The organism is Vibrio sp. Y42_MX_L11 (genome assembly GCF_024181785.1).
Classification (GTDB): Bacteria; Pseudomonadota; Gammaproteobacteria; order Enterobacterales; family Vibrionaceae; genus Vibrio; species Vibrio diabolicus.
In genome coordinates this window covers 115,344-173,014 of record NZ_JAMZAP010000005.1, presented here as the reverse complement: position 1 = coordinate 173,014, position 57,671 = coordinate 115,344, and the positions used below count along the sequence as shown (strand labels likewise).

The following is a 57,671-nucleotide window of genomic DNA, read 5'->3' as shown; positions in this document are numbered from 1 at the left end:
CACAGCCACATAAAATCGCCCATCAAAGCGGCTGTCTCGCGCGACTCGCGCCTTATGACACTGCTCGAAAGTCAGTGAGGTATGGGGGTGAATAAACATAGTGCTTTCCTTGCTCATGCCTTTTGTCATTTATTGTTCATAGGCATCGTTCAATATAATGTTATTGTAGCTTGCTTAAGCGTCTACAATTAGCCATTTTCGGAACTCAATATTGAGATTTATTGGCATTAGCGCTTTTGTACACTAAAGTTAGATTCAGAACATCACAACAACGTCGGCTAAAGGGAATTGGCATGGACTTACACACTTGCGTAATTGTACTAAGAAACCAAAAGGTTATTACCAGTAAATCCGTAGATCATTCAATTGGAATTATCGAACGAGACTCAGATAACGAGATCTCAGAAATTCAAATTAATGCCACGGATGGGCGTAATATTCGAACCTATCACTACAACAATGTAGAGGAGTCACTAGAGAGCTTAATGAACCTCTGACGGTTTTCTTTAACACACCTTTCTCCCTTGTTAATAGCGAAAGCAATAGAGCACAGCAACCTGTGCTCTTTTTTTGTTTAACAGCAAAAATGTTTATCGAAAATAATGATGGATCCTGATTTAAAACACGACAAAACTGGCATAAAAAAACTCATAAAAAACACTCAAGCAACTGATTAAAAATAACAAAAAACCATTATTCAACTTTTTAGAACGAGTTTATCAAAATACTCCCGTTATTTTTATTCTCACCGCCACCTAAACTGTTCTCAACAGCACGGGAGCACACGCTTCCCACTCATTGAAAAGAGTCAGAGGACAGAATCATGAAAGCACTATTACAGAAAATCACCACTTCAAACGCAGGTTACAGCGCACTATCACTTCGCATTCCAATCGGCATTATCTTTATGGCGCACGGCGCACAAAAACTGTTTGGTTGGTTTGGTGGCTATGGGTTAGAAGGTACAGGTCAGTGGATGGCATCCATCGGTTTAGGTCCTGGCGTGCTAATGGCATTCCTTGCTGGCAGCGCAGAGTTCTTTGGCGGCTTGTTCATCTTGCTTGGCCTGCTAACTCGCCCAGCAGCCGTTGCTTTAGCGTTCACGATGGTGGTAGCGATATTCTCCGTCCACTTTGAAAACGGTTTGTTCATGGCAAACAACGGTTACGAGTTTGGCTTAGCTTTACTGGCAGCAAGTGTTTCACTGGCGTTTTCTGGCGCAGGTAAGGTCGCGCTAGATAACTTCTTGAACAAAAAGCTCTCTTAGGGAGGCCTTATGATTACGGTAAGACTTGCAGCAGACCGAGGTCGAGCAAACTTTGGTTGGCTTGATAGCAAACATACGTTTTCTTTCGGTAGCTATTACGATCCACAACATATGGGCTTTTCTGAATTGAGAGTCATCAATGACGATGTAGTCCAACCTGGCGCAGGTTTTGATACACATGGCCATCGTGATATGGAGATCATCAGCTATGTGCTGGAAGGTGTTATCGCACACAAAGACAGCGAAGGTAACGTGAAAACATTACCTGCTGGGGAATTCCAACTCATGTCGGCAGGGAAAGGGATTTACCACAGTGAGTACAATGCGTCGAACCGCGACACGCTGCGCTTTCTACAAATTTGGATTCAGCCAAATACATTTGGAACCAAACCAGGTTATCAGCAAACAGACTTTGGTCGCACGCCGGGATTAACAACTATCGCGACTCCAACGGGAGAAAACGGTACGCTACTTATTAAGCAAGATGCCACATTACATCAGTTAATTCTTGAACCAAATAGCGAACTTAACTTTGAGATAGAATCGGGTAGAAACTTATTCGTTCACCAAGTAACGGGGAGCCTTAGCATCGACAATACCACCTTGACGGCAGGCGACGGCGCGAAGATCGAACAGCAAAGTAAGGTTGTTTTACGCAATACATCAAACGAGAGCACAACCGCCCTGCTATTTGACTTGCCATAACTATCGATTCATCGAGATAAAAAGAAAGCCGCCTGGATTTGCCAAGGCGGCTTTTTAATTTCTCTGACTTTTCACTCAACGCTATTCGTCGGAAGTGCCGGAACCAATTTGCTGAAAACTGTAAGCCGTCAGTGGATCAATCTCTTTGACAATTTCTTCCACTTGCTTAATCGCGTCTACAGACGAGCTAGCTTTACGATAGCTCAAATAGATAGGGCGGCACCAATCTTCTACGCCAGACACCTTGTGAAGCTGCCCGTTAGCGATAAATGGCTCTACCAGAGAGATGGGTAAGTAAGCGGCACCGCCCTTCTCTAAAATAAAGTCCAATGCAATGCGCGCCGTTGACGTGCGCAGATACGGAGCCGGGATCTTAGGGTGACGTTCAGAATGTTCTGATGAGAAGCGCGTTCCCCAATCCACATACACGTATTTGTTTTCAAAAACGGTGTCTAAAGAGTCTTTCTCAGTCGATACCAAAACGAGAACAACATCGGCCACTTTTTTGCAGTTAAGCTCATCAGCTTTGATTTGGTCGAACGCAAATGCCATATCTAACGTGCGCTCTAGCAAGCTGCGACTGAGCATTTCCCGCCCCATCACTTCTGCCATAAAACCATAACCACCAAATGAGTCTGTGACGACACTTAAACAGTTCTGCAAGTAGGCGTCCCAAATATTTGGCGTACCGCCTAACGTTAATTGCAGCGCTTTGCCATCTTCAAGCGATAACTCTAGCTTCGCTTGTTGCAATGTGGTGACCATCACCTCTGCATAACTTATTAAGCGCTCACCTGCAGAGGTCAACTTTATGTTATTTCGATCACGAATAAACAATTGCGTATCGAAGTAACTTTCCAATTGTTTGATACGTGCGCTCACTGCAGCTTGGGTAATATAAAGATTCTCAGCGGCGCGTCCGAAGTGACGAACCCTTGCCAGCTCTAAAAATGTTCGAAAGACTTTTACATCCATAAACCATCTCCTGGTTAATATAAAACCAGATTAACAACTAATTAAAATCATGACGACAAAAAAGTTTTGTTTTTCTTTTGTTAGCTTTACGCCTAATTTTCGCCGTAGTTCACTACATTCATCAATAACGGTTACAGAGGCTGTTGACATGTCTGACACTGAATTCCGTCATGGCAAAAAACGTTTTTACGACAACGTAAAATTCCCACGCGGCTTTGCAAAGTCTGGCGATTTTACTCTCTCGGAAGAGGAAATCCTAACAATTTATGGGGATACTATGCTTGGCTTAGAGTCAGGCGAATTAACACCTGAAAATAGCGAAGAGAAACACTTCATCAAGGTGCTAGAAAACCCAGGCAAAGCAAAAACAAAACTTGAGCGTACGTGGCTAAAGTACACCCAACTTGCTCGTGGTCGCAAGCGCTTCCACACGCTAAATGGTCGTAATAAGCCTGACGCAACAGAAGATTACATTGAAGAGAGTTTGGTCGAAGACGATTAATAACCAAATAAACTAATTCTCGCCTTTTTCTAGCAGTAGGCGAAAGCTCGTTTGGTTTGACTGAGCGAGCAAAACAAGCTCATTTCTTCTCCTAAAGCCCAAGGGCGCGTTCTCCCAAGGGCTTTTTTAGTATTTAGTGCTGCCAGTCTACTTTGCAAGCATCGCGATCTTTTTCAAAAAGCTCTCTTTCAAGTGCTCTTGGTCGTACTCCAATTGATAAGTATTGTGGAAGCCAACCTTTAGCTCAACACCATTCCCTCGTAAGAAAACGTTGTACCCGTCGTAATCGGAAAACGCTTCTACACCTTCATACATTTTGCCAAATTCGGTTGGTGTACCGTTGTTCATCACACATTCGTAAGCCTGTAGTACTTTGCTCGGATCTAACTCATTTTTCATACCGAATTCCTCACTGGTTTACACATTTCAATTATGGTTAAGGAATGAGCGTCGTGCCATGTCCATCCCATAATATTTGAAGTTCGTGTGCGGTTTCACACTCTGTAGGTTGTTAAAAAACAAGGTTAAGTGCGAAGACAGAACTTAATTTAGATCATAAATTTTATCTATCAATTCGTCAGTTTCATAATGCAATTTCTTTGTAAAAAATCGGCTTATAAAAGCATTTAGATATAAAAACAGTCGATAAAATCAACACTGGTTAAAGAAAAAGCAAAATTTTGACCTAAAACAATAGCAGTTCGTCATTACTTATTTTATAATGCGAATTAATGTTTCGGTACATCGTAAATTCCAATAACTAGGGGCACAAAATGAGACTTATCCCGTTAACTCGAGCAGCACAAGTAGGTAAGTGGGCAGCTGCGCATATCGCTAAGCGTATCAACGACTTTAAACCTACTGCTGAGCGTCCATTCGTTCTGGGTCTACCAACTGGTGGCACTCCTCTAGCAACCTACAAAGCCCTAATCGAGCTTTACCAAGCCGGCGAAGTGAGCTTCAAAAACGTCGTGACTTTCAACATGGATGAGTACATTGGCATCCCTGCAGATCACCCAGAGTCTTACCGCTCGTTCATGTACAACAACTTCTTTAATCACATTGATATCCAAGAAGAAAACATCAACCTACTGAACGGCAACACTGACGATCACGACGCAGAATGTAAGCGTTACGAAGACAAAATTAAGTCTTACGGCAAGATCAACCTGTTCATGGGCGGCGTGGGTAACGACGGTCACATCGCGTTCAACGAGCCAGCGTCATCTCTGTCTTCTCGTACTCGTATCAAGACACTGACTGAAGACACTCGCATTGCGAACTCTCGCTTCTTTGACGGCGATATCAACCAAGTGCCTAAATACGCACTGACTATCGGTGTGGGTACACTGCTAGACGCAGAAGAAGTGATGATTCTGGTAACAGGTCATAACAAAGCTCAAGCACTTGAAGCAGCAGTAGAAGGTTGTGTAAACCACCTATGGACGGTTTCTGCACTTCAACTTCATCCTAAAGCAGTGATCGTATGTGACGAGCCAGCTCAACAAGAACTGAAAGTGAAGACAGTGAAGTACTTCTCGGAGCTAGAAGCGGAAAACATCAAAGGTTTTTAATCCATAGGATGACAGCCTAGATGCACGCTAAAAATACGAAACCCGTGATTGATCACGGGTTTTTTCTTATCTGAACAGCGGGCTTAAGTCGTTAATAAGCTTTAATACCAAACTGACGAAGGCGCTTAGGAAGCACTTCATCTAACTTGTCTAGTTCACTCGGTTCGACTTCGATAAGGTTAAAATGATGCTGCTCATAAACAGTACGAATGGTCTCACGGTCAGCCTCAGCCATCTCCCCAGTATCACTTCCCCAAAACTGTAAATAGACTTTACCGCCTGGCAAATAAAAATCACTGGTGACATCTTGGTCAATCGGCAGCTGACGTTCATAAGCGTGCACCACACCAGCCAAGTACAGCCAGTTGTCGATGAGCAACTCCCCCTTAGAGCGCACGTAATGCCCATCTAATGTTCGGTGTTTGGCTTCAAACTTTTGGCGAAAGCTTGAGTACGATTTATCCGTGGAGTGTGACTCCGCATCTTGCCCTAAAAATTCAATGACAGACTGCTTAAGATGCTTATTACGCAACACCACATCGTGCCATACGACAAAGGTATTTTGTGTCTCTTTATCGGTTCTTTGCTGGCCACCAGCGCGTATACCAGCTTCAGTGACACTCCAACCTTCTTCAGATTTGGCGATCCACCCCAACTCACTCAACAGTTGGTTCATGCGCTTCGCATTCAGTTTCAGCTTTTCACCCAGCTGCGTGGCGCTTAATGTTTTCCCTGAGCTGGAAGTCAGCTCAATATGTAAATTGGTCGGCCAGACGATGAACTGGCCAAATTTAGGGTGATCCACATACTCGCCGCCAAACTTGGCGCCTTCTTCCGTCAGAATCCATTTTTCGTCTTGGCGAACAATGTAGCCAGCACGTTTGAGATCGGCAAACAACAGCTTGGCTTCAACCTTACGCATTTTCGCTAATGCCGACGTCGATATTTTTTCAGACATGTGGGTACCTCATGCTGCTGTAAAACTGAACACTATGTCATCATAGTAACGTATTGATTTCACGGCTTGAAGTCAGAGAAACAAGATTTCGTGTTACAAATAACAAAGCCAATCTCAAGGGACTGGCTTTGTTATGTTAAGTTGAAAGAAGCGGGGGCTATTTAATAAAAGCAATGCAGCCTTGCAAAATCACTAAGTTCACAATGTCGATGAAGAATGCACCGACAATTGGTACTACCATAAATGCTTGTGGTGATGGACCATAACGACTCACGATAGAGCCCATATTCATGACCGCAGTCGGTGTGGCACCTAAACCGAAACCACAGTGTCCACTGGCGATCACCGCGGCATCGTAATTACTGCCCATCATGCGGAATGTTATGTAATAAGTGAACACCGCGAGTACGGCCGACTGAATAGCAAGAATAATAAGGAACGGGATCGCAAGATCAAAGATATTCCACAATTTCAAGCTCATCAGAGCCATGGCAAGGAACAGCGATAGCGAAACCGTACCAAGAATATCAACGGTTTCTAAATCAACCTTGCGCACCTTGGTCACTTCCGTGATGTTGGTGATGACAACACCAATAAACAGCGCATAAACAAAATCTGGGATCATCAACCACTTGATGCCAAAACTCCTCACCCAACTCTCCAGATAGCTCGCGCCTGTCACGCAAAGCAAAATAATGGATAAGCTTTCTACAACTCTTTTCGCCGTGACACGATCTTCTTCATGTTCGTTATAGGTCACCAATTCAGGGAAACTCTGATGGCTTTGGTTGGTGCGTCCGTATTCCGATTCTAAGTTGTGCTTGTTGAGTAACTTTTGCGCGACAGGGCTGCCAATAATCCCGCCCATGACCAAGCCAAACGTAGCAGAAGCCATCGCCACTTCTAGGACATTGTGCAAACCATACATTTCTTGAAAAGTTTGCGACCACGCCGCACCAGTTCCATGTCCGCCAGAAAGCGTAATAGAGCCGGCGATCAACCCCATGAGTGGATCTAACCCCAATGCGGTTGCTAAGGATACGCCGACCGCATTTTGTATAAGAATGTAGACCGATGCCACAACAAGGAAGATGAAAACCTTCGCACCGCCTTTAATCAGTTGGGTGTAATTTGCCGCTAAGCCAACGGTTGCAAAAAACATCAGCATAAAGGTGTTTTGCAGTGGCAAATCAAATGATACATCCACACCATTTAAGTGCATCGTCGTGATCACGCAAGCCACAACTAGACCACCAACAATTGGCTCTGGGATATTGAATTTCTTTAAGGTTGGTAATTTGGTGTTAATGAACTGCCCTAAAAATAACACGCAAATTGCGACGAGAAACGACTCTTGTGGGCCGATAGATATTACCTGATTCATGAGACCTCTTTACTCTCCTCTTTCTCATTCATTGAGCAAGCGCTCAACGTGAGATAGGTGCCTAAGTCAATCAGATTGCCTCTCGAACCTTTTGTTTTCTAGGGTGTATTTACCACAAATTCTCATCAAGTAAGAAATGGATGCACCCAAAATCCCACTGATTATCATTATATGAGAATACCAATACCAAGCTGGTGGTAAATACCTTGATTGGATTAGAAAAATAACACTTCTCAACTTATGAGAAGTGTCTAGTTTATGTTCACAATAAAGTCTTCAAAATAGCTATCACATAGGTAGATATTTAGGGAAAGCGAAGGCTGGAACATACGCTTAATTTTAAATTATTACTTTCTCTCTGGCACACTAGGTGTTATACCTATATATAACACCATTTCAGCCAAGAGATTCACTCATGACCAATTGGCATGATCGCCAACCGATTTTTCGACAGTTGGCTGACCAGATCACTCAACAAATACTGCAAGGTATCTGGCAAGAAGGCGATGCTCTACCCTCAGTTCGTAGCATCTCTGCGGATATGAAAATTAACCACCTCACCGTCATGAAAGGCTATCAATTGCTTGTTGATGAGGGGTTAGTAGAGAAAAAACGCGGTCAAGGTATGTTTGTCGCTTCAGGGGCAAAACTAAAATTGCTCGCAGACGAGAAGGCACGTTTTCTTCAACAACAAATTCCGCAGATAGCCGGCACAATACAGCGTCTGGATATGTCACTCGACGAATTCATTCAACAACTAAAACCACACTTGAAAGGTGACCAATGAGCGCATTAGTCAGTGTAAAAAACGTCTCCAAGCAATATCAGCAACAAGGAGAAGCACTGCATGAAGTGAGTTTCGACCTACATGCAGGACAAGTACTAGGCTTACTCGGCCATAATGGCGCAGGTAAATCAACGCTTATTAATGCCCTACTCGGCGCACATGAATATCAAGGCACTGTTCGTATCAACGGATTTGAACCCATTATGCAACGCGACAAAATAATGCAGAGCTTGTCCTACATCTCGGATGTGAACGTTCTGCCAGATTGGATGACTGTCGCTCAACTGCTTAACTATACCGAAGGCGTGCATCCAGGGTTCAATCGCGCTCAAGCAGATACGCTGCTTCGTCAAACGGACATCAAACCTCGTGCGCGCATCAAATCTTTATCCAAAGGGATGAAGGTGCAATTGCACCTCGCGATTGTAATCGCGACTAACACCCAAATCCTCATATTGGATGAACCGACACTCGGGTTAGATCTCGTTTATCGTGATACGTTTTATCGTCACTTGTTGGAATGGTTTCACGACGGCGAACGCGTGTTGATCATCGCCAGTCATGAAGTATCAGAGATTGAGCACTTACTGACTGATGTGCTGATTCTCAAGCATGGCCGCCCTGTACTACAAACCTCGATGGACAGTATCAGTGAAGACTACTTCATCCTTGAGGCCAGCGACGAATACCGCACACAAATTGAAGCGATGAACCCACTGTCGTCACAAAAAGGGCTCGGTTCAACGAAATGGTTACTCACTGCCCAGTATGCCCAACAAGCAGAAACAATGGGGGCCATCCATAGGGTGAAGTTAGCGGATCTATTTTTAGCATTGCAGAAGGAGGCAGCGTAATGAGTTCAGTTGTCGCGATGTTGCAAAAAGAGTGGTTAGAAAACCCTCTTGTTTTACGTATTCCACTGTTTGTGTTGGCGTGTGGACTTATTCTCTTTGTCAGTTTAATGAGTAACGACACTCTACAACACAATATGTTTTTCCAAATGAGCTTTGGTGGCGATGTCAGTGACATTCACAAAGAGCTTGGTGACGATGTAAACATGTTGATCACCGGCGGGGCGGGACTGCTGTCTATCTTATTAGCCGTTCAATACTTCCCGAGAACACTGCGCAAAGAGCGCGCAGAGGGCAGTATTATGTTTTGGCGTAGTATGCCGGTCAGCGATATAAAAACTCACTTAGTGAAGCTAGGGTTTGGTTTATTGGTGATTCCGCTCGTTTGCTCGGCGCTTGTGCTCGCAGCAGATTTGATGTTGTGGTTGCTGAACATCTCTACTGATCACCAATTGGCTTTGTTGTACCGCCAAGCCTCGTTAGGTTACGTGCTGCTGCATTGGGGAGAGTTTTTAATCAGAATGTTATTCGCCGGTATTCTACTATTACCGCTGGCATTAACCGCAATGGCTATTTCTCAGAAAGTGAATTCACCACTGGTCATTTTGTTTATCGCCATTTATGCGCTGCGCTGGATGCCAATCGCACTATTTGGCTATTACGGCCTAGATCAGTTCTTCTCCGAAGTGCTTTACCTTCCACTGCACGCCATTGTTGCACCAAGCCCATTGAATGCAATTCCTCAGGCGGGCTGGTTAAACGTTGGCATTTACGCTTTCATCGGCGTTCTTGGTTGGACAGCTAGTCTCAAATTCAGCCGAACTATTCAATAATCCGTCGTTCGATAAACGGCCAAAATCGAGCCATAAAAAAACGGTCACAACCTGTGTTGTGACCGTTTTTATTTCGACCTTAGGAGATCATGAACTTAAATTTAACCAAGGAATGAAATGTAACCTTGTAAAATGATTAAGTTAACGATGTCGATAAAGAAAGCCCCCACAATTGGCACCACCATAAATGCCTGCGGCGACGGGCCAAATCGGTTAACGATAGAGCCCATGTTCATCACGGCTGTTGGGGTTGCCCCCAAGCCAAAACCACAGTGACCACCCGCAATAACCGCAGCGTCATAGTTGCGTCCCATCACTTTGAACGTAACGTAGTAAGTGAAGATAGCTAAGACCACAGACTGCACAGCTAAAATAACCAAGAATGGAATCGCTAAGTCAAAGATATTCCATAACTTCAAGCTCATTAATGCCATCGCCAAGAACAATGACAAAGAAACGGTACCGAGCATATCGACGGTTTCTGCATCTAACTTACGAAGCTTGGTCACCTCTAAGAAGTTCGTGATGATCACACCAATGAACAGCGCATATACAAAGTCTGGAATCATCAACCATGAGATTTCATACGTGCTAACCCATTGCTCAACATACTTCGCCCCCGTAACACAGATCAGTAGGAAGAAGAGTTTCTCCACCACTTTTTTCGCCGTTACTTTATCTTCTTCGTATTCGTTGTAGGTCACCAACTCAGGGAATTTTTCGTGAGTTTTGGCATCTCGACCACCACGACCATACTCCGATTCAATGCTGTTTTTTTCTACGAGGCGCTGTGCCACTGGGCTACCAATGATACCGCCGATGATCAAACCAAAAGTGGCTGATGCCATCGCTATTTCCAAAACGTTATCCAATCCATACACGTCTTGGAAGGTTTGTGACCACGCAGCACCTGTACCATGGCCACCAGACAGAGTAATCGAGCCAGCAATTAACCCCATCAAAGGATCTAAACCGAGCGCCGCCGCGAGTGAAACGCCAACGCCGTTTTGTATGATGATGTAAAACGATGCGACAGCTAAGAAGATAAAAACCTTCGCACCTCCTTTCATCAACTGAGTGTAATTTGCGGCCAAACCAACCGTCGCAAAAAACATTAACATAAACGTATTTTGTAACGGCAAATCGAACTCCAAGTCGATGCCGTTGAAATGAAGAGCAGTAATCATGCAGGCCACAATAAGGCCACCTACAATCGGCTCAGGTATGTTGAACTTCTTTAAAATCGGTAGCTTAGCATTAATAAAATGCCCCAGGAAAAGCACACTGATTGCGACCAAGAAGGACTCCAGTGCACCTACAGATATTAAATGATTCATATCGCCTCTTATTATTGTTCTCTTCATCCTCCGTAATGATCGAGTGTTAATTTAACCTTCATTCAATAGCAAATGTTCTCGCTTTACTGTTTCGAAAATACTCAAAAGTTGGTGTAGATGCGCCTTAGGCTAGTTTAAGGGACGCTCCTTTAGCGATGTGTCAGTTTTCCGCTGTTAGCCAGCCCTTAAATGTGAAAGGAGCCGATATAGCTCCTTCAAATGCCCCCTCGCAATACCTGTGCGTGACTGCTTGGGGTATAGTGTTGTGAGTAAATTCTGGGTGACACTTTCTGAACCACATTGGGCTCCCTTACTTAAACAGAATGTGTCAATTACTATCAAACAAAGTTCCTTCCCGTTGTAACCTCTAAACGCCGAGATCGCGTTCAAAACAATTGGGTTTGCTTGTTCCTGTCGTAGTTTTTTAACTCTGGCTCATGGTGTGTAAACGAGCCGAATCCAAGGAAACTCTCAAGCTGCAACAAACGTTTTCGTCACAACGGAGCCGGATTATAACATATTGCTGATAATTTTCTTCAATTCAGTGACATTCACCAACCCTATGGTTTCTTTCCATAATGATTAACTGCTGAATAGCATTTTTACAGACAAAAGAGCGAAGCGAATTCAGCTTAGCCTCACCAAGAAATAAACCTTAAAAGCCAATCACTTATCTATCGTCTCCTGAGTAAAACGTGTTTTGATAGGCTTTCTTGAGGGCCCAGCAACCAAAATGTACGGTGTTGTCATGGTAGTCTTTCGAGGCTAACTACCCGATTCTGGGTGATAAAAACAATCCCAATTATGCACCACACAAAAACATGTATAATTTTTATGTAAGTTATTCAAATAACAAGAGCCCTACATGAAAATTCATTCGCTTTTCCCTGTGCTATTACTCTGTGCCATCTCATCTGCCACTGCAGCGGAAAATATCCGTATTGAATATTCTCCCGTGGAAACAACCCATGAAAACATCGCCCTGCAATCTATCCAAAACAGCGATGTAAACCCAATTTTTCTTGAGCTATCTCAGATCCACTTTCCATTTCGCAAACCACTCACACTGGTTTACGGCGGAGAAGATGGCCCAATGTACGATCCCGATACGCACACGATACACATTCCCTACACTTTTTATTTGGAATCACTCAATTACTTCTCCAATAACCAGTATGAAGAACGCCTTGGAAAATCCCCAAAAACAGGGGCATTAGATACGTTATTACACACCTTGCTGCATGAAGCAGGGCATGCTTACATCGAAGATCAAAACATCCCTGTTCTCGGAAAAGAAGAAGATGCCGTCGATAATTTTGCCACGATCTTAATGATTGACTTCCTAGAAGATGGCGCAGAGATGGCCATTAGCGCCGCCGACATGTTCGCATTTGAGTCCGATGACAGACCGGACTACTACGACTTCGGTGAGTACATTGATGAGCACAGTTTTGATTTGCAACGCTACTTCTCTACCTTATGTTTGGTGTACGGCAGTGATCCGGAACAGTACAAGTCGCTTCTCGATGAAGTTGAAAAAGACTACCTACGAGATCGCAAAGACTTTTGCCAATACAACTACGAGAACATACGCGCGAATTGGAACCACTACCTGCAACATAATGAACCAAAAGAAAAATCGCCACGTAGAACTCAGTAAAACAAATCAAATAATAAGACGATCGCAATGACAAAACTCACCATATTTTATGACGGAACTTGCCCACTGTGCGCCAAAGAAATGTACGCACTTAAGCGACGAGATGTAAAACAAGCGATAAAAATCGTCGATATCTACAGCGATGACTTTTCTGATTACCCACAGATAGACGCGCAAAAAGCCAATACGATTTTGCATGCGCTGAATGACAACAATGAACTGATACTTGGTCTTGATGTGACTCACCGAGCATGGCAGTTGGTCGGTCGAGGTTGGCTATATGCTCCACTACGTTGGCCATTACTCAAGCCAATTGCCGACTGGCTTTACCTGCGTTTTGCCAACAATAGGTATCGTGTCTCATACTGGCTTACTGGTAGCTCCCGCTGCAACTCGGGCCAATGCTCTCGCTAATTGTGATCCTGCTTAAAAATGTGAATCTCTCTCGTCCACGATCACCAACTTCCTGTACTTCTCACCCGCCAACTCGGTTAATCTGCAATCAGTACAAAAATAATTATTAACACTTTTATTTGGTAAAGCTATTGAAGTTTACCAGTTTGTAACGCTGCGCCGAGACGTAAGGAAGTACCTATGAATCTAACGATAAGAAAGCGACTTTATATTCTTTCCATCATTCCCGTGTTAACGATTGCTTTGGGTATGATGTGGTTTACCTACCTCCAAACCAGTACCTACAACCAACAACAAATCAATCATACGCACACGACGATGATGGCGATGAAGAAAGCGGAACTGAAAAACTATGTGCAGATGGCTCATTCCGCACTCAAACCGTTATTGGATCGTAATGCCTCATTGCAAGAAGCCATTCCAGTGCTCAAAGAGCTAGAGTTCGGCCAATCAGGTTATATTTTTGCGTACGACTCAAAAGGCGTGCGTGTTGTTGTCGGAAAAAACAATAAAGGGGTTGGAGAAAACTTCTATAACCTGCAAGACAAAAAAGGCAACTACCTGATCCAAGACCTGTTGAAAAACGCCAAAACGGGTGACTTCACAACCTACTACTTCCCTAAGTTAGGGCAAACCGAAGCATTACCTAAACTCAGCTACTCCATGTTCATTCCCAAGTGGGATATTATGATTGGCACAGGTTTTTATACTGATGATATCGATGCGATCATTACAGAGATGGAAAACACAGCGAACGATGAGCTAAACAATACCTTAGCCGCTATTGCTATGTTTTGTGTCTCTATTGCCGTTGTCGTGGCCATTTTTGCCGTACTCGTCAACCGTAGCATTATGCGCCCTATTGAACAGTTTGACAGCTCAATCCAATCTTTCGCGCAAGGTGACGCCGACTTAACCGCGCGTATGGAAGAATCTAGCGTGCCAGAATTTAAACAGCTCGCGCATAACTTCAATATCTTCGTTGAGAGCTTGCAAGGAATTATTAAGAGCGTCAGCCATGTCGGACAAGAGGTAGTATCAGAAACTAACAACATGTCTCAACGCGCCTCACAAGTGGATGAATTGGCTTCAGGTCAACGTGAGGAAACGGAACAAGTCGCGACAGCAATGACAGAAATGACGGCCACCGCTCACGAGATCTCTGGCAACGCAAACCAAGCCGCCGATTCCGCTAAAAACGCCGATGACAACGCACAACAAGCGAAACACATCGTAGACTCCGCCGCTAATTCCGTTGAAGCGCTAGCGAATGAGGTCTCTGAAGCAAGCACTGTAATTTCACGTCTAGAGAGTGACGTGCAGAACATCTCATCCTCACTTGAAGTCATCCAAGATATTGCTGAACAAACCAACTTGCTTGCGCTAAATGCCGCCATTGAAGCGGCACGAGCGGGCGACCAAGGACGCGGATTCGCAGTTGTAGCGGATGAAGTGCGTAAGCTTGCAAGCCGCACTCAGGACAGCACAGGTGACATTCACAAGATGATCGATCAACTTAAAGCAGGTTCGGATGCCGCAGTAAAAGCGATGGAATCTAGCCAAGCACGTGGCGAAGCGACAGTAGAAGAAGCACGTGCTGCATCGGTTGCGCTGCAAGATATTCAAGCAGCGATTGCGAATATCATGGACATGAACACGCTGATCGCTACCGCGACCGAAGAGCAAAGCCAAGTTGGACGAGAGATTTCACAACGCATCGAAGTCATTTCTCAGCAAAGTAGTCAATCGGCGCACCTTGCCAATCAAAATCGCTCGGGCAGCCAAAACCTCAATCACAAAGCCAACGAGCTTTACGACTTGGTGGGACGCTTCACGGTTTAACTTCCTTAACCATACTTAATAGTAGAAACAGCGACGCCTTAACGTCGCTGTTTTTATTTCTGCTATCCTCAAGCGACTTAGCTATAATGCCGCCAACTAAGCACCCATAAGGGCAAAACCAGATGATTATCATGACCACCAATTTCGGTGACATCGAAATTGAATTGAATCTAGAACGAGCGCCAGTTAGCTCAAAGAACTTTAAAAAATACTGTGAAGATGGCTTCTACAACGGCACCATTTTCCACCGCGTTATCGACGGCTTTATGATCCAAGGTGGCGGTCACACCGAAGACATGGCAGAAAAGCCAACGCGTGCCCCGATTGCGAACGAAGCAAACCGAGGTCTAAAGAACCTTGTTGGCACTATAGCAATGGCGCGTACCGATGCACCGCACTCTGCAACGGCACAGTTTTTCATTAACTTGGAAGACAATGATTTTCTAGATCACACCGCAACTACCAACCTAGGCTGGGGTTACGCGGTATTTGGTAAAGTGACCGCGGGTATGGATGTCGTAAACCGCATCGCGAAAGTGAAAACAACTTCTAAGCTTGGTCATGATGATGTGCCATGCGATCCAATCATTATCGAGAAAGTGACGATCAGCGAATAAGCACACTCGCCTTTTCGGAGAGATCATCACTATAAAACGAAAAAAGCGCCTAATCTCTGATGACTTAGGCGCTTTTTGTTTTTACAACTCAGCCTATTAGTTTGGCTTGTGCCGGAGTTATTGATAGAAAAGCTCGGCTTTTGCTCCAACCAAATCCAGTTCAGAGCCCTGAGAATCAGCCAGATATTCCGCGACAAGGTTGTACCCGACCCAATACCCCATGTACTTCGGCCAGCGGCTTTCATCACTGCCAAGAAAGTAAGCATCGAAGTTGTAATCTAAACTGGTCAGCTTGTCTTTCATCTCAGCATAGAAAGGACGCCAATCTTGATCTTTGATATTCTCAAACAAGCTCGGAGTGACGCCACCATTTACCTTGCGTTCGAAATGACAAGCTAACCCTTCCATAATCAGCACATCACCAAGCGCAACGCCATTCTCTCCCGCTCGCATACGGAACAGGTGATGCAACTCATGCGCTAGCACCGCAGCTAGTTCTTTCTCAATAACGTTTTTAATATCTGCACGTTGCGTATCAAGCAAAATCTCTACACGATAGGCGCTTAAGCAATAGCCACCAATCCCCGTCTGCGGAACGTCATTGCGATCAAACGGGCTAACAGTCAGGTCGACGTTACTTAAATCGTTGTTGCTTAAATCAAAGTAACTAGAAAGCAGTGAGCTCAGATCATCAAGTTTCTGATGTAAATACTCAGCGAGTGGAGACAACTCTCCCGTTGCATTTAAGAGGGTTACGCGATAACTCATTTATCTTCCTTGATAATGTGGGTTAAGAGCAGCGAGTTTACAGTGTAAAGAGTGAACAGTTCTAGCGATTACATCCCTTTGAACAAACTTTGAGATGCACGGCTCACGGGGAGCTTGTTTTCTCCAACGTGAACAAACATTCTGCCTGCAAAGTCTTTGTTTACCTTGCTAATTTTGCACACTTGCACCACGCTTGAACGGTGCACTTGCCAGAACTGTTCTGGGTTAAGCTGCCCTATCAACTCTTTCAACGATGTGCGAATCAAATACTCCTGCACTTTACCTTGTCCTTGTTGGGCATACACAGAAACGTATTTTTCTTCCGCTTTGAAATACAGCACATCAGACGTGGCGATCAGATGAATATCTTCCCCTTGCGTTGCTTTGATCCACTGAAGATATTGCGGCGTTTGAGGCGCGGATAATTGTTGTAACTGTTCTAACAGGCTGTTCATCTGCACATTGCTGCTTTCTTGCTCTCGCTTAGCAAGGCGTGCTTTCACTCTTTCACACGTCGTCAGGAGGCGCTCATCCGAGATAGGCTTGAGCAAATAATCGGCGGCATTTTGTTCAAAGGCTTTGATGGCGTAATCATCGTACGCGGTAACAAACACAATCAAAGGTGGATTGGCGAGTTGATTGAGTTTTTGCGCTAGTGTCATGCCATCCAGAACTGGCATACGAATATCAAGAAACGCAATGTCAGGTTGGTTTTTCTCAATGGCTTGCAACGCTTGTTCACCATCTGCGACTTTGGCTATCACCTCTAGCTCTGGCCACACTTCAGCTAGGCTTTTATCAAGATGACGCCTCAATAGCGGTTCATCATCAGCAATAATGGCAGTAAACCCTGTATTCATTCCTTTCTTCCTTGCTTACGATTCCATTGGCCAGGTCAAGCGAACACAAACGCCACCCTGAGCAGACTCACTGATAGAAATCTCTCCTTGCCCTGCGAACAAAGCTTCAACTCGCTGCTTGAGATTACTCAAACCCACGCCAGAGCCCATGTGCCCACTAACATGATTTAAGCCAACACCATTGTCTCTGACTTCAATCTGCAAGTTCTGTTGTTCGCGCTTGATGAGTAAACTGAGTTCGCCGCCTTCTCGCTTTGGCTCAATACCGTGAACAATGGCATTCTCCACCAAAGGTTGCAACATCATCGGTGGCAGTTCTGTTGTTCCTAAACCGTCTTCTACTTCAATTTTGTAGCTTAGACGTCCATCCAGACGTATCTTCTGAATACTCAAGTAGGCTTCAATTAAGGCAATTTCATTCTCAATCGTGGTGTGCTCTTCACGTGAGCTTTTTAGCGTCGCACGTAATAGTGCGGTAAGTTGATCCAACATCTGCTTGGCCTTATCAACGTCCTGGGACATCAACGCGCTGATATTTGCCAAGGTATTAAATAGGAAATGCGGTTCAATCTGGCTTTGCATCTGTTTAAGCTGACTTAGCAACAGTGCACGTTCCTGCTCTGCCTTTTCACGCTTGATACTCTCTAATTCACGCTGAGCAATCGCTTCTTTCTCTCGTGAGTGGAAATAAAAGTAACACATGCCGCTGAATAACAAGCCCATCAACAACACTGGCAGCATGCCCGAAATGCCGAAGTATTCACCGAGCCAAAACTGCGCATTAATGACGCCAAACAACAAACAGGCGGTCAGTGACAAAGCAATTTCTAGTCTACGAGGGATGCTAGGAAACAACTTGTCGACTAACCAAGAGAAGAACAAGGCGGAGTAACCAAAACCAAAACTCACCAATACATGCACATAGTAAGGACCACCCCAAACAGACAATGTCATTACCGAGATAAACAAACAGAATAAAGTCGTGACAACCACACTGCGTAGCCATCCACTTTCTACCATTAACTTAGCTGAATACATTTAGAATTTCCCTTTGATGTTAAATACAATCATATGCTTATCATTGATTTGTGCGTAAGCAGATTGGTCGTCTCCGGTTAAAAAGCGTGCGGCAACTTCCACTTCTACACTTTGATCGCCGGTATCAATCCATTGGTAATTAAGCCACTGCGTGACAATCACACCGCCATCTTGTGGCGACAGCATCACATCCAACGTAGGGGTTACATCACTTAACCAGCCCATATCCGCTTTGCCGCTCCATGCAGCCCACGCTTCCAAATCCCAACTCCAGTGCAGCATTACGTTATGCTGAACGATATTGGCATGCTGAAACCCTTGGGCGTAGCTTGTTGCAAGTAGAGACGTTTGGGGATTAAGGGGTTGAGAGAGAAATTCGCCACGTTCGATTGCTTGTTTCCACTCGCTTTTCGACCATGCCCGGCTGTCGTACCAATACTCAGCAATCACATTGTGTCCGGCTTGGTTTGCCCAGTTCAATCCAACTAAGGCTTGGAATACGCTGCCCTGCTCCTCAACCGAAACGGGCCGGTAAAGATCATCCTGCTGAAACTGATAGCCGACACTTTGCTTTTGCCACAGCATGGAACCGTGCATTGCGATGGATTCATCCCACACCGCAATTACACTGGCTCCAAGTAAACCTCGGCGCACATCATCGTAATAACCAATAAGTTGATACTCGGTGTCACCCACCAGCGCATAACGACGAATACCAACACCTTGCTGCTCTGCGGCTTGATCAAGTGCACTTTGGTCTTGTTGCCCCCAGCTTGAATCGGTCGCAATGACGGTCCATTCGCCGGCCATATCGTAGTGTGAAAGTGAAAACACACCCGCCCCCTCTTCTGCGACTAAGCCAACAGGGTTTTGTCGATACGGCTTAAACAGATCCAAAGGTCGGTAGCCATAACCTACGCCCCAATCCACGCGCAACTTACCTAAGCTCACATCAACAGTGGTATCGCCGACTTGCCACTCCCCTAGCCAAGCCAGCTCTCGAATCAGCAATTGGTTATCAGCTTCACTCCACCAATCACTCTCTCCTTGTTGATTGAGGTACAAACCTTGGCTGTACAGAGCAAACAAGCCACTGAAGTTTTGATAGTTCACCTGCACATCCAAGAGTGCATTAAGTGAATCACGAGAACTGCCCTGCGCCTGCATAAATCCGCTGTCACGCTGCTTGGCCGTTTCGTAACTGACAGCCCAATCCCACTCAAAACTCAGTTCGTCATTGGCAAAAGCAGGGGCTGACGCGCCCACACACAATGAGGCAGCAATCAACAAACTGGTGCTTTTGTTAAGGTTAGGCTGACGCGATTTCATGTGACTTCCTTGCTCGTTTTCATGGTTCTATTTACGAAGCTCAGACTAAAGCTGAGTCGTATTGGCTTTAGGCAAATAGCTTGGGTTGTAGAACTTGTTATCCAGCTGCCAAGGCACGATTTCTTGATACTCGATAACGGTCTTTTTGCTCGGCTGAATGCTATCAAGCAAGGTCATCTCACTGACGTAGTCTTCACCGTTGTCGCTTGCACGTCCGTACTCCGCTTGCTTGGCGAGTTTGCCAGAGCGCAAGTAAAGATCGGCTTTGATTGGAAACGCATCTTGCTCAGACAACCATAAGTCGATCTTCTGATAACTCGCCCCTTTGGTTTTCGCGGTTAAAGCAAGGTGATAAGCCGCAACACTTTCTCCATTCACCGAAACAGTTTCTGTCGCTTTCCATTCACCTTGATAATCTTGGCTCCACGTCAGGGTTGAGATGTCGCCGATAGACGCTTCACCAAGCAGCTTCTGCATTGGCGTAATGCGAATCGGACGGCGGCTCTTTGGCATTTGCAGCCAGTAGTTGTCGCCCATCATCAGCATCTTTTGCCCAGCTTCGACTGCTGATTTGAACACCACCAGCGATTCACGATTTGGACGCGTGTACACGTGGTAAAGGCGGGTTTTATCTAACTCTTGGTCTTGATATAAGCGCACCAGTGACACCACTTTGGAGGAATCATCTTGTAAGCGGTAGCTGTCCGCTTTTTCAATCAATTGCGCGACTTGTTGTGCATCTAGCGCTGTTTCATTCGCACTGACATTCATGCTTACAATGCCGCTTGCCGTCAGCAGTGCAATTGGTAATAGTGATTTGAAATTAAACATAAATCAGAGCCTCCGTAATTGGCTTGTTCACCCCTTTGCGTGCAGAGAAAAACGCCGCAACCAAACAAATCATCAATACTGCAAATCCTGCGACAGCCACCAACTCCCAAGAGAAGTAAATCGTTAGTGGGTAACCTTCGGTGCGGCCCGGCGGTGGAGGCATTTGCACATCTATAACCATCAACAAGACTGTCACTAGCGCCGTAAACAAAGCGCCGATTAAACTGCCAATCACCGCAAGTAACCCTGCTTCGCGCAAGAACCCAGCAATGATTTCGCGAGGGTAGCTACCAAGTGCTGACAAGGTGCCAATTTCACGTGTACGCTCGGTGACCGACATGGTCATGGTGTTGAACAGCGCGACAAAGACCACCAGCGCCATCACTGCACCCATGATGCCGAAAATACGGTCGTACAAATCTTTCACTTTGAGATAGAAGAACGCACGTTCTTGCCAAGGTGTAATCTCAATATCTTGATCTCCAAAGTTCTGTTTTTGCTTAATCAGAACCGAAGCCACTTGTTGCTCGACTTGGCTCGTTAAACTGGTATCGAATAGGAAGACCGATAGCGCGCTGACTTTGTCTGAGCTCAACAACGATTGCGCGCTGTTGATGTGTACGTAAAGCTGGCGTTTATCAAGCTCAGGCACGCCTGTTGAGTAGATGCCACGTACTTTGAAGTCATACGCATTCAATGCGCCATCGGTAGTGGTCGCCAGCAAGGTAATCCAATCGCCAACGTGCACGCTTAGGTTGTTCGCCAAATCAACGCCGAGCATCACCTCTGGCTCTGCAGGGTCATAACGCGATGCATGAATGTTGGACAGTGTTTGCCCTTCACGCACGTCCAAAAACGGGCCTTTCATATCGAATTCTCGTTCGTTAACACCAATACCGATAAAGATCGAGGACTTGTTGCCGTTGGAAATCAAACCGCTGAACTCAACTCGTGGCTGCACGCCTCGCACTTCATTCAACCCAATCAATTGCTTGGTAATGTCGTCTGCATGAGTTAAACCGTTACTCAGCGGCATCTCTTCTTCTTTGGCGAAGTAACCCGGTGTGGTCAGCGTCAGATGCCCCGTGTCACGCGCTGTCGATTCTTTCAAACTGTCGTAGGTGTACAGACCAAAACCGCCCGCACTGGTTAAGGCAAACACGGCAATGGCGATGATCAGCATCGACAACAAACTGCGGCGGCGATTGCGTTGCAGGTTCAACCAAGCAAGGCGAACGGAAACTGGAATTAGCTTGCCCATGAAACCTCCTCCACACTTGCGTGCGTTTGGGTAATTTTGCCATCCACCAATTCAATGGTGCGGTCACAGCGGGATGCCATACGAGGGTCGTGAGTGGCGACAATAAAAGTGGTACCAAGCTCGTGTCCGAGCCCTTTCATAATGTCGATGACCTTGTTGGCAGTTTGGCTATCAAGACTTGCGGTTGGCTCATCCGCAATCACCAATGCTGGTTTGTGTACTAACGCACGCGCAATTGCTACACGCTGCTGCTGGCCGCCCGACAAGTTATCGGGCATATGATGAATAAACTCGCCCAAACCAACGTGTTCTAGCATTTGTGTGGCGAGCTCGGTTTGCTCTGCTTTTGAAAAGCCGTTGAGGTGTAGCGGATACGCCACGTTCTCTAACGCTGTCATCACGGGAACAAGGTTGAATTTTTGGAACACAAAACCAAGCTTTTCACGGCGCATTTTCGCAGCTTGCATTTGTCCGGTTGGGTATGGGCTGCCTGCAAATGTCACCTGACCTTGGTATTGAGTATCTAGCATGCCAAGTACGTTAAGTAAGGTGCTCTTGCCTGAGCCAGACGGCCCGCACAATGCCACCATTTCGCCGGCAAATACTTCACCAGAAACGTCTCGCAATGCACGCACCGTTTGGCTGCCAAGGGCGTAGTCGCGGCTAAGTTGATTAAAAACGATCATGACGCCTCCCTAATATTTCGCTAACAGCGCTTTCGCGGTTTGCGTTTCTAGATTGCTGTCACCCAATTGCTCCATTTGAGCTAACCATGTTTTGGCTTGTTGAACATCTTCAGCGCGCAATGCAGCTTCAATGGCGTAGCGATAAATCCAAGACGTTGCGGCGAAAGGTTGCTGGCTAAAACTCGGTTCATCGAGCAGAGAAAGGTACAGCTCGTAGCCACGCTCAAAGTGATTGAACATGTCAGGTAGAGAAGTAAAGGTGGTGGCTGCCATGGCGGTGGCTAATTGGTATTCCGGCAAGCCTTGTAAGCGTTGTTGCTCTTGCAGTGGTACTGGCTGATTCGCCATTAAATCCAAACCTTTTTGGATTGTCGCAAGACCGCGCTCGGTGAACTTCATCTTGTTCCAAGGCATAAACGCCTCACGGCCTTGCAATGTCTCAGCACTGCCCAAGTAAACCAACGTCACCGGCGTTGCGCCTTGCTCTTCGAGTTGTTTAGATAATTCGCCGTAAACGGTATCAACTAAACCAGAGTCACCCTGCGCCGCTTGGTTGAATTGACTGAGTGTGCGCTCGCTTGGGTTAGCCAGAGCCAGATTGCTGCTGAGTGCAAATGCGGCGATAAACGTACTTGCCAGTTTAAGAGCTTTGATTGAGCGAGATTGAGAAACCATCATGTACTGTCCTTGTTGAACGTGATTTGATGGTTTCAGATTAAGGGAGAAGATCGCACGCTGCTTTTGCATGCGACCAATGGCAGTTATGCGGAGTGAATGGTTGTTTGCTGCGATGAATGACATTCCATCCTTAAAGAGAACATTTATCCCAGCTTGTTTGTAAGCGTCTGTCTTTCACCACAATAGGAATAAAAATACTGGCTTAAAACCTGCGTCTAGTGTATTTATCCATTCCACAGCTTTCCAAGCAGCTTACCCATAACAGACGACATCGACGCTCCTCTCATACACACCTTTGCATGGTGTCTGTTATTTCCAAATAGGATTCTTAGCATCGGAATAGTTCGAACTCTCGAGTTCTGGTTGTTTTCGCGCTCGAACTGGGTGCGTTATTAGGTCGTAGAAAATGAATAAGCGTTTTTTCCCCAGGGTCGATTTGCCACTGCTGATGGCGATCATTCCGATCATGCTATTGAGTACACTAACACTTTGGAGTGCCAGTGGCTTTAATGAGGCCATGCTCTTCAAGCATTTAGCACGCTGCGGACTGACCTTGGTTTGTATATTGGTCATGTCATCGATTCCCGCCGCTAGCTATCAACGCTCAGCTCCATATCTCTACATTATTGCGGTTGCGCTGCTACTTGCTGTCGCTTTGTTTGGCGATAGCACTAATGGCTCTCAACGTTGGCTCGATATTGGCTTTTTTCGCTTTCAACCCTCGGAGCTAATCAAACTATCGATTCCAATCATGATCGCGTGGATGCTACATATTGAAGGTGGCAGACCAGATAGTAGGAAAATCGCATTCTGCTTACTCATCACAATGATTCCTGCTGGGTTAATCGCGCTACAACCGGATTTAGACGGTGCAGTTTTTACCGTCATTTACGCCTTATTCGTTTTATTTTTAGCTGGCATGAGCTGGAAAATAATCGGTGGCTTTGTCGCGAGTATATTAACGTTGGCGCCTATTTTGTGGTTCTTCGTCATGGAAACGTATCAAAAAAGCCGCGTTACTCAGTTCTTGCACCCGGAGTCGGATCCGTTAGGTTCGGGCTACCAAATCATCCAATCTTTAATTGCGATAGGCTCCGGCGGAATGAAAGGCAAAGGTTGGATGAATGCTACGCAAGGAACACTTGGCTTTATTCCAGAAAGTCATACGGACTTTATTTTTTCGACTTATGCCGAGGAGTGGGGTTTTGTTGGTAGTTTAGTCTTGCTCGCACTGTACTTGTTTATTACCGCGCGCGTCATGTTGCTTGCATGTCAGTCTGACCACTTTTTTAGTCGGCTTGTGAGTGGCGCATTAGCGATGAGCTTTTTCCTGTATGCTTTTATCAATACAGGTATGGTGAGCGGCTTGTTGCCAGTAATGGGAAGCCCTTTGCCGTTCTTTAGTTACGGCGGCACGGCCATGCTGACGCAAGGCATCTGTTTTGGTGTGATCATGTCACTGTGTTATTCCAAATATCGCAACGCATAATGCTGCTAGCAAAAAGTGCGATCAAAAAAGGCTTCCCTCGGGAAGCCTTTTTACAACGGTGGAAGCTAAGAAATTATAGCTCTGCGTTGTGGTAAACCTGCTGAACGTCGTCACAGTCATCTAGAAGATCTAGGAATTTCTGGAACTTCTCAGCATCTTCACCCGCTACTGGCGTGTGAGTTTGAGGAACGAAAGTGATTTCTTCCACATCGATCGTTAGATCTGGGAACGCACCATTTAGTGCTGTTTTCGTCTTGAAGAACTCTGTATGAGGAGCGAATACAGTGATCACACCGTCTTCTAGCTCAACGTCAGTTACGTCTACATCTTCCATCATTAGCGTTTCTAGGATGATCTCATCATCGTCGCCTTTGAACTGGAATACCGCTTGGTGATCGAACATGTGAGAAACTGAGCCCTCAACACCAATTTTCGCACCCACTTTAACAAAGCATTGGCGTACATCTTGGAAAGTACGGTTGCCGTTATCGGTCAGACAGTCAACGATAACACTAGTACCGCCAGGGCCGAAGCCTTCGTAGCGCGCAGGTTGGTAATCTTCACCACCGCCGCCACTCGCTTTGTCTAGTGCTTTGTCGATAACGTGCGCTGGTACCTGATCTTTTTTCGCTTTCGCGATCAGGTGGCGAAGAGACAAGTTCATGTCTGGGTCACTACCGCCGTTTTTCGCGCACATGTAAATTTCTTTACCGTATTTGGAATAAACTTTAATTTTCGCGCCTGCAGTTTTCGCCATAGAGGCTTTGCGCACTTCAAAACTTCTTCCCATCGGGATGTCTCTCTAAATTCAAATTTAATGCGAAGGATTTTAGCAAAAAGCGAAACCTTTTCAATTTCGCTTAGCAAAGGAATGGGGAGGTTACCTCATTCGCCACATAGTTTTATACCGTTGTCACGATTCGCGTTAAGCGACACCCATTACTCGTTTGTACTTTTCGACCGATTGCTGAAAAAACGCTTTTTCATCAGCATCGTTAATCTTGGACAACTGTTCTTCTATTGCTTCAGGACCAGATTTGGCCTCTCTGAGCTTCCAAACCAAAAACGACGCTTGTTTATCCAGTTCGATTTTGTTTTTTTCATCAGGCGGCAATAGGGATAGATTGAACGACATTTACAGCCTCAAGGTACTTTAAATACTAGCCGCGCACTATAGCATACAGAGTTACAATTGCAGAATAGAAACGCACTTAACTTGATCAATTTCAAGTTAACTATTTGGGACCCGCACTGATTTTCAGCGCTTTTGGTAAAAACTGCTCGAATATTTGATGCAACCGATCTTTGGTCACAGGTTTGGCGACAAACTCATTCATACCGACGTCAAAGCAATGTTGTTGATCTTCTTTAATAACATTGGCACTCAACGCAATAATGGGAACGTGTTTCCCCCACTCTCCCATTTGTCGAATACGCTCAGTAGTAATGAAGCCATCCATCACTGGCATTTGGCAATCCATAAACACCAAGTCAAAAGCTTGCTTCTCACATAGCTGAAGCGCTTCTTCACCATGATTTGCGACGCTCACTCGAACGCCGAGCTTTTCCAACATAATACGGACGACTTTCTGGTTTACGATGGTATCTTCAACAATCAATACCCAAGGTTGATTGTCATGCTGGAGGCTGGTTTCATTATCTTCAACTTTTGGAAACGTCAAAACATTAGGTCGTTCCGTGTAAGTAGAATGTGCTTTTACTACAACTGGAATCGAAAACTCAAAACAACTACCAAGCCCCAACTCACTTGTCAGTTGGATTTCTCCTCCCATTAAGTTCACCAACTGAGCACCAATCGCCAAACCAAGGCCGGTACCACCGTACTTTCTGGTTGTACTGCCATCGGCTTGTTGGAAACGTTCGAAGATCGCTTGTTGGTTCTCTTTCGCAATACCAATGCCAGAATCAACAACGCGAAATCGAATCATGGCGACATCATGCTCTTGACGTGTTAACTCAACAAGAAGCTTCACATGACCACGATCAGTAAATTTGATCGCGTTGCTCAACAAATTGTTCAATACCTGTTTTAAGCGTGCAGCATCACCTTGCACTTCCGCTGGCAAGTGAGGATCAATATCGCTAAGCAATTGCAGATTCTTCTGCTTGGCTTTGACGGCGTGTAAGCTGATCACATCATCCAAAATACGGCGCAGATCATAGCTCGCATTTTCTAATTCGACTTTACCTGCTTCGACTTTAGAAAAGTCGAGAATATCGTCGATGATCGTCATTAAAGAGTGAGAAGAACTATCGATGATCTCTACAAACTCTTTTTGCTGAGGATCGAGTTTGGTGTCACCCAGTAATGAAGCGACACCAATAATGCCATTCATCGGTGTTCGAATTTCATGGCTCATGGTGGCAAGAAATTCACTTTTTTTGCGGTTGGCGACTTCCGCTCTATCTCTTTCTTCTTCAAGTTCAGTCTGATGCTCACGGACTTTCTCAACGCTTCGGTTGTATTTCTCCGCCAACACGCTCACTTCATCAAAACACCAACGCTTTGGGAGCGTAACTTTGCTTGGGACCTTCCCGCCACTAAAATCGCTCACGGCGCCGGAAAGCAGTTGGAGAGGATTGACCAAGAGGCGGAAGGCGACCCAAAGCACGCCAATTATGAGCAATAGGATCTTGATCGCTTCTGTCGTGAGCAAGAAAAAAAATTGTTGCCAAAGATCTTCATAAATCGAGCTCAGATCCGCCTGAACAGTCAATGTCGCCAGATCATAGGTTTTATCACCAACACGATATTGCATCGGCCAACTTCTTTCTACGACATCCTCAGAAAGTGCGGTGCCCAGTTCGACGATAACTTCATCTTCATTAGCGATACGTAAATAATCCACAGAGGGCATGCGCATTGCGCCCTCTGCTTGAGTGAGTAACAGCTCCCTATCCTCCACCCATAAGCTGGCAGAAAAGCTCGATAAGTAACTGGATTCGACCTGCTTTAGCTCGACGTGCAAATGGGCTAAATCTTCGTTAAAAACTCGATATAAACTCACAGCGGAAATGATGACAGTAAAGATTAAACTCAACGTTAGCACCGCCAACATAAGTTGGTTGCCGATACTAAATCGACGTTGAGATCGCTCTTTTTCATCCATATGAAATCGCTCCGATAAACTTGCGCTACTCTAAATATAGCCACGCGCAAATAATAATCGAGGATACGATGAAAAGACTTCTACTTAGATTGGCTTTTAGTTTTATTGCGATAGGAACTTATGCTACTGCCGCTGAAGTGAACTATTACGTTATCGCCGACCAAGCAAGGCCATTTCAAATAGAACAACAGGGGCAAATGCATTCCGGGATTGTGACTGACATCGTCAGTGCCATTTTCGCTGAATCAGATTATCAGGTGAATTATCATACTTATCCGTTTAAACGAATGATCTCCATATTAGAAGAAGGTGGCGAACCAAACTGGCTAACTTACGGCAGCCCAAATTGGGGCAAGGTGCAATCAGAAAACTTGTCTGAAGAGCCCATTTACACTGTAAAACATGTATTGGTCTCTAGTAGTGAGAAACCGTTAGAGTTCAAGAATATGGACACCATGCATGGCCGATCTATCGTATTACTACTCGGTTTTGATTATCCGAATTTAATCCCATTCTTTGAGGATGGTAGTGTGAATGAAATACGCGTTAAAGATTATGATGCCGCATATCGAGTGATAACCCGAACACCAGGAGATACAGCCTTCGTCGAAATGGAATCACGCGTTATGTACAACTTAAAACGCCTCAATTTGTCGCTAGAAGATTTTCAGATCCAATCTTTCGACTCAGTTATCCCTGACTACTCGATCTATTTGGCCTTTTCGCCCCAAATGCAGCCAGAAACTCAGGACTACATTAATACACGTTTGGCTGAGTTAAAAACATCGGGTGAAATTGATGAGATCATTCAAAGGTATCAATAAATGACCTAACGAATGAAAACGCCAACGATTCTATCGTTGGCGTTTTCATCTATTGAGACATAGATGATGCTTTACTTGGTGTGATTGACAAACTTAGGATCAAACATGTGCCCTAATTTACTCGCCTTAGTTTGCAAGTAGTGTTGATTGCTTGGATTATTACCTTCTTGCAAGGGCACACGCTCAATGACGTTGATATCAACCGCTTTTAACGCAGCCAGCTTACGTGGGTTGTTCGTCATTAGTCGCACCGCATCAATGCCCAAATGCTCTAACATCCCTTTACAGAATGCGTAATCACGCATATCGGCAGCAAAGCCCAAACGTTCATTGACTTCTACAGTATCGGCGCCATCGTCCTGGAGGTGATAAGCTCGAATTTTATTAATCAAGCCAATACCACGTCCTTCTTGACGCAAATAAAGCAGTACACCACATCCCTCTTCGACAATATTTTGTAGCGCCCTATTGAGCTGAAAACCACAGTCGCAACGCGTACTAAACAAGGCATCGCCAGTAAGGCACTCCGAATGCAACCGAATAAGCGGTGCAGCGCTGCTTGCAGGCTCTCCATACACGAGGGCAAGATGCTCTTTGTTCGTGGCAGTTTCAACGAAGCCATACATCATAAATGTGCCCCATTGGGTAGGCAATTTGGCTTTATCGATGAACTTCACGAGATTGTAGGGCTCGACATGTCTCAGCTCAGCCCGAACGTTCATCAGAATTTCTCCTAAATGATTTTCTCCTTTACCGTCTCCCCCATCCCCCCAAAAGGCATCTTTGTGAGAATGCTCTGTGAGACAAGCGTTACCCGTTCTCATTAACTGCTGCGCTAAAGGTGGATTTTGCAGAAACTTTTCTCTAACGATGAAAGCCATAACGGCCAACTTCATATCCTCCCAGTCACTTCTGACGAAATGTTCGTATTTTCGGCTTAAGGCGAATGCTTCATCGGGAGTGCTCGCGTGTTGAATTTTGCTTTGTAACTGCGCATCGAGGAACTTTTGGGCTTGATAATAATGTTCGCTGGTGGGCCAAGTTTGGGAGGATATATTGACTGGGGCATGGCAAAAATTGGAAAGAAAACCGTGGGGCTCATCGGGCTCATAAAAAAGGATTTGGTCAACCATACTCGCGCTCCTTGCTTTGTGGTCGCGATAATCAACAAAAAGCATATCGCTATTGATATATCTTTTAGTAACGCTAGGTAAGATTGTCAAACTTCTACACAGATGAAAATGAGTTTGGATCTAGAACTTTTTAGGTGAAATAGAGGTGAATTAGAACGTTTGGATAAGAAAAATAAAGAGATGTGAGATGTTGTAGTGAGACGCTATGGCTAAAATGGAGCGAAAAATAAAAAGGGCAGCCCGACGACTACCCTATGGATTGCTATACCAAACTAGAGCAATCAGTGTATCAAGCCAAGCTCCCTTGCTTCTTCAATGGTCAATCCACTTTCACGGATTTCACGTAGCGCTTCAATGCGTCTTCTGGCTTCTGCTGATTTCACTGTTTTCTCAGGCTTCACAACGGCTTCTTCATCAGGTAATTCCCATTTGTGAGCGATGTTGGTCATCTCGTCATGGTCGATAGAATTAATGGACATATTTCCTCCGAACACACCATGTTTTCGATGCGTAATCTATAGCAAAACAGGAACGAGGTGGTAAGAAAAACTGTAGGGAAATGTGACCCCTCCCGCCCTTTCGTTAACTCCTTAATAGATCCATCATTTAAGTTTTGCCAAGGGGCAAATTTACGATTAGATTTGAATAATTCCCCCTAAGAAAAGTGTGCTGATCCAGCTCTCAATTCTCGTCTTCCTTGACTTCATTAACAACGCCGGATACCACTTTTTATTTCGCCTAACTTTCGAGTCACTTCACTGATTCACCGCTTGCCACTTTCTAAAAACCATCACACCTGATAATGATAATAATTATCTTTTACATTAGTAAGGTGTTTATATGGATGGTATTAACTTAAATCATGCATACCACAATAATCCGGTCATCCAGATCCGAGATTTATGCGTCGATTACATCACCGATAATGGTGATTTTAATGCGGTAAAATCCGTCAGCTTCGATATCGGCAAAGGAGAAGTATTTGGACTTGCTGGTGAATCGGGATGTGGCAAAAGCACGATCGCATTCTCGATCAATCGTCTCCATAAGCCGCCAGCGTTCATTTCTGGCGGTAAAATATTGTTTGATGGCAAAGACATTCTTAGCCTCTCAGATTCTGAGCTAACCGCTCTGAGGTGGAGTGAAATCGCCATGGTGTTTCAAAGCGCGATGAACTCACTCAACCCTGTCTTAACGATCCAAGAGCAATTCGCAGATGTATTGCGTCATCACCAAGGACTCACCAACGCTCAAGCGAAAGATCGAGCAGAAAAACTATTGGACTTGGTCAATATTCCACGAGAACGGTTAACGGAATACCCTCACCAATTTTCAGGTGGAATGCGTCAGCGCTTGGTGATTGCTATTGCTTTGTCTTTGAGCCCTAAGCTGATCATTATGGATGAGCCCACAACCGCTTTAGATGTGGTGGTACAAAGAGAGATTTTACAACAAATCTATCAGCTTAGAGATGAATTTGGCTTCTCAGTACTCTTTATTACGCACGACTTGGCGCTGATGAGCCAATTGTGTGATCGCATTGCCATCATGCGGCATGGAGAAATCGTCGAAGTCAATCAGGCATACGAAATTCGCAATAATCCTCAACATCCCTACACACAAAAGCTATGGGCTTCTTTCCCAAACATCCACGATGTCCACAAACAACCAGAGCAACCAGGAGCGTAATCATGAATCAGCCTATCATCCAAATGAAAAACGTGATTAAAGAGTTCAGAGTAGGCGGTGGTTTAGCGAAAGAGGAAACCTTCCGTGCGCTCCAAGGCGTGAGCTTTGATCTGTATGCAGGAAAAACGTTGGCTTTAGTTGGAGAATCAGGCTGCGGTAAAAGTACGTGTGCTCGCTTGATCACTAAAGTCTATCCGGTAACAGAAGGCGAGATCCTTTTCAATGGCACTAATATCAATGAGATTACGTCACGCTCAGCGCTCCAAGAGTATCGCAGTAAAATACAAATGGTGTTTCAAGATCCGTTTGGTTCACTCAATCCAACTCATACCATTCGCCATCACCTCACACGCCCTTTAAAGATTCATAAGCAAATCAAAAGCGAGCGTGACATTCCTGTCCGCTTGGAAGCGCTTTTAAAGCTGGTGGAACTACCTGAAGAGACATTAAATAAGTTTCCTCACGAGCTTAGTGGTGGACAACGTCAGCGAGTAAACTTAGCACGTGCTCTCGCCGTCGGTTCGCAAATCATTCTTGCGGATGAGCCAACATCTATGCTGGATGTCTCCATTCGCCTCGGGGTACTGAATCTAATGCAGCGCATGAAGCAAGAGCTAGGAATCGGCTTTTTGTACATTACTCATGATTTGGCGACCGCACACTACATCGCGGAAGAAACAGCTGTGATGTACAAAGGGCAAATCGTTGAATGGGGTGATACACACTCAATACTAAAGAATCCGCAGCACCCGTACACCAAACTATTGATTTCAGCCGTTCCAGATCCAGATCTTCCTTTTGGTAACTTAGTGAAAAGTGAGCCAAACTATTCGATAGATGCCGATGAAATTCGTAGTCGTAGCAGCATCATTGTCGACGAATTTGATCAAATAGGACCCAATCACTATGTAAAACAATGGACTGAGGCTGCGTAATGGAATTGAGGACTTGGCAAGATCAGATCGCCATGTGGTATGAACATCGGAAGCATGATCAAGTTGAAAAACTGGAAACGATCTTATATCAAGCGCCCGACGGCGTGTTTGGCCCAGAACTAAACGAAGTTCAAAGCAAAGCGATTGCTTGCTGGCTAGACGGTTGTTTACGTGTGTTTCAACATGCTAGGTACCAAGATCCTCAAAAAGCGTATCAAACCTTGCTTTACACGAGCGCAAAGCTTGAGCAAGCGGCATGTCAGGTATCGACCGATATTCTGATCAAAGATTGGTGTTTAAAGCGACTTCAGCACCTTACCGTTTTAGCGTTAGAGTTTTGTAATCAGCAATGTGATCAAAATGAGTGGCAACAACAAGCATATAACTTGATCGAGTCGCATGTTGCTTTGATGCGTTCTTTACACTGGAATGAAGCCAAGAAGCATGATCAAGGTTTATCTCATTAATCTGGAAAAATGATCAAGGCTTACTTTGAGGAATTTGAGGTAAAAAAAAGCGAGTTTCCTGAGGAGAAACTCGCGAAGTCTATTCAGAATGAATGTAACAATATGAGCCAATCTATTAATCATCAGAAAGGACAAAAGGTTGTCTATTCGTGATAAATAGTAGTCTCAGGCTTAGCTCCTAATGTCAGTAATTTGTTAGAGTTAAGTCTGTTTTTTATCATCGAAAGACATTGTTACATTTCAAATCAATACGCCACGCCTATTGCTTGATACACATCAAGCAACGCTTTTAAATCGCCATTTCATCCAGAGCGCGGAATACCATTTCATCCATATGGCCATCGAAGATTTGACGGCACACTTTCCGACGTACCGCTAATCCAGCAATCAAGCGCTCAATGGTAAGGTGCTTAACATCATTTTGGGTGTTAAACAGCTCGACGGTTTTGCTTAATGTCTCATAAGGAATTGGCTCATCCCCTACCCTTAGCCAATCAAGCTTCTCTATGTAATCAGAGCACTCTTCTTTGATTGAGGCATACGAGTGCCCTGTCATCGCAGATAAAGCCGTTATACTGCGTTCTAGAGCCTCTGGTGAGGTATATTTAGATAAAGTAATGGTGATCTCGTCTGCATTGATCTCAACCAGGTGTTTTCTTTGCTTCACGCGGCGGCCTAAATTCCCTCTTGGAGATGGCGCTTTGCGTTGGATAGGCTCAAATTCGCCGTCTATGATGCCTGAGAGCTCTTCAAGCTGTTGTCGGGTAACCATCTCATTACGAAGTGGGTTTGGCAGCGTAGGCGCCATGTTACGCTTTCCTGCGTTGGTTGTTCGTGCACGTGAATAACGTAAGACTTCTTCCACATCGCATTTAATATCGATCTGGTAGTCCATCACTTTGTCATTCTCGATCATAGTTTCGATCGTCAGGTGATAACCCCATAAATTCACGACAAACAGCTCATCCGTTCCCTTACCATCCGATAAACGCTTCAGCTCTCGGATCAAATCCATCGAGAATCGTCGCCATTCGATGTTACGTGCCAGCTTCTGGTTTAATTCACTCAGCAGCATGCAGTCAGTATGACGACGCACCATGCGGCTACGGAAGAAAGAATACAGTTGGAATACCAAAGTATGTTGCTTCAAGATCTCTGGTGGGAACAAGAAGAAATAATCACGCGTTAATAGTTCTTCATAAAACGAAGGCTCCCAAACCAAAATGTACAAGTTTGGCTTGATACGAATTTCACCATCGCTTCCCTCTACAGGCGCTTCTTCAGACGCAGTGATGGTTCGAGCAAGAAAACGAAAACGATCACTTTTGAATCCTTCTGGCATGTTTTCACTTAGCCAACGACCAGTAAGTTCATGCAGCTGGAAATCGGTAAACTCAATACGATCAATACTGTCGCGAATAGAATCACGTGCTGGACCACTGTCTTTTTTGCCTCGAAGCGACAAAATATCAGTAATGTATAACGGCGTCTTGTTCGGCACGTGTGCTGCGTCGAGTTGATACTGATCTTTGTGATGATCATGGTATTGCACGGTCAATGTGAACAGAGCAAACAAGGTCATCAGATCATCCACAGTCATGATATTTTTGGATGATCGCGTTTCAATAACCGCTTTGGTACCAGAGATCGACACCATGGATTTCTGATAACTTTTTCGAGTTCTTGGTGGTGCAAGTGCTTGGTCAATGATCCCAGCCCAATTCGTTGGAGACACGACAAATTGATCGGCTTCATCTTTCATCGTTGGAGGGGTATTCAACCCATGTTCATTCAACAAACGCTTGTTCACTTGGGTTTGAGCCAATGCTTTTGAACGTTTTTGCTTTTCGTTTTGGCGTACTTTGTCTGTAACAAGACTTGTTGCACCCAACACTGAAATAAGCTGATTAGGATTAACAAACTTATGTAACATCGTCTTACCAGCAAGTCCTTCTTCAAACCGCACTGGAGTTTGAGTAAACAAACCAATGTTTACTGCTGCACGTAAGCGTTGTTGCAGAGCTGCACGAGTGAGTTGTCCGTCCGTCGCTTCCACAATCTCTGTGGTTGAAACCAATCCATCTTTGCTGCTGAAACCTCGCAATGAGATCAGATTAAGCAACTCTAAGATGCTTTTGGTCACCCCTTTGAAATGTTGGTACTGCTCTACCCAATCTGCAGAGGATTCATGTACCTCAAAAAGATGGCCATCCTTATGGCTTCTAGGTGCTTTAATCAGAATTTTTTCATCAGCCGTCATTTTAGATCCAGATCACACTAGCCGTAGTTGTGCTATGGTTCCGAAGAATAAAGAAAAACAGATCATAAATAAAGAAAAAAGATTGTTTTTTAAATAACTGATCTTTTTGATTAATCTGATCTTAATTGATTATATGATCTAATGATCTGGCTATCGTTTTGCCGCTAAGTACATGTTCTATAAAGTGATTATTTTCATGCATGTCGGAACTATGATCATGTTAATTCTGAAACTATGATCAACAATAGCCTGAAAGCATGATCACATTTGCTCGTAAGCATGATCATTAAGTTTATGAAAAGATGATCAAAAGAGTCATGAAACGATGATCATGATGTTTTTACAGGTTATCCACAGATGCTGTGTTTAATAATGATCTTAATGAGAATTTTATTGAGCATTGTCGATGTTATTGATACTCGGATCGATGATCAAGAGCTGAGATAGCTATCGTTCTGGAGACAATATTGATGATAAATTACTCATGTGATGAAAATGCATCCAAGTAGCTCTTATTCCGCAGTAAAACCTAGTTTCGGACTATTCTTAGGAAGCATGATCATGAGAGTAAGATTTATCATAGTAACTTGAACAATTTCATTGTTCCGGCTTCTCTATCCACTAATTTCTTCTCCATCCCCCATTCTGACTGCATTCAACCGTAAATTAGAGACAAAAACTCATGCTTCCGAGAGATTCTATAGCTTGATCATATTTCCGATTGATGGATCTTATTTAATCCGCGTGTTTACACCCTCGTCTACTCTATTTTTCCATGATCATGCTTTCGTATTTGTGTTTTATCATGGAAGCATGATCATAAGCATACCTTGATCATACTTCCATAGGAACATCACTTGAACTGCCCTTTGTGGCTCGGATACATGATCAAGGTTGTTATTAGCGTTCATGTTGAAAGATTGCTTTCTATTTTTTGTTTAAATTAGGTTGGCCTAACATAATCCGTAATTTAGCTTAAGAATATAATCGTTCCGGTAGAAAATTGATTTACATTGTAAATGGGTGACGCTGTAACACTTTTATTTTTAAGTTTAAGGTGTCCATTTATTCGAAGATTATTTAATTAAAAATAGTTATGTTTTTTACCATAAATCATAAAAGCGTCGATTTGAATGTTTTTTTATGTGATGGTTATTCAAAATGTTCGTGCACCTTTTTGTTGTTTTTGGTCTTTACTGATGTACAATTGCAAGCATAAATCCTTCCAACGGAATTTGGCATGAAAAGAGAAAAAACGATTGAAAACCTTCTTGAGTTGGCGGAGCTGACTCAGCAGGTTCAAGCTGACCGTATTGAAATTGTTTTAGAAGAGCGAAGCGATAACTATTTCCCACCAATGTCTAAGGCGATGATGGAAACCCGTTCAGGTTTAACTCGCCGTAAGCTCGATGACGCGATTGGTAAGATGGAAGCGGCTGGCCATCAATTTACTAAAAATAACGCGAATCATTATTCAATTACGTTAGAAGAAGCACATATGCTTATGGATGCGGCTGAAGTGCCTAAATTTCATGAGCGTAAGAAGAATTCAGGTAACAAACCTTGGATTATTAACGTGCAGAACCAGAAGGGTGGTACAGGTAAATCAATGACAGCGGTCCATTTAGCGGCATGTTTAGCGCTAAATTTGGATAAACGCTACCGTATTTGTTTAATCGACTTAGACCCACAAGGCTCGCTACGTTTATTCCTCAACCCACAAATCAGCATGGCAGAGCATGACAATATCTATTCTGCTGTAGACATTATGTTGGGTAACGTGCCTGATGGTGTAGAAATTGACAGTGAATTTTTGCGTAAAAACGTATTGCTGCCAACGCAATACCCGAACTTAAAGTCGATTTCAGCGTTTCCAGAAGACGCAATGTTTAATGCTGAAGCATGGCAAACGCTATCTGAAGATCCATCACTCGATATCGTTCGTCTGCTAAAAGAGCAACTGATTGATAAAATTGCTGATGACTTCGATATCATCATGATTGATACCGGCCCACATGTTGACCCACTAGTATGGAATGCGATGTATGCATCAAATGCGTTGTTAATCCCTTGTGCGGCTAAGCGTCTGGACTGGGCTTCAACAGTAAACTTCTTCCAGCATTTGCCTACGGTATATGAAATGTTTCCGGAAGACTGGAATGGTCTTGAGTTTGTTCGCTTGATGCCAACCATGTTTGAGGACGACAATAAGAAGCAAGTTTCTGTTTTAACTGAAATGAACTATCTTCTAGGTGACCAAGTTATGATGGCTACTATCCCTCGTAGCCGTGCGTTTGAAACCTGTGCCGATACCTACAGCACAGTATTTGATCTGACAGTAAGCGATTTTGAAGGCGGTAAGAAGACGCTAGCCACCGCACAAGATGCTGTTCATAAAAGCGCACTGGAATTAGAGCGTGTGCTGCATTCTAATTGGCCGTCATTGAATCAGGGGTAATAAGTAAATGGCTTTGAAAACGTCTGAATTAAACGCGAAATTATTTGGCAAAACGAATAAACGTCGTGTTGTGACTCCACAAGAGGCGCAAACCGCGGCAAAAGAAAAAGCTCAAACGATTGAGCTAGCTGTCGCAGGTGAAAATATTGTTCAGTTTGAACTTGTTCGTATTCCTGCAGAGAAAGTCGCGACAGAAACAACGGTGTTTGTTGATAACGCTCGTGAGCAATCGTTCTTAAACGAGCATGCTTTATCTGATGTTTTAGTCACACTCAAAGAGCGCGGCCAACAATATCCAGCGGTGGGTCGTAGAACTAAAGATGGCAAGATTGAAGTTTTAGATGGTAGCCGTCGTCGCATGTCTTGTATCCTCGCTGAACAAGATTTTTTGGTTTATGTTGCTGACAACATCAATACTGACCATGCTAAGTTTTTGTCTGATGTGGCAAATGCTCACAAACCGCTCTCTTTATACGAAAAAGGTAAAGAGATGCAGGCTAAACTAGATAGTGGTGAAGCTGAAGATCAGAAAGCATTGGCAAAAATGTTCCAGTGCAGTGAAGCGTTGGTAAGTGGCGCTTTAAAAGCCGCAGCATTACCGTTAGAACTGCTTCAAGCGTATCCCAATGTCGGCGATCTTGGTCGTCCAACTATCGTGAAACTGCACAAACAGTTTTCAACGTTGACGCCAGAGCAGCAGCAAGAGCTGTTAGATAAGTGTCGCTCTAGCGAAGGCTTTTTATGGCAGCGAAGCACAGCTCAAGGCGTTGCTCGTCTGACAAAAGAAGTCACGGAAAGCATCGAAAACTGGATTGCTGAGCTTGCACCAGCAAAACCTGGAAAGAAGACCGAAAAAGTCGACTTAGTAAAAGGTCGAGCAAGCTACAGCCGAAAAGGTAGCAGTCTGGCGTTGAACTTGAAGAAAGTTGACGACAGCTTGATGGAAGAGATTCTTGCCTTTGTGCAAAACAAGCTGCAATAACAAAAGATGATTGAATCAACCGCCTCCGGGCGGTTTTTTTATATCTGCGAAGCGTCAAATTAAAGATGTGATACCATTGCGTCAGTTCAACGTTGGATAGACAAAATGCAGACACAATCTGATTTCCTTTCATCACTTCAACTACAAGCTCACCAATCTTTCCAAAGATTCGGCATCGTCATTCAAGGCGAGTCTTCTTGGCAAGATGCATTGGTGTCAGAGTTCCATAAAACACAGATGTATCAACGTTGGTTTTGTGTCGGCGATTTTGGTTTGGAGAACGCATACAGTGTTTCGCCTAAACAAGGGCACATGTTGTTAGGCAGAGAGTGTGACGTTCTATTGTTTGATGCTCGAAATGGTTTTGACGCAAATAGCTTTACCGCCGCGCTTGGCACATTGGTTGGCGGTGGCCTTCTTATTATCATTACTGAGCCGCGACAAACTGCGAACTTTGCTCAGCAATGGATGCACAAACAATGGGAGAAGCTCGTTGTTATTGAGCAAGACAAACCATTGCCAACGGCTCCAGACATCAAGCAAGCAGAAAAAGAAAGCCACTACACGGAACAAGAACATGCCATTTCTCTAATTGAAAAGGTGGTGACAGGACATCGAAAGCGACCATTAATTTTGACCGCTGATCGTGGGCGTGGAAAAACAAGCGCACTTGGTATTGCGTGTGCGAACTTATTACAGCAGAAGCCATTTAGAATCTTAATTACGGCACCATCTATAAAAGCTGTTGAGCCTGTTTACCAACATGCTTTGCGGTTACTTCCTAATGCGCAGCGTATTAGGAAGGACAGATTAGAATCAGGGCAGGGAGCCATTCAATTCATTGCTCCTGACGAACTTCTATCGAGCCGACCTGAATGTGATTTGTTACTTGTCGATGAAGCGGCTGCAATTCCAGTTCCTATGCTTAAAAGCATTACCGAACATTATCATCGACTCGTTTTTTCTACGACTATTCACGGTTATGAAGGTTGTGGCCGGGGCTTTACGATTAAATTTGTTGATTGGCTTCAGAAACAGCGTTCGGGAATGAAAACATGGCACATGACACAGCCCATCCGCTGGAGCATGAATGATGCGCTCGAATCATGGCTCTATGACGCGTTTTTGTTGGATGCGGAGTTTACGCACCATCAACTTAACCAGGTCGACTCAATTTCCCTTTCTAAAGCCGATAAGGACGATTTGATATCGCAGCCTAGTTTGCTGCGCGAGTGCTTCGCTCTTTTGGTTAATGCTCATTATCAGACCTCGCCGAATGATTTGATTCACCTTTTGCAAGACGACAACAGTCAGCTCTATTTTGCTAAGCAAGATAATGCGGTTGTGGGGGTAATATTAGCGGTCGAAGAGGGTGGGCTTGACGCTGAATTGGTTGAAGAAATTCAGCTTGGTAAGCGTCGTCCTAAAGGACACTTAGCCCCAGTTACGATTGCAAACCACCTAGGATTTCCGAATGTCGCGAATCTATCGACGCTGCGAGTCATGAGAATTGCTGTTCATCCGGAATTGCAAGGAAGAGGCATCGGTCAAAAAATGCTGCAGCAACTTGATCAAATGGCGGCTAAACACATTGCTTACTTATCCACGAGTTTCGGTGCGACGGAAGAGTTGGTCTATTTCTGGCGACAATCGAACTTCCGTGCAATTCGCTTAGGTTCAATGCGTGATGCTGCTAGCGGTTGTTATTCAGTCTTGATGGTCAAAGCTTGTGATTCCAAACAGACGGCTTGGGTCGATGAATCTCAGGCGCTATTTGAAGAAATGTTGTCTAACAATGTGGCTGACGTCTATCCAAAATTAGAAGCCTCAATTTTTCGAGCTATATTACCGCAACCTTTGGGAATGAGTCCACTTCATCCCGCTAAGTTATTACTAATTGAATGCTATGCTGATGGTGGTAACAGTTATGAGTCCGTGTCTGCTTGGCTTCAGCAGTGGTTACTTAACTTAGGTTTGAACTCCGCTTCCGACTTGATGATCAGTAAGCTTTTTCTTAACCGTAGTTGGACTGAATGTGCTCTGCAATTTGGTTTACCTGGAAGAAGGCAAGTTGAGCAGCAGTTAAGGGACGAAGTAAGACACATTTGGAACGATTTACACTGTAAACACTAAAGGGAAATTTACAATGTAAATGAAATTATTAGGAGCTGATTTTACACTGTAAATCAAGCTCCTTTTTATTTCGGAGTGTATTTTGATTGAGCTTTAGGTTAAATCGAAATGCTCTCTTAATATCTGTTTAACCGTTATTGATGGATTACTTTCTTTAGTGACGTGAGCCCTATAATAAGAAATGCGAGGTTTGTTCAGAAAACGGATTTGGGTAGACTGAAAGTGTTGATGGGAAGCAAAGTGGTAAGGGTATGTGGAAGCTGTGTCTTGAGTTATCTGAAGATAAGACCAAGGTGATAGCCCGTCTTCCGGGAGAAGCGGACCTCGGTGGTGAGCTAAATCAAAATGAATTAAACGAGCAGCTCGTCGCAATGAACGCTGAAAAGCTGTTTGTTGTAGAGGGGGAAGTCGTGAGATTCATTAACTGCGCCAAAGAACGTAAAGCCGAAGCTTACGAAGGCATCGTCATTGCGGAAAAACGCAACGCGCAAGTTGAGGTCGAATTATCGAATAATGACATGCTCGCCAGTATGAACGTTGTCGGCGCGTACGGAGGCCGAGGCTTACGTGGCCCCGAGATTGTTCAAGCCCTTGCTCAAGCGCGAGTTTCGAAAGGCATCAACAAACTGGCTTTGAAGAAAGTGCTGGTTGTCAGCACTCAGCTCAAACCCGGCGAAACTTTTTCTCAACCTGTAGCGGTTGGTAAGCAACCTATCAAAGGCAAAGACGCTCTTTTTACTCCTCTCGTTAAAGACATCACCAAACGCATCCTCAAACCCAAAGACGGCCAATCTGCTAGCGACAAAATTGATTTACGTAACCTCGGTGAAACTATCGCGGTTGACGTAGGCGATGAGGTGATGCGCCGCAAGCCTGCGACCAAAGGTACGCCTGGTTTTACTGTTCAAGGGCGAGTGATTCCTCCACAAGCCGGGAAAGACAGCCCAATGAAGCCAGGCAAGGGCACCGAGATAAGCAAGCACGACCCAAACCTATTGATCGCATCGGTGTCCGGTACGCCTCTGATTAAAGACAAAACCATTGAAGTTGATAACGCACTCTGTCTCAATAGCGTTGGCGTGAATACAGGTCACGTGAAATTTAAAGGGAATGTGATTATCGGTGGCAACATTGAATCCGGAATGATTGTTAAAGCGACGGGCTCTATTACTGTAGGCGGCTTCATTGAATCGGCTGACGTACAAGCGCAAGACGACATTCAAGTTGGTAAAGGGATCATTGGCCACACCGTGAGTGATGGCCAGCCAAAGAGTTGTCACGTCAAAGCCAAAGGTTCGATTCGTGCCAGCTACGCCCAATATTGTGATTTGCAAGCCGGCGAAGATATTGAGTTGGCGGTGCACAGCATGAATAACGATATTGTTTGTGGGCGCAATCTGACGGTGCTGGATGCGAACGGTAGGAACGGTACGCTCAGCGGCGGAGATGCAAAAGTCGGTGACAAAGTGGTGTGCTTACAATTGGGCGTAGAAGGCGACACCGCCACTAAGGTAGAAGCGTTCGCGCGCTATTCTGCATTTAAGGAGCGATTAGCAGAGCTTAAAGATCAATACAAACGCGCTCAAGAAGGAACGATGGATGTGATTCGTAAAGAGCTCGAATTTAAGAAACGTCCTAAAGCCGAACGTACCGACGAAGAACAAGCTCAGATTGATGTGATGAAAACACAAAACAACGAGCAGCTTGAAGCGATAAAGCAAAAGCTAGAACAAACGGAACATGACTTTGAAGTCGCGTTAGAAGAAAATATTGTCGAAGCCAAAGAGCGTGTCTTCACTCGCGTGACGGTGCAGTTTGGCGACGAACAAGTAACGACAAAGCGCACTCATGGCGGTTGTTCGTTCCGTTTCAATCAATACGAAATTAAAGTCTCGGCGAACTTGGAAGAAGAGGACGTCGCTGCGGTTTAAGCTTTCTTATTCACTGAGCCCACACGTTGCAACAAGATGTGTGGGCTTTTGTTTATCTACAAATCGACAATGTGCTCTTGATAGTAGTCCGCAAGCGCACCGACTTGGCTGCTACACATTACGTTCATTGCTTGTTTAATGTGTTCTATTGGCCAGTTCCACCATTGGATATTGAGTAGAGTTTCAATCTCTTTATCGCCGAATCGTTGACGTACGACTTGGTTGTTTCCAACCACCACCGAATAAGGTTGCACGTCTTTCGTCACTACGGCGCGTGCTCCGATGACGGCTCCATCGCCGATGTTTACTCCGGGCATGATCATCGCCTCGCTTCCAATCCAAACATCGTTCCCCACCACCGTGTCTCCGGCACGCTCGAAGCCGTCTTGCACGCCTTCTCCAAATTCTTCAGGAGAGAAGGGGAATGTCGAAATCCAGTCAATGCGATGACCTTGATTTCCTGCCATCATGAAGGTGGCTCCAGAAGCGATGGAACAAAACTTGCCGATGATTAATTTGTCGATGCTATCGGGTTCTCTACTTTGCCATTCTTGAAGTGTGACGGGGTCACCCAACAAGTAGCGTACCGCTTGCTCTTCGAAGCTTTTTTGATGATAGAAGCCCGAGTAATAGCTGTAATCGCCAACGATGATATTGGGATTTGTGATGTGATCTTTAATGACTTGACCTTTTAACCACGTGTCGAAAACACTCATAACTCATCCTTTCAAATTTAGGTTGTACAGAGTTTAGATGCTTTCTATTATTTCCAGTAGTTTGATTTTAGAGATTCAGAATTACTGTATGGAAATAAAATGGCTCAGTTACGTACCACTTTACGTCGCTTTGTGCGAAGAGCGAAGTATTGCTGGCGCGGCAAAGCGCCTGAATTGTTCGAATGCGCATGTAAGTCGGCAACTTAAACAGCTTGAAGACATATTGTCGGTGCAGCTTATTCAGCGAACTACGCGCCAGTTTAATTTGACCTACGATGGTTTGCGGTTTTATCAGCAGGTAAAGCAACTGCTCGAAGGCGCTGAGCAGATTAATGAACAAGTCATGGCAAACGAGATCGTATCGGGAAAATTGAGAATAGCGGCGTCTGCTTCTTTTGGAGCCGCGTTACTCAGCCAAACATTGATCGAGTTTCGATTGCAACATCCACAAGTGAGCGTCGAAGTGATCTTCACAGAGACACCTCTCGACTTGATTGAGGCTGGGTTTGATATCGCATTCTACTTTACCGATAATCCTCCAGAGGGATACGTCGGCCATCAGCTACGCACTTTACACTGTAAACCAATCGCTCATCGCTCGTATTTAGCTGATAAACCAAATGTAAGTACGCCAGAGAATCTTGGTGACTTAGAGCACATCCTTTATAAAAGTCGCGACTTGGTGTTAGATAAATGGACGTTTACACATAAGCAAACTCAGCAGCAGTGCAGTATTGGGTTAGAAAGTACGCTGAGTTTTAATCTTGTCCGGTCCATGTTGGATGCTACTTTGGCTGGTTGTGGTGTTGCCATGTTAGATGAATTTGCGCTGGCCGAACTCGAACCTGCACAAAAAGAACAACTCGTGAGTTTGCTGCCAGATTGGCAAACGGATGCGATTTTGCCGCTTTATCTGCTTTACCCAAAACGTGAGCACTTACCAAGAAGAACGCGAGCGTTCATTGATCACTTTAGGAACATATATTCTGTCGGCGAATAGCGACAGCAAACTTAGTAATAATAGAGGAAGCAAAGGAATGCGAAAACACTGTATTGCGATTGGTGGTGGTGGCTGGATGATGGGAGAGAATCCGAGCCCGCTCGATCAATACATTTTGTCTTTGTCTGGTAAGGAGAATCCAAACATTTGTTTTCTACCGACAGCCACGGGAGACGCCGATGAAGTGATTGAACGTTTTTACGATGCGAAGCTTAGTGAAAACGTGACCCATTTTCCGCTGTTTAAGTTTGAAGCTGGTTGGAAAGAAACGCTATTTGAACAAGACATCATTTACGTCGGTGGCGGTAATACGCGTTCGATGTTGGCCATTTGGCGCGAATGGGGAATCGATAGAATACTCAAGCAGTGCTATGAACAAGGCATCATCATTTGTGGCATGAGCGCTGGTGCAATTTGTTGGTTTGAGTTTGCGGTGACAGACAGTGATCCCGAAGCATACCAAGTTATGCGTTGTCTTGGATTAATTGACGGTTTGGCTGCGGCGCATTTTTCCCATGTCGGTGAGAAGTTTGAGGTTTTCCAAGCCTTTGCTCGTTCTCAACCGAGCATCACTTGTTATGGCATTCACGATTATGCGGCATTGCACTTTGTAGATGGAAAATTGTTAGCTACTGTCACCAGCTTTCCTGATGCAGGCGTGTTGGTCAAAACAGGTAGCGAAGAAAACATATTGCGAGGGTGAGCTTCTTCAAATCAGCATTAAAGGCAATAACTACTGACCGGACATAGAAGAAGCTCATGGATTCAGCTAACTTACATTAAATATCGTGCTTACAGCTCGTAACGCAGACCTAAGTGGTAGTAGCTTTCGTCTGCGTGCGCACCGCCAAACGAGACTTCTTGTCCATTGCTGTAGCCACGCGAGCCGTTACGATCAACGTAGTTTGTGTAGATAGAAGAACGAGGCGTCAGTTTGTATTGCACTTCTAGCGTTGTATCTTTCAGCTCTAGCTCGTCACCATCACTGTTTTCTAAAGAACGATAACCAGCACGCAGTGCCCATTTGTCATTTACACTGTAAACCGCCGTCAGTTCCATCACTTTGTCGGTACTGGTTTGTGAGTAATAGCCCTCTAGTTCATCTTCCGAGTACAACGCACCCAACATCAAATCACCTAGGTAGTAACGCGTACCTGCGCCCCAGAATGTGTAATCGGTGTCGTTGCTTTCACGTGCATCACCTTTATTTTTCTGCATCGCCACCACTGGTGCCAAGGTACCCAAATTCCCCATGTCTAGCGTATAACGCAGTGCAGCGTTGTAACCGTAGTCGAGTTCAGAAGTGTTGTTTCCTAAAATGTACGCGACAGAAAAATCGAAATTACCTAGGCTGTTTTGGTATTGCAGCGTGCCATCTTGACGGAAAACTTGCGTCGCGGTTTTGTCGACTTTATTCGCTTGGCGCGCCATAGAAACATCGGAAGAGGCGAACACATCACCAATGTCGGTAAACATAATCAATCCAGATGCCACGCGACCACCAGTAATGCGACCATAATCTTTCGCATCAATCCCCGCCCATACATAACGTGCGGTCAGAGACGGTTTGTCGTTTACTTGGTTTGCGTATTCAGCGGCACCCACTTGGTATTGCGCTTGGCCGATGATCGACGCGTACTCGTTGATGGTTTGTGAACCGTTTAAACCAATACGGCCATCAAACTCGCCATTTGCATCGCCGTGCTCATCATTTTTACTGGTGACATTGAAACCAAGACGAGAGTAAATATTTAAAACTGACCCATCTTCCGCTTGATACAGCTGCGCTGCCATTGCGTTTGATGCCATCAATGTTGGGATAAGTAGAGTCAAAATGTGCTTTTTCATGATTAACGACCTTTCATTTCTGTTGTTTTAGGTACGACAAAGCCCCTTCCGAGTAACGGAATAAGAAAAATTGTCGTGAAGTAGAGAGAGGGTGCGCCCTTGTTTGCCAAGGGCGCGAGCTAGTCCATTCCTATAGGGGAAGAATGATTTAGCTTAAATCGACGTCTTTGCAGCCAAAGAAGTAAGTCGCGAGGAAGCCGACGATGTAAGAGATAAGCAGGCCAGCAACAAACACCATCATGCCCGGGAAGATGCCATTTTCTGATGTCATGAGAGGAATCGCCACGATACCGGACGGGCCAAACACCGTATTAAGACCAACTGGCAAGCCAAGGTAAGAAACTAAGCCGATAAAGAAGCCGCCCGCAGCACCACCAATACAAGCGGTAACGAATGGTTTTACGCGTGGTAATGTCACGCCGTAAATCAATGGTTCGCCAATACCTAGAAGGCCAGGAATAATAGCGCCTTTAACTTGAGTGCGCAGTAGAGCGTCTTTTTTGGCTTTGAAATACAGCGCCATTGACGCGCCAACCTGACCGCCACCAGCCATCGCTAGGATAGGAAACAGCGAGTTAAAGCCCTGTGCTTCCATCAATGCGAAGTACACTGGAACAAAACCCTGGTGGATGCCAAATACCACAGAAATTAAGAACAAACCTGCCAAGATTGCAGCGCCTAATGGGTTATCGTTCAAGTTGAGGAACAACCAAGACATCCCTTTAAACAGCTCGCCGCCGATTGGCATGATGATCAAGAAGGTTACCGCACCCATGATCAACAGAGTGATAACGGACGTTAAGATCATGTCCAGATCATCTGGCATGTATTGACGAACCTTACGCTCGACTTGCGCACCGATGATCGCCGCCAAAAGTACGCCGATAATGTTGCCGCGCGGATCAATCGCAAAGCCGAAAAATTCGTTCATGCCAGAGTAAATGCCGGATGTAGCCTCTGGGTTGTAACCCAGTACAAACAAAGAGGCGAGAATGGCACCATTAACACCTGAGCCGCCAAACGCTTGCTGCGCGTTGTAACCAATCAGAATACTTAAGAAAGCAAACAGACCCTTACCAAAGACTTTCATGTAGGCGATCAAATCCAACATAAACTGGCTTGGTGTCTGGTCGAGAACAAACATCTGTTCCAATAACGTCGCAAAACCTAGCAACAAACCAGCGGCAATAAAGCCAGGGATCAACGGCGTAAAGATGGTAGCAAACTTGCTTAAAAAACGCTGAACCGCACTGGTTTGCTTACTCTTCATCTGTTTTTTCTGCTTGGCCGCGACGGCAGAAAGATCCTGTTGCGGCATATCTGGTTCTTCACTGTCACCAGAGGTTAAGCTATCGATCAATTGATTCATCATCTCAGCCGCTTGTTGAGCTTTTCCGGGACCGAGAATGATCTGAAACTGCTCATCGCTTTCCACCACACCCATTACGCCGGGAATTTGCTTGATAACTGACTGATCAGCCAAGCCATTGTTGGCGAGCGATAAACGCAAACGCGTCATACAGTTACCACATTTGCTTACGTTGCTGCTGCCACCCACTGCGGACAGCAACTGCGATACTGTGTTTGAAGTTATTTTTGCCATAGGGTCTATCCTTCAGAACTCGGATTATTTAGTTATTATTTAGTGCTGCGCGAATAAAACCGTTGTGCGCGGCGAGGCGTGATTTGGCTTGTTCGGCATCCAAATCGGCCAAAATCATTAAGATGGCAGTTTTGCAGTGTCGATCGCAGGCATTTAATGCTCGCTCTGCTTCTTCTTTTGATGCGCCAGTTGCTTCTACAACAATGTTGGTTTGGCGTTGGATGAGCTTGGCGTTGGTGGCCTCTACATCCACCATTAAGTTGCCAAATACCTTACCGCTACGAATCATTGCACCTGTCGTGAGCATGTTTAACACCAGTTTTTGTGCGGTGCCGGCTTTCATGCGAGAAGAGCCAGTGACAACCTCTGCGCCAACAATCGGCAGAATCGCGATGTCGGCCGCTTTTGCCATGGCACATTCTGGATTACAGGCGATAGATGCGGTCGTAGCTCCGATGGATTTAGCGTACTCCAAACCACCTAGCACATAAGGCGTGCGGCCACTTGCAGCTATGCCTACAACCACGTCATGCTTGGTGAGGTGAAGCGCTTTTAAGTCGTCTTGACCAATTTCCACGTCGTCTTCTGCGTTTTCTACCGCTTTCAAAATCGCTTGGTGTCCACCAGCAATTAAGCCAATCACCATGTCTGGATGCGTGCCGTAGGTAGGAGGACACTCGCTCGCATCAAGAATTCCTAAGCGGCCTGATGTGCCAGCTCCCATGTAAATTAAACGGCCACTATTTGCAAAAGCTTGGGTAATTGCATCAACTGTCTCTGCAATTTGTGGTAGCACCGCTTTGACCGCGAGCGCGACCTTTTGATCCTCTTCATTAATGACTTGCAGCATCTCGATGGTCGAAAGCGTATCAATCTCTGCACTGGCTGGATTACGGCTTTCTGTCACCAATCGGCTTAAATCAATTTTCATGTTTTACACTCTTCGTAATGTTCAATCTGAGGGCGATTCTATGGAATAAAATATTCTATTTTGGTGATAAAAATCACACTTGAGGTTATTCTTTGTGCAGGCGAAATTTGGAATAATGAGAGAAAATATACGTCCATTACATCCGGTATAAACTGGCTTGGTTAGAATAATCATGGGGTTAAATCAAACTCCAATTATTTTTGTTTTGGAATAATTTATTTAAAATTTTTTGAGGTTTTTGTTGTGTCAGTTATCAATAAGATAGTCGCGAGGCGTACTCAGCTTTCGCAAAGTGGTCGTTTGGTCGGCGATTGGATTGTTGAAAACGCAGAAAAGGCGGCGCTGCTCACCAGCCAAGAACTTGCGGCGCAAGTAAAAGTGAGTCAATCGAGCATTGTGAAATTTACTCAGCGTATCGGCTTTAAAGGTTACAGCGAGTTTAAATTAGCTCTGAATGAAGAGATTGGCCGTAAGCATGCGATGCAGTCGACACCGCTGCACAGTGATATTTTGGCTGACGACCCCATTGCGGTTATTTCACAGAAACTGGTGAAAGCGAAAACCGATGCTATGTTTCAAACCACCAATACGCTGTCTTACGAAGCGTGTCACCAAGCGGTGAAATGGTTGAGTGAAGCGCGTCGAGTGCAAGTGGTCGGGATTGGGGGCTCTGCACTGACCGCGAAGGATTTAAGCTTTAAACTGCTTAAACTTGGTATTACGGCGCTTTCTGAACAAGACAGCCACGTGCAGATTGCTGTTGCCCGCACGCTCTCTCCAGAAGATGTTCAGATCGCAATCTCGTTTTCGGGTGAGCGCAAAGAAATTCTCGTCGCGGCAGAAGCGGCAAAAGAGCAGGGCGCGAAGGTGATTGCGTTATCTGCGCCTGGGAGAAGTCGCTTGCGCAGTATTGCCGATATTACGTTTGATACGATTGCCAATGAAACGGAACATCGCAGCTCATCCATTGCTTCGCGCACCGCGCAAAACGTGATCACCGATTTGCTGTTTATCATCTTGGTTCAGCAAAGAGACGACAGTGCCCGTCAGTTGATCAGCGATATCAGTACTGACATCAAGCAGATCCTCACATGATCGCTTGTTTAACAGCGGACTAGAGATCCGGATCGTGCCTCAGCAAAGCAATAAAAGCAGAGAGATGTTTTTCAATGGTGAGATCGGCAGAAATCGCGGGCAATTCCAACGTGATGCAAGGTAAATCACGTTCACTACACCAAGTGCCGAATGAGCCGGGTGTTTCGTAGTCGACATCGTCAACGATTGGCAGTTGGAACTGCTCGCCGAGCCATTTGGCAAGGACGGAATGTTTGGGATCATCCACAAACGCCAGCGGTTCATGAAACGACACAACAAACTTTGGCTTGCGCAGTTCAATCAAGTTAATTAATGCGCTAACTTCTGGCTCTAGCTGGTTTTTAGTGCCAGATTTCACCTTTACGTCTCGAACGGGTGTGTGAGAACTCCATCGATACACAGTGCCATGCTCAGTCCAATTTTGGGTTGGAAACGCGCGATTAAGATCCACTTGGTTTGCATTTGCGCGTGTGCCTAGTTGGTTGCCGTCAGGATTCATTGACAGAATCACATCATGTCGTAAGTTTTCAGCTGGCAAGCTTCTTAGCGCGCAGGACAAACCTGCAATCGAGGCCGTCTCATCCCCGTGAGTGCCTGCCAAAATCAAACCTCGCGAAGCACTTTCGACTTGAGCCGGAAAATACAGTAATGGCGCACCAAGCACGGATTGACCGTATATTGTTGGCCGAATTAAAAATGCCGCTCTTTCCGTTCTTGGAATTAGACTCACCGTAATCTCCTGATTGATGAAGTAGTATCAATATCTAAGCTAATTACACCTAGCTAAACTGAACCGTTTAAACTCGTCAACGGTTGAAATGTTAATTGTGGCACTTGCTTCACAAGACGCGTTAGGAGAACGAAAAACGATATGGATTTTAAAAAACATTCAACGGCGTTGCTGATTTCCTCTTTATTCACCCCTTTTCTTGCTACATCAGTTGCTGCGGAGACCTTACCTAACGGCGTTCAACTTGCCGCAGAACAGCATTTAGTACGTGCGAATGACGCAGAGGCGGCGACGCTTGACCCAGCGAAAGCCGAAGGTCTGCCAGAAATGCATGTGATTCGTGACTTATTTGAAGGGCTTGTGATTCAAGATCGTGACGGAAACATCATTCCCGGTGTGGCAGAATCATGGGAAACCAACGACAACCAAACCTTTACTTTTCACTTGCGCAAAGAAGCGAAATGGTCGAATGGCGAGCCTGTGACGGCGGAGGATTTTGTCTATTCACTGCGCCGAGCGGTAGATCCGAAAACCGCTTCTCCAAATGTTTGGTATCTCAAACTCACCAAGATCAAAAACATCGCCGATGTAGCAGAGGGCAAAAAGCCTTTGGACGAGCTCGGTATCAAGGCGGTGGATAAATACACCCTACGTTTTGAGTTGGACAGTCAAGTTCCGTACTTTGTTGCCATGACTGGGCACACGTCCATGATGCCAGTGCATCAAGCGACAGTGGAAAACCGCGACAAGCCGTGGAGCGATCCAGACCAATTTGTTAGCAACGGTGCATTCACATTGGATAAGTGGGTCGTGAATGAGCGCATTGAACTGGTTAAGAGTCCAAGTTACTGGGACAGCGCAGATACGCATCTAAACAGAGTGACTTACATTCCGTTTGAAAACCAAAACGCGTCGATCAATCGTTATGCGGCAGGAGAGTTGGATATCACGTCAGATGTGCCGACTCATATGGCGCAGAAGCTTAAACAAGATTACAAGCAGGCTTACACGGTGGTGCCATTGTTGTGCACGTATTACTACGCGTTCAATACCACTCGTCCGCCATTTGATGATGTGCGAGTGCGTCAAGCGGTGTCGTACTCCATCATGCGCGATGTGATTACAAATGGTGTCACGCAAGTGGGCAACCTTCCTGCTTATACTTTTGCGCATCAGTACACCGCAGGGTTTGATGCGACGCCGCCTGAATACAGTAAGTGGAGTCAGCAACAACGTGACGAGAAAGCGCGTCAGTTGTTAAAAGAAGCGGGTTACAGCCAAGACAAGCCGCTCGATTTTAAATTGCTGTACAACACCAGTGAGGCAAACAAATCGATCGCGGTTGCGATAGCGTCGATGCTACAAAAAAATCTCGGTGCAAACGTGGAGTTAGAAAACCAAGAGTGGAAGTCGTACTTAGTGGCGCGTAAACAAGGCAATTTCGATGTGATGCGCGCTTCCTGGTGTGGTGATTACAATGAAACGTCTACTTTCCTGAGCTTACTTCGCTCAGGTTCTTCGGGTAACTTTGCACGTTACAGCAATGCAGCGTACGACAACGCGATGAACAGTGCACTGGCTGCAACCGATGAGAAAGCGCGCCAAGGATTTTACGACCAAGCTGAACAGTTGCTGGCGACAGATATGCCCATCGCACCAATCTATTACTACATGCAAGCACGTTTGGTTCGTCCAACCGTGGGTGGCTTTGCAAAGAACAACGTAGAAGGGCGCATCTACTCGAAAGATCTCTACATTAAAAAGTAGCGCTCAAAACAAGCGATAAATACGAAGCCCCGCAGATGTGTCTTACGGGGCTTCTTTTTATTGTTAGCGAGCGGAGAGCTTGTTCACGAGCATAGCGACTCGTTTGCCAAGATACTCCGCCGTTGCAACATCAGAAGCATGCAACTGACCACTTTCACCACCTTGTGCAACAATACCACCTTGTACACCATAACGATTCAGGTTTTGCTCCCCAGAATTGCTGATCTTATCCAACCCGACCCACATCATGCCGTGTTGGTTAGCGAGCGTTTGTAGATATTGTAATGTGCAAGATTGGTCGCCATTCATTGCCCCACCACTGGTAAAGCCAGCCGCGATTTTGCTCGCCCATTTTTGGTAATACCAAGATTCACTGTTTGCATCTGCAAATGCTTTAAACTGCGCTGCTACACCGCCCATATAGGTCGGTGAGCCAAAGATAATCGCATCACACTCAGCAAGTTCATCCATTAGTTTAGGGTTCACAAAACGTCCCTCAATAATCTCACTGCCTTCAATTCGGTGAGAGAGGATTTCACATTCGTCTTGCTGCTTAATGCCTTGTTGTTCAACACCTGCGGCAATCGCGCGAGCAAGCTGACCAGTAACGTCGGTTTTAGAGAAATAAATAATCGCAATTTTGGACACAATGGTTCCTTTTTTCATTGTTGATTTTTAATCGTGCGACTAAGGCTAAAACCTCAAGCTAAGTTGAGGTCAAGAAGAGATTTGAGATAGATAAAGTACGAATTGGTATCTAAAGAGCCTTCTTATAGGGTAAGTCGACGGCATAACTACAGTGAATGCAACGACGATGAATGTCGTGTATAAAAGCGTTAAAGGAAGATCTTAAAGATGTAGAAAACTCTCTTGGAAACAATGATAAAGGTACCGATGCTAGTGATGATTAATAGGCGGAAAAATAGATTAAAATATGTAAACTCAGACCTGATCCAAGGCGGGAAAAGTACATTTCATCGTTTCTTAAGGCGAGGGATTATTATCATTATGGTAGGAGGCCTTTCTACAGCCTCTTCCACGGTATTTGCACACTTTATAGGGTGGGTGTTTGATGTGGATATGAATGTTCATCCAGAGAGCTTAGAAGAAAAAGTGCATGCACTACTTTTTGTTTCGGTCAGTCTTGTTTTTTACCTCTTTTCTGCCCTTATCTCGCTAAATATTAGTGGGTGGCTCATAATGAAGCTAAAAATATAAGCTTAACTAAAACCATGTCCTTGTATTTTAAGGAAGATGGAACTAGTGACGATTTTTTCTTTGCTTGCACCATCTCTATTTTTTGTATTTATTTAAGGTTCGTAAAGAAGAAGCTTACTTTGGTTAAAGTGGCGCTTTTGGTTTCGGCGATGTGTCATGTGTTTATCATGAAAGAATACAGCGGTGACCTTTCAGTTTATACGTTTTGTCTCTTCACTGTTGTTCTCCATTAACTTTGGGTTATTTGTGACTACCAAGTGATATTAAAAAGCCGATGTATCTACATCGGCTTTTTAGTGGGTTATTTCTTTCTGCGAGTATAAATCCGAGATTTTGCTTTACTTGGCTCTGGCTTGTTTTTCGCCAGCTTTAGTACCGCTTTTTGCAAAATCTGGTTGTTTGGGTAAGTGATCAAGTTACCGTTATCGTGCTTAATTAACACGTGAAACATACTGATTTCTTGAATCTCGCCGCTGATGTCTTCGTCTTTCTCTACGACTTTAATGCGATCGCCCACTCGGTATGGGAAGACAAAAAAGATCAAAAAGCTGGCAGTGATGTTGCTCAGAATTGACCACTGCGCAATAAACGCCACACCCAATACGGCGAAAATGGACGATAGGAACAATGACACATCGCCATAGCCAATCCCGGTGATAATGGCAAAAACAGACGCGGTTAAAAATAAAAGCACGACGTTAAAACAACGCTGAATAAAACTCAGGCGGGCCTTTTTTACACCTTTTGAGGTCGCTAAGTTTAAAATGGCTCGATTGACGATTCTCTTCAGAATGCGATATGCAATCAGGACAATAATGCCCATTAAGACTTTGTACCCGAGAGAGCCAGCGGTGAAATACTGGCTCACTTGATCTAGATGGATCCAATCATTCATTTCTTCAACTCGACGATATTAAGAAAACCGCTGTTATAGCTGATTTTCTGATGTAAGTAATCACAAATTTTTCTCTCCATTTTCGTCTCTCTACCTAGGAATTTCGCCCTAGAGCCTACGGAGAGTTGTAGAGTTTTATCAATAGTGTGCAGAGCTTTACTTCTGTTTGCGCTCACCGCATATATTCAACCAAAGTTGATGCGGTTTTAAAGTGTTTAATGTTTGAGCTGTATCTCATATCCGGTATTATATGAGGCTAGGAGCGTATAAACGTGCTGAATATGATTTTTGTCCTGATAACCTAAGACGTGTTGAGTGAAATGGCTTGCTAGGATATCTATCAAATGGAAGAAGATGAAAAGGCGATTATGATGTTGGTAGTGATTGTGGGGCTAGTGCTCGTTTGGATAGCGCTTGAAGAGCTTAACTATCTTGGATTCTCAATAAAATAAGCCCCGTTAAACATGAGTGCAAACGGGGCCTTTCTCTTTTGTAAATGCTAATTTCGGTTAGCTAACCGCACGTACTTTGCCTTGCTTCAGGTCATTCAGCACTTGCGCTTTAGGACCATCAGCAATGATGCTGCCTTTCTCCATCACAATTACTCGATCAACGATGTCGAGCATCGACGTTTTATGCGTAATCAGTATCAATGTTTCGCTCGGTTTGAGCTGAGATAGCTGGTGCTTAATATGCATTTCAGAGCGGTTATCCATCGCGCTGGTCGGTTCATCCATGAGTAGGACGGGAGGACGGCCCAAAAATGCACGAGCGATCGTGACTGCTTGACGTTGACCACCAGAAAGCATCGCACCACCTTCACCTACTTGACGTTCTAAACCAGCTGGATCCGATTGTGTAAATGCGGTCACGCCTGCACGGTTTGCTGCATCAAGCACGTCTCGGTCATCGGTTAGTGGACGACCCAAGGTAATATTGTCGCGAATCGAACCGAAGAATAGATTCGAATCTTGAGGCACACAGCCGATGTTACGTCGAACATCAACGTGGTGAAGCTGTGCAATATCAGTGTCATCGATACGTACGTGTCCCTCTGTTGGCTTATACAAGCCCATGATCAAGCGCTCTAACGTTGTCTTACCCGAACCAATTCGACCGATTATCGCGACTTTTTCTCCAGGATTTATCGTGAGAGAAATGTTACGTATAGACGCGACAGGAGAGTCTGGGTAATGAAACGTTACGCGATCAATTTCAATCTTACCTTGGATGATTGGGCGATGGATGTAGCGTTTCCCTTCTTCTTGCTCGTCTGGCATTTCCATGACTTGATTGATAATCGTCATAGAAGACTTCGCTTGGTTGTAGCGCGTTGAGAGCAAAGACAGCTGAACCAAAGGCCCTATGGCGCGACCACTCAACATGGTTGCGGCGATTAAGCCACCCATAGTGAGCTCGCCCTCTGCAATCAGATAAACACCGAGAATGATCATCCCAACGTTACTACTTTGTTGCACGAAGCCTGCCGCGTTCTGGATGCTGTCGGTAATGCGGCGGCTTTTGATGTTCCAGTTCGCCATGTGCGCCACCGCTTCTTCCCAACGGTATTGGAATTGGCTTTGCGCGCTGAGCATTTTTACGGTTTCTAGCCCCGCTAGACTCTCAATTAAGTTGGCGTATTTTTGCGATGCTAAGCGTGACCCTTCCTCTATAGAGCGACGCAGCGGTCCTTGAATCAGTAGTGAATGAACAATCAAAATGACCACGCCGACCATTGGAACATACACAAGATCGCCAGCCATTAGCCATATAATCACCAAGAACAGAATGGCAAAAGGCAGGTCAATTAGGGCACTGACGGTTGCAGACGTGAAGAATTCTCGAATAGATTCAAACTCTTGAAGATGGCGAGCGAATGCGCCGACCGAAGGCGGCTTCGATTCCATTCTAATCCCCATCACTTTGCTGAACAGTTTGGAGGAAATCAGAATGTCAGACTTCTTTCCTGCGACATCAATAAAGTAGTTTCTCAACGATTTGAGTATGAAATCGAATAGAAAGACAACAAAGATGCCGCTTGCCAATACCCATAAGGTTTCAAACGCGAGATTTGGTACCACTTTGTCGTACACCAAACGAGTGAACAGCGGGGCGGCAACGGCAAAGAGGTTGATGAGAAGTGAGGCGATTAAAACATCGCGGTAGATACGTTTTGACTGCCACAAGGTTGACCAAAACCAGTGACCTTCGTTGGTTTTGAGCACCTCGGGAGAGCGCTCATCGAAACGGAATTGTTTTTTAACTAAAAAGTAGCGACCAGTGTACTGCTCAAGTAGGTCTTCTAATGGAATGGAGATTGGCACCATTCCACTTTCTAAGGTGGTGACTTCGGCTTCGCGTGTCTCCGCGTTAATGCTGTTGAGAACGCATGAGTCACCGCCTTTAAGAACTAAGATTGCCGGCAGAATCAGGCTGGAGATGTTCTCCAGCTCTGCACGGTTTTCCTTGGCAACCAATCCGGCCCTTTCCGCTGCTCTTGGTAGCAAAAATGGAGTTAGCTTGCCGTCTGAAAGCGGAAGGCCATTGACCAGCGCTTCTGGCGAGTTAGCTAACCCATAGTAACGGCTAACGTAGATGAGCGAATTCAGTAAAGGGTCTTTCATCTGTGGTAAACCTTTTTATTCCTTGTCGACGATGAATCCTTGGAATACCTCAACAAAATGCTCGGTGAGAAAGTCCAACTGGATTTGAGTTTCAATACGCGACGCGATAGTCGTAATGCCTAGGTTATGAGCAGTACGAGAAATCGACGTTAGCGTGAATTTCTGTTTTTCGTCGTGTAAGTTGTGTGTGAATAGGTAATCGAGCTTCACATAGTTAGGGCGGAACTCTTGGATGTACTCCAATGACTGGAAGTTACGTCCATAGTTATCTACGCCAAACTCAGCCCCGGATTGGCGAATGGCATTACATAACAGCGCCGTGTGGTGAGGCTGATCAATAAAACACTCCTCTGGAATTTCAAAGTGTAGCTTAGAGGCCACTTTTGCGTGTTTTTCTAACATGCTGGTGGTCCAGCGAATGAACGATGGCTGAGACAAGCTGCTTTGCGCAATATTGATCGCGACAGGATCGATTAGCTCGCCACTTTCTAGCATCTTAATCATCGACTCAATAACGTATTGGTCGAAAATATTGGTGGCGTCTAACTGCTCTAGTGCGAATAAATATTGGTTGGCACGGAACGTTTCGCCCTCTTTTTCGATGCTTGAGAACACTTCGTTATGGAACACTTTACCCCAAGTGTTCTTCGCTGCT

55 protein-coding genes (2 of these 55 cut by a window edge) are annotated in these 57,671 nt (G+C 45.0%); 26 read left to right on the top strand and 29 right to left on the bottom strand.

Annotated features, from left to right (window positions below; translation table 11 throughout):
* Positions 1-99, bottom strand: partial view of an AlkA N-terminal domain-containing protein gene (locus tag NL643_RS07540; protein ID WP_253644202.1) — the 5' portion only. Its footprint begins 1,269 nt before the window's first position; 99 of the gene's 1,368 nt are visible here — the first part of the coding sequence; its start codon is at positions 97-99; the stop codon falls past the left edge of the window.
* 194 nt (positions 100-293) lie between these two features.
* On the opposite strand from NL643_RS07540, the gene NL643_RS07535 reads away from it, so the two are divergent.
* From NL643_RS07535 to NL643_RS07525, 3 genes are all read left to right on the top strand, one after another.
* A complete protein-coding gene (locus NL643_RS07535; protein ID WP_017633816.1) occupies positions 294-497 on the top strand; it encodes a hypothetical protein in 204 nt (67 codons plus the stop codon).
* 326 nt (positions 498-823) lie between these two features.
* Positions 824-1,267 (top strand): DoxX family protein, encoded by a 444-nt coding sequence (locus NL643_RS07530; protein WP_074190260.1) that lies wholly within the window; start codon positions 824-826, stop codon positions 1,265-1,267.
* Positions 1,268-1,276: 9 nt separating this feature from the next.
* The gene (locus tag NL643_RS07525) at positions 1,277-1,972 is read left to right on the top strand and encodes a pirin family protein (RefSeq protein ID WP_253644201.1); all 696 of its coding nucleotides are present in this window, start codon (positions 1,277-1,279) and stop codon (positions 1,970-1,972) included.
* An 81-nt stretch (positions 1,973-2,053) separates the two neighbouring features.
* On the opposite strand, the gene NL643_RS07520 is transcribed toward NL643_RS07525, so the two are convergent.
* Positions 2,054-2,947, bottom strand: coding sequence for a LysR family transcriptional regulator (locus tag NL643_RS07520; protein ID WP_005374436.1), 894 nt, complete (start codon positions 2,945-2,947; stop codon positions 2,054-2,056).
* A gap of 148 nt (positions 2,948-3,095) precedes the next feature.
* Between NL643_RS07520 and NL643_RS07515 the strand changes: the two genes are divergently transcribed.
* A complete protein-coding gene (locus tag NL643_RS07515) occupies positions 3,096-3,449 on the top strand; it encodes a DUF413 domain-containing protein (RefSeq protein ID WP_005392041.1) in 354 nt (117 codons plus the stop codon).
* 147 nt (positions 3,450-3,596) lie between these two features.
* Here NL643_RS07515 and NL643_RS07510 read toward each other — a convergent pair whose 3' ends face one another.
* Positions 3,597-3,848 (bottom strand): DUF3081 domain-containing protein, encoded by a 252-nt coding sequence (locus NL643_RS07510; RefSeq protein WP_005392042.1) that lies wholly within the window; start codon positions 3,846-3,848, stop codon positions 3,597-3,599.
* A 374-nt stretch (positions 3,849-4,222) separates the two neighbouring features.
* On the opposite strand from NL643_RS07510, the gene nagB reads away from it, so the two are divergent.
* Complete coding sequence (nagB, locus tag NL643_RS07505; RefSeq protein WP_006740926.1) at positions 4,223-5,023, top strand: glucosamine-6-phosphate deaminase; 801 nt, start codon at positions 4,223-4,225, stop codon at positions 5,021-5,023.
* Positions 5,024-5,114: 91 nt separating this feature from the next.
* Here the strand turns inward: nagB and NL643_RS07500 are convergent, their stop codons facing one another.
* Entirely contained in the window at positions 5,115-5,981 is an 867-nt protein-coding gene (locus NL643_RS07500) for a glycerol kinase (protein ID WP_253644200.1), read from the bottom strand.
* 157 nt (positions 5,982-6,138) lie between these two features.
* On the bottom strand, positions 6,139-7,365 hold the full coding sequence (gene gltS / locus NL643_RS07495; RefSeq protein WP_253644199.1) for a sodium/glutamate symporter: 1,227 nt from the start codon (positions 7,363-7,365) through the stop codon (positions 6,139-6,141).
* A gap of 415 nt (positions 7,366-7,780) precedes the next feature.
* Here gltS (NL643_RS07495) and NL643_RS07490 point away from each other — a divergent pair, with 415 nt between their 5' ends.
* From NL643_RS07490 to NL643_RS07480, 3 genes are read left to right on the top strand one after another with little or no spacing between them, the layout of a single operon-like run.
* A complete protein-coding gene (locus NL643_RS07490) occupies positions 7,781-8,152 on the top strand; it encodes a GntR family transcriptional regulator (protein WP_085344466.1) in 372 nt (123 codons plus the stop codon).
* Positions 8,149-9,006, top strand: a complete 858-nt coding sequence (locus NL643_RS07485) for an ABC transporter ATP-binding protein (protein WP_253644198.1) — start codon at positions 8,149-8,151, stop codon at positions 9,004-9,006. Before NL643_RS07490 ends, NL643_RS07485 begins: the two co-directional genes overlap by 4 nt.
* Entirely contained in the window at positions 9,006-9,836 is an 831-nt protein-coding gene (locus NL643_RS07480) for a hypothetical protein (RefSeq protein ID WP_253644197.1), read from the top strand. The genes NL643_RS07485 and NL643_RS07480 overlap by 1 nt, the downstream gene beginning before the upstream one ends.
* A 101-nt stretch (positions 9,837-9,937) precedes the next feature.
* Here the strand turns inward: NL643_RS07480 and gltS (NL643_RS07475) are convergent, their stop codons facing one another.
* Positions 9,938-11,173 carry a sodium/glutamate symporter gene (gene gltS, locus NL643_RS07475; RefSeq protein WP_006740921.1) on the bottom strand — a complete coding sequence of 412 codons (1,236 nt, stop codon included), beginning with the start codon at positions 11,171-11,173 and terminating at the stop codon, positions 9,938-9,940.
* An 865-nt stretch (positions 11,174-12,038) separates the two neighbouring features.
* On the opposite strand from gltS (NL643_RS07475), the gene NL643_RS07470 reads away from it, so the two are divergent.
* From NL643_RS07470 to NL643_RS07455, 4 genes are all read left to right on the top strand, one after another.
* On the top strand, positions 12,039-12,833 hold the full coding sequence (locus NL643_RS07470; RefSeq protein WP_104972149.1) for a DUF4344 domain-containing metallopeptidase: 795 nt from the start codon (positions 12,039-12,041) through the stop codon (positions 12,831-12,833).
* Between the two features lie 27 nt (positions 12,834-12,860).
* Complete coding sequence (locus NL643_RS07465) at positions 12,861-13,247, top strand: thiol-disulfide oxidoreductase DCC family protein (protein WP_104972148.1); 387 nt, start codon at positions 12,861-12,863, stop codon at positions 13,245-13,247.
* A 180-nt stretch (positions 13,248-13,427) separates the two neighbouring features.
* Complete coding sequence (locus tag NL643_RS07460; RefSeq protein WP_253644196.1) at positions 13,428-15,089, top strand: methyl-accepting chemotaxis protein; 1,662 nt, start codon at positions 13,428-13,430, stop codon at positions 15,087-15,089.
* A 122-nt stretch (positions 15,090-15,211) separates the two neighbouring features.
* Positions 15,212-15,706, top strand: coding sequence for a peptidylprolyl isomerase (locus NL643_RS07455; protein WP_020195057.1), 495 nt, complete (start codon positions 15,212-15,214; stop codon positions 15,704-15,706).
* A gap of 117 nt (positions 15,707-15,823) precedes the next feature.
* Here the strand turns inward: NL643_RS07455 and NL643_RS07450 are convergent, their stop codons facing one another.
* The 8 genes from NL643_RS07450 to NL643_RS07415 form a co-directional block, all read right to left on the bottom strand.
* Entirely contained in the window at positions 15,824-16,474 is a 651-nt protein-coding gene (locus NL643_RS07450) for a DUF2268 domain-containing putative Zn-dependent protease (protein WP_253644195.1), read from the bottom strand.
* A gap of 68 nt (positions 16,475-16,542) precedes the next feature.
* A complete protein-coding gene (locus tag NL643_RS07445) occupies positions 16,543-17,334 on the bottom strand; it encodes a LytTR family DNA-binding domain-containing protein (RefSeq protein WP_053809536.1) in 792 nt (263 codons plus the stop codon).
* 15 nt (positions 17,335-17,349) lie between these two features.
* Positions 17,350-18,372 (bottom strand): sensor histidine kinase, encoded by a 1,023-nt coding sequence (locus tag NL643_RS07440; protein ID WP_085342429.1) that lies wholly within the window; start codon positions 18,370-18,372, stop codon positions 17,350-17,352.
* A complete protein-coding gene (locus NL643_RS07435) occupies positions 18,373-19,701 on the bottom strand; it encodes a hypothetical protein (protein ID WP_253644194.1) in 1,329 nt (442 codons plus the stop codon).
* Positions 19,702-19,746: 45 nt separating this feature from the next.
* Positions 19,747-20,532 (bottom strand): outer membrane lipoprotein-sorting protein, encoded by a 786-nt coding sequence (locus NL643_RS07430; RefSeq protein ID WP_053809298.1) that lies wholly within the window; start codon positions 20,530-20,532, stop codon positions 19,747-19,749.
* Positions 20,525-21,793 carry an ABC transporter permease gene (locus NL643_RS07425; RefSeq protein WP_253644193.1) on the bottom strand — a complete coding sequence of 423 codons (1,269 nt, stop codon included), beginning with the start codon at positions 21,791-21,793 and terminating at the stop codon, positions 20,525-20,527. Before NL643_RS07425 ends, NL643_RS07430 begins: the two co-directional genes overlap by 8 nt.
* The gene (locus NL643_RS07420; RefSeq protein WP_005374479.1) at positions 21,781-22,479 is read right to left on the bottom strand and encodes an ABC transporter ATP-binding protein; all 699 of its coding nucleotides are present in this window, start codon (positions 22,477-22,479) and stop codon (positions 21,781-21,783) included. Before NL643_RS07420 ends, NL643_RS07425 begins: the two co-directional genes overlap by 13 nt.
* A gap of 9 nt (positions 22,480-22,488) precedes the next feature.
* Positions 22,489-23,157 (bottom strand): hypothetical protein, encoded by a 669-nt coding sequence (locus tag NL643_RS07415; protein WP_017189795.1) that lies wholly within the window; start codon positions 23,155-23,157, stop codon positions 22,489-22,491.
* Positions 23,158-23,563: 406 nt separating this feature from the next.
* Between NL643_RS07415 and rodA the strand changes: the two genes are divergently transcribed.
* A complete protein-coding gene (rodA, locus tag NL643_RS07410) occupies positions 23,564-24,646 on the top strand; it encodes a rod shape-determining protein RodA (protein WP_046875633.1) in 1,083 nt (360 codons plus the stop codon).
* Between the two features lie 73 nt (positions 24,647-24,719).
* Here rodA and NL643_RS07405 read toward each other — a convergent pair whose 3' ends face one another.
* The 3 genes from NL643_RS07405 to NL643_RS07395 form a co-directional block, all read right to left on the bottom strand.
* Positions 24,720-25,436, bottom strand: a complete 717-nt coding sequence (locus NL643_RS07405; protein WP_005392082.1) for a YebC/PmpR family DNA-binding transcriptional regulator — start codon at positions 25,434-25,436, stop codon at positions 24,720-24,722.
* A 135-nt stretch (positions 25,437-25,571) separates the two neighbouring features.
* Positions 25,572-25,781 (bottom strand): DUF3283 family protein, encoded by a 210-nt coding sequence (locus tag NL643_RS07400; protein ID WP_005374484.1) that lies wholly within the window; start codon positions 25,779-25,781, stop codon positions 25,572-25,574.
* Positions 25,782-25,881: 100 nt separating this feature from the next.
* Positions 25,882-27,777 (bottom strand): ATP-binding protein, encoded by a 1,896-nt coding sequence (locus NL643_RS07395; RefSeq protein WP_253644192.1) that lies wholly within the window; start codon positions 27,775-27,777, stop codon positions 25,882-25,884.
* Positions 27,778-27,845: 68 nt separating this feature from the next.
* Here NL643_RS07395 and NL643_RS07390 point away from each other — a divergent pair, with 68 nt between their 5' ends.
* Positions 27,846-28,601: an ABC transporter substrate-binding protein gene (locus NL643_RS07390; RefSeq protein WP_006740908.1), complete on the top strand. Its 756-nt coding sequence runs from the start codon at positions 27,846-27,848 to the stop codon at positions 28,599-28,601.
* Between the two features lie 71 nt (positions 28,602-28,672).
* Here the strand turns inward: NL643_RS07390 and ribA are convergent, their stop codons facing one another.
* Both ribA and NL643_RS07380 read right to left on the bottom strand, forming a co-directional pair.
* Positions 28,673-29,734, bottom strand: a complete 1,062-nt coding sequence (gene ribA, locus NL643_RS07385; protein WP_253644191.1) for a GTP cyclohydrolase II — start codon at positions 29,732-29,734, stop codon at positions 28,673-28,675.
* 281 nt (positions 29,735-30,015) lie between these two features.
* Positions 30,016-30,213: a PA3496 family putative envelope integrity protein gene (locus NL643_RS07380; RefSeq protein ID WP_005392088.1), complete on the bottom strand. Its 198-nt coding sequence runs from the start codon at positions 30,211-30,213 to the stop codon at positions 30,016-30,018.
* 361 nt (positions 30,214-30,574) lie between these two features.
* On the opposite strand from NL643_RS07380, the gene NL643_RS07375 reads away from it, so the two are divergent.
* From NL643_RS07375 to NL643_RS07365, 3 genes are read left to right on the top strand one after another with little or no spacing between them, the layout of a single operon-like run.
* Positions 30,575-31,423: an ABC transporter ATP-binding protein gene (locus tag NL643_RS07375; RefSeq protein WP_253644190.1), complete on the top strand. Its 849-nt coding sequence runs from the start codon at positions 30,575-30,577 to the stop codon at positions 31,421-31,423.
* 2 nt (positions 31,424-31,425) lie between these two features.
* Positions 31,426-32,358, top strand: a complete 933-nt coding sequence (locus NL643_RS07370) for an ATP-binding cassette domain-containing protein (RefSeq protein WP_253644189.1) — start codon at positions 31,426-31,428, stop codon at positions 32,356-32,358.
* Positions 32,358-32,825 carry a transcriptional regulator gene (locus NL643_RS07365; protein ID WP_164665986.1) on the top strand — a complete coding sequence of 156 codons (468 nt, stop codon included), beginning with the start codon at positions 32,358-32,360 and terminating at the stop codon, positions 32,823-32,825. The genes NL643_RS07370 and NL643_RS07365 overlap by 1 nt, the downstream gene beginning before the upstream one ends.
* A 289-nt stretch (positions 32,826-33,114) precedes the next feature.
* Here the strand turns inward: NL643_RS07365 and NL643_RS07360 are convergent, their stop codons facing one another.
* Positions 33,115-35,085 carry a replication initiator protein RctB domain-containing protein gene (locus NL643_RS07360; protein ID WP_104972136.1) on the bottom strand — a complete coding sequence of 657 codons (1,971 nt, stop codon included), beginning with the start codon at positions 35,083-35,085 and terminating at the stop codon, positions 33,115-33,117.
* A 1,240-nt stretch (positions 35,086-36,325) separates the two neighbouring features.
* Between NL643_RS07360 and NL643_RS07355 the strand changes: the two genes are divergently transcribed.
* The 4 genes from NL643_RS07355 (at position 36,326) to NL643_RS07340 (ending at position 42,589) form a co-directional block, all read left to right on the top strand.
* The gene (locus NL643_RS07355) at positions 36,326-37,543 is read left to right on the top strand and encodes an AAA family ATPase (protein ID WP_005374503.1); all 1,218 of its coding nucleotides are present in this window, start codon (positions 36,326-36,328) and stop codon (positions 37,541-37,543) included.
* Between the two features lie 7 nt (positions 37,544-37,550).
* Complete coding sequence (locus NL643_RS07350) at positions 37,551-38,525, top strand: ParB/RepB/Spo0J family partition protein (protein WP_006740903.1); 975 nt, start codon at positions 37,551-37,553, stop codon at positions 38,523-38,525.
* A 105-nt stretch (positions 38,526-38,630) separates the two neighbouring features.
* Positions 38,631-40,658: a tRNA(Met) cytidine acetyltransferase TmcA gene (locus tag NL643_RS07345; RefSeq protein WP_253644188.1), complete on the top strand. Its 2,028-nt coding sequence runs from the start codon at positions 38,631-38,633 to the stop codon at positions 40,656-40,658.
* Between the two features lie 251 nt (positions 40,659-40,909).
* The gene (locus NL643_RS07340) at positions 40,910-42,589 is read left to right on the top strand and encodes a DUF342 domain-containing protein (RefSeq protein ID WP_253644187.1); all 1,680 of its coding nucleotides are present in this window, start codon (positions 40,910-40,912) and stop codon (positions 42,587-42,589) included.
* A gap of 56 nt (positions 42,590-42,645) precedes the next feature.
* Here NL643_RS07340 and catC read toward each other — a convergent pair whose 3' ends face one another.
* Entirely contained in the window at positions 42,646-43,305 is a 660-nt protein-coding gene (gene catC, locus NL643_RS07335) for a type C chloramphenicol O-acetyltransferase (protein ID WP_253644186.1), read from the bottom strand.
* 88 nt (positions 43,306-43,393) lie between these two features.
* On the opposite strand from catC, the gene NL643_RS07330 reads away from it, so the two are divergent.
* Together NL643_RS07330 and NL643_RS07325 are read left to right on the top strand one after the other, a co-directional pair.
* Positions 43,394-44,305: a LysR family transcriptional regulator gene (locus NL643_RS07330; RefSeq protein WP_253644185.1), complete on the top strand. Its 912-nt coding sequence runs from the start codon at positions 43,394-43,396 to the stop codon at positions 44,303-44,305.
* A gap of 37 nt (positions 44,306-44,342) precedes the next feature.
* Positions 44,343-45,008: a peptidase E gene (locus NL643_RS07325; protein ID WP_253644184.1), complete on the top strand. Its 666-nt coding sequence runs from the start codon at positions 44,343-44,345 to the stop codon at positions 45,006-45,008.
* Between the two features lie 89 nt (positions 45,009-45,097).
* Here the strand turns inward: NL643_RS07325 and NL643_RS07320 are convergent, their stop codons facing one another.
* The 3 genes from NL643_RS07320 to murQ form a co-directional block, all read right to left on the bottom strand.
* Entirely contained in the window at positions 45,098-46,153 is a 1,056-nt protein-coding gene (locus NL643_RS07320; protein WP_025589113.1) for a porin, read from the bottom strand.
* Between the two features lie 148 nt (positions 46,154-46,301).
* Positions 46,302-47,756: a PTS N-acetylmuramic acid transporter subunit IIBC gene (murP, locus tag NL643_RS07315; RefSeq protein WP_140289652.1), complete on the bottom strand. Its 1,455-nt coding sequence runs from the start codon at positions 47,754-47,756 to the stop codon at positions 46,302-46,304.
* Between the two features lie 28 nt (positions 47,757-47,784).
* Positions 47,785-48,687: an N-acetylmuramic acid 6-phosphate etherase gene (murQ, locus tag NL643_RS07310; protein ID WP_253644183.1), complete on the bottom strand. Its 903-nt coding sequence runs from the start codon at positions 48,685-48,687 to the stop codon at positions 47,785-47,787.
* A 243-nt stretch (positions 48,688-48,930) separates the two neighbouring features.
* Between murQ and NL643_RS07305 the strand changes: the two genes are divergently transcribed.
* Complete coding sequence (locus NL643_RS07305; RefSeq protein ID WP_253644182.1) at positions 48,931-49,782, top strand: SIS domain-containing protein; 852 nt, start codon at positions 48,931-48,933, stop codon at positions 49,780-49,782.
* 19 nt (positions 49,783-49,801) lie between these two features.
* Here NL643_RS07305 and mpaA read toward each other — a convergent pair whose 3' ends face one another.
* The gene (gene mpaA, locus NL643_RS07300; protein WP_253644181.1) at positions 49,802-50,512 is read right to left on the bottom strand and encodes a murein tripeptide amidase MpaA; all 711 of its coding nucleotides are present in this window, start codon (positions 50,510-50,512) and stop codon (positions 49,802-49,804) included.
* 141 nt (positions 50,513-50,653) lie between these two features.
* On the opposite strand from mpaA, the gene NL643_RS07295 reads away from it, so the two are divergent.
* Complete coding sequence (locus NL643_RS07295) at positions 50,654-52,279, top strand: ABC transporter substrate-binding protein (protein WP_253644180.1); 1,626 nt, start codon at positions 50,654-50,656, stop codon at positions 52,277-52,279.
* 63 nt (positions 52,280-52,342) lie between these two features.
* Here NL643_RS07295 and NL643_RS07290 read toward each other — a convergent pair whose 3' ends face one another.
* Positions 52,343-52,927 carry a flavodoxin family protein gene (locus NL643_RS07290; RefSeq protein ID WP_253644179.1) on the bottom strand — a complete coding sequence of 195 codons (585 nt, stop codon included), beginning with the start codon at positions 52,925-52,927 and terminating at the stop codon, positions 52,343-52,345.
* A gap of 231 nt (positions 52,928-53,158) precedes the next feature.
* On the opposite strand from NL643_RS07290, the gene NL643_RS07285 reads away from it, so the two are divergent.
* Entirely contained in the window at positions 53,159-53,497 is a 339-nt protein-coding gene (locus NL643_RS07285) for a hypothetical protein (protein WP_253644237.1), read from the top strand.
* Positions 53,498-53,798: 301 nt separating this feature from the next.
* Here NL643_RS07285 and NL643_RS07280 read toward each other — a convergent pair whose 3' ends face one another.
* The 3 genes from NL643_RS07280 to NL643_RS07270 form a co-directional block, all read right to left on the bottom strand.
* Entirely contained in the window at positions 53,799-54,392 is a 594-nt protein-coding gene (locus tag NL643_RS07280) for a mechanosensitive ion channel family protein (protein ID WP_253644178.1), read from the bottom strand.
* Between the two features lie 509 nt (positions 54,393-54,901).
* The gene (locus NL643_RS07275) at positions 54,902-57,016 is read right to left on the bottom strand and encodes a type I secretion system permease/ATPase (protein WP_006740888.1); all 2,115 of its coding nucleotides are present in this window, start codon (positions 57,014-57,016) and stop codon (positions 54,902-54,904) included.
* 15 nt (positions 57,017-57,031) lie between these two features.
* Positions 57,032-57,671, bottom strand: the 3' portion of a protein-coding gene (locus tag NL643_RS07270) for an EAL domain-containing protein (RefSeq protein ID WP_253644177.1). 1,274 nt of this gene lie beyond the right edge of the window; only the last 640 of its 1,914 coding nucleotides appear in the window; the start codon falls outside the window, past its right edge — the gene reads right to left on this strand; it ends in the stop codon at positions 57,032-57,034.

Excerpts from the sequence above, each read along its gene's own strand:
- NL643_RS07535 (WP_017633816.1), top strand. The coding sequence starts at position 294 with ATGGACTTACACACTTGCGTAATTGTACTAAGAAACCAAAAGGTTATT.
- NL643_RS07530 (WP_074190260.1), top strand. The coding sequence starts at position 824 with ATGAAAGCACTATTACAGAAAATCACCACTTCAAACGCAGGTTACAGC.
- NL643_RS07525 (WP_253644201.1), top strand. The coding sequence starts at position 1,277 with ATGATTACGGTAAGACTTGCAGCAGACCGAGGTCGAGCAAACTTTGGT.
- NL643_RS07520 (WP_005374436.1), bottom strand. The coding sequence starts at position 2,947 with ATGGATGTAAAAGTCTTTCGAACATTTTTAGAGCTGGCAAGGGTTCGT.
- NL643_RS07515 (WP_005392041.1), top strand. The coding sequence starts at position 3,096 with ATGTCTGACACTGAATTCCGTCATGGCAAAAAACGTTTTTACGACAAC.
- NL643_RS07510 (WP_005392042.1), bottom strand. The coding sequence starts at position 3,848 with ATGAAAAATGAGTTAGATCCGAGCAAAGTACTACAGGCTTACGAATGT.
- nagB (WP_006740926.1), top strand. The coding sequence starts at position 4,223 with ATGAGACTTATCCCGTTAACTCGAGCAGCACAAGTAGGTAAGTGGGCA.
- NL643_RS07500 (WP_253644200.1), bottom strand. The coding sequence starts at position 5,981 with ATGTCTGAAAAAATATCGACGTCGGCATTAGCGAAAATGCGTAAGGTT.
- gltS (WP_253644199.1), bottom strand. The coding sequence starts at position 7,365 with ATGAATCAGGTAATATCTATCGGCCCACAAGAGTCGTTTCTCGTCGCA.
- NL643_RS07490 (WP_085344466.1), top strand. The coding sequence starts at position 7,781 with ATGACCAATTGGCATGATCGCCAACCGATTTTTCGACAGTTGGCTGAC.
- NL643_RS07485 (WP_253644198.1), top strand. The coding sequence starts at position 8,149 with ATGAGCGCATTAGTCAGTGTAAAAAACGTCTCCAAGCAATATCAGCAA.
- NL643_RS07480 (WP_253644197.1), top strand. The coding sequence starts at position 9,006 with ATGAGTTCAGTTGTCGCGATGTTGCAAAAAGAGTGGTTAGAAAACCCT.
- gltS (WP_006740921.1), bottom strand. The coding sequence starts at position 11,173 with ATGAATCATTTAATATCTGTAGGTGCACTGGAGTCCTTCTTGGTCGCA.
- NL643_RS07470 (WP_104972149.1), top strand. The coding sequence starts at position 12,039 with ATGAAAATTCATTCGCTTTTCCCTGTGCTATTACTCTGTGCCATCTCA.
- NL643_RS07465 (WP_104972148.1), top strand. The coding sequence starts at position 12,861 with ATGACAAAACTCACCATATTTTATGACGGAACTTGCCCACTGTGCGCC.
- NL643_RS07460 (WP_253644196.1), top strand. The coding sequence starts at position 13,428 with ATGAATCTAACGATAAGAAAGCGACTTTATATTCTTTCCATCATTCCC.
- NL643_RS07455 (WP_020195057.1), top strand. The coding sequence starts at position 15,212 with ATGATTATCATGACCACCAATTTCGGTGACATCGAAATTGAATTGAAT.
- NL643_RS07450 (WP_253644195.1), bottom strand. The coding sequence starts at position 16,474 with ATGAGTTATCGCGTAACCCTCTTAAATGCAACGGGAGAGTTGTCTCCA.
- NL643_RS07445 (WP_053809536.1), bottom strand. The coding sequence starts at position 17,334 with ATGAATACAGGGTTTACTGCCATTATTGCTGATGATGAACCGCTATTG.
- NL643_RS07440 (WP_085342429.1), bottom strand. The coding sequence starts at position 18,372 with ATGTATTCAGCTAAGTTAATGGTAGAAAGTGGATGGCTACGCAGTGTG.
- NL643_RS07435 (WP_253644194.1), bottom strand. The coding sequence starts at position 19,701 with ATGAAATCGCGTCAGCCTAACCTTAACAAAAGCACCAGTTTGTTGATT.
- NL643_RS07430 (WP_053809298.1), bottom strand. The coding sequence starts at position 20,532 with ATGTTTAATTTCAAATCACTATTACCAATTGCACTGCTGACGGCAAGC.
- NL643_RS07425 (WP_253644193.1), bottom strand. The coding sequence starts at position 21,793 with ATGGGCAAGCTAATTCCAGTTTCCGTTCGCCTTGCTTGGTTGAACCTG.
- NL643_RS07420 (WP_005374479.1), bottom strand. The coding sequence starts at position 22,479 with ATGATCGTTTTTAATCAACTTAGCCGCGACTACGCCCTTGGCAGCCAA.
- NL643_RS07415 (WP_017189795.1), bottom strand. The coding sequence starts at position 23,157 with ATGATGGTTTCTCAATCTCGCTCAATCAAAGCTCTTAAACTGGCAAGT.
- rodA (WP_046875633.1), top strand. The coding sequence starts at position 23,564 with ATGAATAAGCGTTTTTTCCCCAGGGTCGATTTGCCACTGCTGATGGCG.
- NL643_RS07405 (WP_005392082.1), bottom strand. The coding sequence starts at position 25,436 with ATGGGAAGAAGTTTTGAAGTGCGCAAAGCCTCTATGGCGAAAACTGCA.
- NL643_RS07400 (WP_005374484.1), bottom strand. The coding sequence starts at position 25,781 with ATGTCGTTCAATCTATCCCTATTGCCGCCTGATGAAAAAAACAAAATC.
- NL643_RS07395 (WP_253644192.1), bottom strand. The coding sequence starts at position 27,777 with ATGGATGAAAAAGAGCGATCTCAACGTCGATTTAGTATCGGCAACCAA.
- NL643_RS07390 (WP_006740908.1), top strand. The coding sequence starts at position 27,846 with ATGAAAAGACTTCTACTTAGATTGGCTTTTAGTTTTATTGCGATAGGA.
- ribA (WP_253644191.1), bottom strand. The coding sequence starts at position 29,734 with ATGGTTGACCAAATCCTTTTTTATGAGCCCGATGAGCCCCACGGTTTT.
- NL643_RS07380 (WP_005392088.1), bottom strand. The coding sequence starts at position 30,213 with ATGTCCATTAATTCTATCGACCATGACGAGATGACCAACATCGCTCAC.
- NL643_RS07375 (WP_253644190.1), top strand. The coding sequence starts at position 30,575 with ATGGATGGTATTAACTTAAATCATGCATACCACAATAATCCGGTCATC.
- NL643_RS07370 (WP_253644189.1), top strand. The coding sequence starts at position 31,426 with ATGAATCAGCCTATCATCCAAATGAAAAACGTGATTAAAGAGTTCAGA.
- NL643_RS07365 (WP_164665986.1), top strand. The coding sequence starts at position 32,358 with ATGGAATTGAGGACTTGGCAAGATCAGATCGCCATGTGGTATGAACAT.
- NL643_RS07360 (WP_104972136.1), bottom strand. The coding sequence starts at position 35,085 with ATGACGGCTGATGAAAAAATTCTGATTAAAGCACCTAGAAGCCATAAG.
- NL643_RS07355 (WP_005374503.1), top strand. The coding sequence starts at position 36,326 with ATGAAAAGAGAAAAAACGATTGAAAACCTTCTTGAGTTGGCGGAGCTG.
- NL643_RS07350 (WP_006740903.1), top strand. The coding sequence starts at position 37,551 with ATGGCTTTGAAAACGTCTGAATTAAACGCGAAATTATTTGGCAAAACG.
- NL643_RS07345 (WP_253644188.1), top strand. The coding sequence starts at position 38,631 with ATGCAGACACAATCTGATTTCCTTTCATCACTTCAACTACAAGCTCAC.
- NL643_RS07340 (WP_253644187.1), top strand. The coding sequence starts at position 40,910 with ATGTGGAAGCTGTGTCTTGAGTTATCTGAAGATAAGACCAAGGTGATA.
- catC (WP_253644186.1), bottom strand. The coding sequence starts at position 43,305 with ATGAGTGTTTTCGACACGTGGTTAAAAGGTCAAGTCATTAAAGATCAC.
- NL643_RS07330 (WP_253644185.1), top strand. The coding sequence starts at position 43,394 with ATGGAAATAAAATGGCTCAGTTACGTACCACTTTACGTCGCTTTGTGC.
- NL643_RS07325 (WP_253644184.1), top strand. The coding sequence starts at position 44,343 with ATGCGAAAACACTGTATTGCGATTGGTGGTGGTGGCTGGATGATGGGA.
- NL643_RS07320 (WP_025589113.1), bottom strand. The coding sequence starts at position 46,153 with ATGAAAAAGCACATTTTGACTCTACTTATCCCAACATTGATGGCATCA.
- murP (WP_140289652.1), bottom strand. The coding sequence starts at position 47,756 with ATGGCAAAAATAACTTCAAACACAGTATCGCAGTTGCTGTCCGCAGTG.
- murQ (WP_253644183.1), bottom strand. The coding sequence starts at position 48,687 with ATGAAAATTGATTTAAGCCGATTGGTGACAGAAAGCCGTAATCCAGCC.
- NL643_RS07295 (WP_253644180.1), top strand. The coding sequence starts at position 50,654 with ATGGATTTTAAAAAACATTCAACGGCGTTGCTGATTTCCTCTTTATTC.
- NL643_RS07285 (WP_253644237.1), top strand. The coding sequence starts at position 53,159 with ATGATAAAGGTACCGATGCTAGTGATGATTAATAGGCGGAAAAATAGA.
- NL643_RS07280 (WP_253644178.1), bottom strand. The coding sequence starts at position 54,392 with ATGAATGATTGGATCCATCTAGATCAAGTGAGCCAGTATTTCACCGCT.
- NL643_RS07275 (WP_006740888.1), bottom strand. The coding sequence starts at position 57,016 with ATGAAAGACCCTTTACTGAATTCGCTCATCTACGTTAGCCGTTACTAT.